Origin of the sequence: Leucobacter sp. wl10, from assembly GCF_003569785.1 — a bacterium.
In the GTDB taxonomy this organism is placed as follows: Bacteria; Actinomycetota; Actinomycetes; order Actinomycetales; family Microbacteriaceae; genus Leucobacter.
Genome location: NZ_KZ983996.1, coordinates 1 through 56,959, shown reverse-complemented (window position 1 = coordinate 56,959; position 56,959 = coordinate 1). Strand labels below are relative to the sequence as shown.

Genomic DNA, 56,959 nt, shown 5'->3' with positions numbered 1-56,959 from the left:
ACGCTCTTCTGACCGACAGCAGGTACGACGTGCTGACGGTCGACCAGATCGCCGAACGCTCGGGGTTCGGCACCACGATGAGTATGAGACGCGCGCTGCACGAGGCCTACGGCTCGGGTCCGCGCGAGCTGCGTTCGCGCCGTGGCGAACTGACCCCTCACAGCTCCTGAGTCGAGCGGTGTTTGAGCGGTGCTCGCACGGATGAGGGTGAGATTCGCGCAGAGTTCTCCGAACAATTCGCGCAAGCTTCTCCCAGGAAACGATAAGTTTCACCACTGCTGATCTTTCCGCACCGCTGTCTTCCTAAGTTGGACCTGGGTCGGGTGGGGAGGCAGTTGGGTGCTACTCCCCTGAGACCCGACGTGCGCTCAGAGGCCCACGTCTGGGCTCGAGTCTCTCGACATTTGCAAAGGGGAAATGAATGACTGACGAACTCAAGAAGAAGGATCTCTCGCGGCGCACGATGGTGAAGGGCGCCGCCTGGTCGGTGCCGGTGCTCGCCACCGCCGTCGCGGTGCCCGCTGTCTCGGCGAGCGTGAACAACTCGTCGCTGAGCTGGACCAGCAGCATCACGGGTCTGCTCACGCTGACTCTTCTCGACGGCGGCGGAACGCTCAGCGCTCAGGCGCTGACCACCACCCCGACCGAGTTCACTCTGACCAATGGGACCGGCCCGATCGACGAGACCGCCACCGTGACGATCGCAGTGGGGCGCCCGTCGGGCCTCAACATTCCCGTGGGCCAGGCTCGCGGTTTCGGCGTGGCGTCGTACGACGGTGTCGACTCCACCCCCGCTGAGCGCACCGCGAGCTACCAGAGCGCTCCGATTGTCGGCCAGTTCGGGTTCCCGGCCACCACCTTCACCCGCGCGAACGTGCCGGTGAACGTGGCTTCGAACGGGTCGCTCGCGGTGCCGGTGGTGTTCGGCCTCGCCGGGGTGTCCACCGGAGTGGCGATCTCCGCGCTCGCGTCGTTCCCGGTGACGGTGACGCTCGCGTTCAGCAGCGGTCCGACGCTGAGCGCCGGCTCGTCGATCAGCGTTCCCGTCGGCGCCGGGCTGCTGTAGTACCGCCGCTTCACTTCACGCGGTTCGAGGCTCCGGAGGTCGTGCCGGGGCCTCGAACCGCGTTCGTCGAACGATGATGCGCTGAACTCGTCAGCGATGACAGCGGGTGCCGCCCCGACACGACGCCGACCACGCGCTCGATCGGACCGGGGCCCAGCCAGCGCCACCACGCCGCGGCGAAGAGCCAGCAGAACACGACGAGTCCGATCTGGATCGCGGCGCCTCTGGGCCACGAGAACCAGGTCACCGCTCCGGAACTCGCCGAGGCGTTGCGCGCAGCCCAGATCCCCATCAGCACCAGAACGTGCAGGGCGTAGATGCTCAGCCCCAGCCGGCCCTGCACGGAGAGCGGCTCGAACACGCGCCGCGCGCCGGTCACGAGCCGGTCGGGGCCGAGGTCGGTCAGCAGGGCGATGAGCGCGAACGCCCCGAGCGCCAGGGGCAGCTCCCTGAGCACCTCGACATACCCGCCTCGAATGCCGGTGCCGGGCAGGTCGAGGATGCGCCACAGCTCGATCGGAATGAACGCGACCACCGATGCGTGGAAGAGGACGAACATGGCCGCGCGGTTTCGCAGGATGGTGCGCCCGAGCACGAGGCCGATGAGCAGGATGGGGAGGAACGCGAGCGCCTGATAGCCGTGCCCCAGAGCGATCCAGTCGAGCGCGATCGTCACGGGGGTCGTCGGGTACACCAGCTCCGGTACCGTCACCGCCAGACCCCTCAGCCAGGTGACGAGGCCGGGTCCGATCGCGATCAGGGCCGCGGCCCAGATGAGCAGCGTGCGGGTGCGCGCGAAGAGGAACGGCAGCGCCAGCAGCATCGCCACTCCGATGTAGTCGAGCACGATGTTGACGCCCGAGGGGGCGAACTCGAGCAGGAAGCCGAGCGCGATCAGGATCACGGCCCTGACGGCCGTCTGCAGGCGGTAGCGGCGCCGGTCTCCGGCGTCCGCGCCGATCGGCGGCCCCGCGATCGTGGCGGTGACGCCGATGCTCAGCATGAACAGCGGGGCCGCGACGTCGTTGAGGATCGATTCGGGGTAGGCGATTATCATGGGGGCGGGTTTGAGGAACGGGCCCGTGTGCGCGATCACCATGGCGAACAGCGCGAATCCGCGCGCGGCGTCCAGCGAGTAGTACCGCGCGGTGGTCGATATCGTGCTCATGAGAGTCCTCCCCATCGATTCAGCGGCCAGACGACCGCGAAGACCTCTCCGAGCACGTCGTCGGTGCGCGCCCAGCGAACGCAGCTCTCCGATGAGGGTCCGTCGCGGCTGCGGCAGCGCGTGATCCCGTCGTTGCTCGCGCTGCGATGGTCTCCGAGCGCGAGTAGCCGCCGCTCGGGCACCGTCACCGGTGCGAAGCAGCGCGCGGAGCGCGGCGTAGTCGCGCAGTCGAGGGTGCCGGCCTCGAAGGGGAGGTCCTCGAAGAGGTACGGCTCCTCTATGGGTTCGCCGTCGACGAGCAGCTGACCCGACGTGCTGCAGCACTCCACGGTCTGGCCGGGAGTGCCGATGACGCGCTTGACGAGCAGGCGGTCCGTGGTCGGCCCGATGCCGATGAGGTCGCCGAAGAACCACTTCGCGCCGTACTTCACCCAGCTGAGCGGCGAATCGGGTGCGGCGTCGTTCCCGTCGGGCCAGAGCTGCTCCTGCGTGGAGAAGACGACGAGGTCGCCGGGCTCGGGCACGCCGTCGCTTCCGGGCAGCGAGTAGGCGAGCCGGTTCACCAGCAGGCGGTCGCCGATCTCGAGCGTGTTCTCCATCGATCCCGACGGCACCATGAACAGTTTCACGACGAATGCCTGCGTCAACCCGAGGATCAGGAGCGCGGCGAACAGGTGCGTGAGCGGGTGCCCGAGTATCCGGCGTGGGCGGGAGCGTTGCTCGGACATGTGCTCCAGTTTCTCACGGCAATGCGCATTCGGCCGGATCGAGTCGCCTGGATCCGCGTCGAGCCGCTGCTGACGAGTGCGAGCGAGCCGGAGCCTCGCTACCGAGGGGTGGTATTCGGGGTGGAGGTGGGGTGGGGAATGCGCGAATCGTCCTGGGCGATCGAGCTCGTCGCTTACCTTGAATCAGCTTCGGGGAGGTGATGTCGTGAGTGTGAGAAGTTCGGGAGCGGAGTTCGGTTCGATCTGCATTCGCACTCAACTGTTCTCAGCCGGTGCCTCGCTGAGCTGGGGCGATGTCGGCGAGTTGCACCTCATCGCGGTGCGGCAGGGAGGCCTGAGCCTGGTTTCGCCGATCGGCGGACGCGCTCTCCGGGCGGGGGAGGCCGTGCTGTCGCTCGCGGAGGTCTTCTGCGAGGCCGATGCCCGGACGGGCGCGGAGGTCGTCACGATCAGCGGTCCCGGCGAACTCGCTCGGGACGTGAGGTCGACGCTCTCCGCCTGCGCCCCGCAGGCCTTGTCCGCCGGGTCGGCGCTGCTGGCGCCCAGCCTCGCGTTCGCGCTGCGCGCGGCGCAGACGCCGGAAGCGACCCGGTCGAGGCTCGGCGACTACTACGTCGAGCGCCTGCTGCAGGAGATGCTGCAGGGGCTGCTCGCGGATACGTCCCGTGTGGAGCGCACCCCCAGGCCGCTGAAGGATCCGTTTCGCCAGGCCGTGTCGGTGCTGGCGGCGCAGTTCACCGACCCCGACCTGGCCTCGGCCGGCGTCGCGGAGGCTGTGAACCTCTCGCGGAGGCAGCTCGAGCGCGAGTTCAGCAGGCGCGGCACCACGATCCGCAGGGAGCTGCGCCGGATCCGCGTCGAGCGCGCGGTGAAGATGCTCCGGGATCCCGACTATGCGCTGCTGACCGTCGGTCAGGTGGCTCGCCACGTCGGCTTCAGCGGCGCCTCCAGCCTCGCCCGGGCCATGGCGCAGGAAGGATACGACTCTCCCTCGAAGCTGCGCGGATCCGGACCGACGCCGCGCGGCGCCGAAGGCGTCGCCATACCGAATGCGCCGTGACCGATACCGGATGCGACGGAACCGGCGTCCGAGCTTCAGAATACCGTCCGGAAAAGCTGGGATGAAGAAAGGGCGTTGAACTCGCCCACAAGTCTGCAAACAAAATGGAAAGGATGGTGCTCGGGTGACTGAGAACATCAATGAAGAAGGCGGCATGAAGCGCCGCTCCGTTGTCAAGGCCGCGGCGTGGGCCGCCCCCGTGGTCGCGGTCGCGGTCTCGGCTCCGATGGCGAGCGCCTCGGTCGAGCCGCCTGAAGAGGCGACGACCATCGGTGCCACCACAACGAGCCCGTTCGTCGGCAACGTCGGCATCATCCGTCCGTTCGGTCTGGCTCCCAACGGGGAGGACGGCTTCTTCCCGAACGGCCAGACGTTCACACTGACCTCCGATCTCGATTTCAACTCGATCGTCACCTCCATCTCGGGTGGAACGATCACCCAGGTCAGTCCCGGTGTCTGGCTGGTCACGCCCGACCCGGGGTCGACCGCCGTCGACATCCGCTTCAACAGCCCGAGCGCCGGCACCTACACCCTCACGAGCGACGGCCCCGCCGACGCGGGCCGGTCATGGGGCGGCACCGTGTCCGCTCCGGCGTAGGGCGCGGCCCCGTTCGGGCCCTCATCTGCCGCGTGGGGCGGGATCACCTGTGATCCCGCCCCTTTCGCGTTCCTCGTCCACCGGCCCCGCGCGCTCGCGCATGGCAGGATGGACAGTGCTGACAGGACCGCCCTGAAGGAGTGCCGTGGAGTCGACCGAGATCGCAGAGCAACGGACGCTGCTCGAAGCTCAAGTCGAGGCGTTCGGCACCGGTGTGATCGTGCGCACCCCCGATGCGCCGAACGCTCGCGAGCTGTTCGACGAATTGCTGCTCGCGTGGCGAGATTCGACGGTGTTGCGAGCGGGCGGCCCGATCAAGGACGATCGAGAGCGGCCTGCCGTAACGGTTCCTGCCCTCGACAGGCAGGGGTTCGAGAGCCAGGCCTACCGCCTGACCGTGCAGGTCACCACGGCGGCACTGGAGTTTCACCGAGGTCGGCATCTCATGCTCCACGCGGGCGGTATCGCGAGAGACGACGGCGCCGTGGCGGCGATCGTGGGCCCATCGGGGCGTGGAAAGACCACGACCATACGCAATCTTGCGCGCGACTACGGCTATCTGAGCGATGAGACGATCGCGATCACGGCTCAGAACCTGGTCTTGCCCTACCGTAAACCGCTGTCGGTGATCGTGGACGGACGCCGTGACAAACTGCAGATCGCGCCATCCGAGCTGGGGCTCCGGCCGCTGCCCGATGCCGAACTGCACATCGCCGGGCTCGTTCTGCTCGAGCGGCACGGGGAAGAGGAGTCGACGGTGCAGTCCGTTCCTCTGGCAGCGGCCATGCTCGATCTCGTGCAGCAGACGAGCTATCTGGTGGAGTTGCCGCATCCTCTGCGGCGCATCGCCGAGATCGCCGAGGCGACGGGCGGCGTGCGCAGCCTCCGCGCGGGCGTTCCCGAGAGGATCGCCGATGTCGCGGAGCATCTTTTCGCGCCGGGTGAGTGCGAGCCGTGGGCTCAGATCATCCCGACGGACCGGCCCCGGATCCCCTACAGAGCCGTTGATGTGGTCGACGCGATCGAGTGCGCCGATGGAACCGTCGTGCTGACGGGGGATCGTCAGCTGCGTCTGCTGACGGGGGTGGCTCCGGTCGTCTGGCGGGGGCTGTGCGAGGGGGATTCCTGGGCCGAGCTCGAGGAGCGCGTTCGGCGCACCGTCGGCGCGCCGCCGGAGGGGTCGGTGCGGGAGGCGCTCGAGGCGGTGTGCGGGGAGATGGCCGACGTCGGGGTTCTCGATCGCCGCTGAGGGTCAGGCGCGAGCGGGATTCGACCGCTGCGAGCCGAGGCCTCTCCGCCGTTCAGCGGAGTGCGGTTTCGAACACGGCTTTGATGAAGGCCACGTGCTCATACGCGAGATGGTACAGCCACCCGCGCACGCCGAGTTCGGTCTCGGCGTGGACCACCTGCACCTCGACATCCTGCGGCATGACGCGGGCGAAGATGAACTCGGCGCGGAACGCGTGGTATCGGCTCGTGACGACGGTGATCGACTTCCATCCCTCTTCGACCGCGAGCTGCCTCACGCGAGTCGCCTCGCCGAGCGTGTCGCTGGGACTGGGCACGAAGCAGTAGATCCGCGGGTCTCCGCTCGAGCAGAGTCGCTGGTCGAGCGGCTCATCGGGTGCGTTCTCTTCTGCATCGCGGGGCATCGGGCCGGCCCACGAGATGACCAGTGAGTCAGCCCGGCCGCTCTCGAACAGCTGCTGGGCCAGGGGGAGCCGGTCGGATGCCGGCCCGAGGGAGACGACGGCGTCCGAGCTACGGACGGCGCTCTGCCTGGGAAAGGCGATGAGCACGGAGACGATGACGGCGTAGGCGAGGAGCATGGCGGGGAGCAGTATGAGCGCTGCGCGCGCGTACCTGATACCGACTCTGCGCACGTGTGTTCTCCTCCAGGGTCTGCGAGCTTCAATTCTCGCAGTTCGTGATTCCCCGGCCGCTGTGAACGGTTGTCGGCTGGGGTCGCAGAGAGTTGTCGAGGTCTGCCATCGGCGTGATCACCCGCGCCGGACAGTCCCGTTCAGGGGTTACGTCGCGATTCGGCAAACCCTCGTCGCCAACGCTGTATCAGAGTCTCACGTCCTCCCTCCGCGAGCGATCTGCGATGGCTTATGACCTTCCAGAAGAGAAGCGGCTTGTCTCGAAGAGGCACCGTTTGGAGCATTCGCAAGTAAAGCAAGGCGTGGTTCGCCTGAGATAGCCACACGAATTCGGCCGGTATCTTCTTCTTGGGGATGCCGGTTCCGGGGAATGCCACCTTTAGTTCATCGGCAAGGGCGCCGTGGGATCCGAGTTCGATCGCGAGTGAGAGTGTCTGCTCCCCTCCTGCGCGCAGCACTTCGACTGCGTTTGGGTTGGCGCCGGTCCGGGGACGGCCTCTGCCGGGTACGGGACGCACGATGGTCAGCCCTTGAATGAGAGCGTGAGCGGCTTTCGTCGGAGTGCGGCCTCCTACGCCCGCAAAAAACCGCTCTTCGGAGTGCTGCCACAACAGATCGAAAGCGGTCGAGGAGGGGATGGTGATCCCTGGATAGCGCACATGCACATCGATTTCGCACCCCCAACCGATCGGCAGCAGCGTGTGTGAATGCGGGGCCGGAGTCCCGTCAAGGGGGTGTGGTCTCTTATCCCATCCCCACTCATTCATGGCGCTAACGAACTCGACGATCCTCCGGGGGTCGACGAGTAGGTCGACATCTCCGGAATGAACACGACGGCGGAGTCCTTGCGCATGGAGGGTCGGACCTTTGATGATCAAGCATCGAATTCCTAGACCGCGCGCAATGGAAGTCACGAGAGAGCACACGAGCTCATGCTGGAAGGACTCGAACCAAGAGTGTTCGACACGGTTCACGCGCTGGAGGTGATCGAGATCGGGAGAAGCGATCCCGGCCGCAGCGAACTCGCGGATCAAGGATCGTTCTTCAGGGGAGAGTCGACTGTCGTCTACCGGGGTATGTGTGAGGGAGAGCCAGAGTTCCGAGACGGAGTCCGCTATGGCGATCGGCTCGCTGTGCGAGATCGGGAGTAGGGCGAGGCTGACAGGTCGATCGCCGACCTGGGAAGCATGTTCGAGCAGCAAGGCGCCGTTGCTGACCGCAATCCACTCAGTCACGAGTTCCAGAGTAGTTCATAGCGTGGACCGTGAGGAAAAGAGCTCATCCGGTTACGGTTCGACCGGAGCAAAGGCGACGGTCTTCTCCAGGTTTTCGAGGGAAACTCGCGGCCGCTCAGGGGCGCCCGAGCCCACGATAGGTCCACCCCGACTCTCGCCATCGTGAAGGATCGAGAGCGTTTCGCCCGTCGATGATGATTCGGCCGGCAACAATCGAACCGATGGATACCGGGTCGATCTCTCGATATTCTTGCCACTCGGTGACGAGGATCACCAGTTCCGCGCCGTCGAGAGCGCTTTCGACGGACGGCTCGTAAGACAACTGTGGATGTTGCCGCCGTGCGTTATCGATCCCTTCTGGATCGGTCGCGACAACGTCAGCGCCGAGCCCTTTGAGTTGCACTGCGACAGCTAACGCCGGGGAATCCCGCACGTCGTCGGAGTTTGGTTTGAATGCGACACCGAGGATCGCAACACGCCGCTGATTGACGGATCCTCCGAGCAGTTCGACCGCGAGATCAACGACGCGCTGACGCTGTCTCAGGTTGATCGCGTCGACTTCATTGAGAAAGGCGAGAGAACTGGCACGCCCGAGTTCCTCGGCCCTCGCAGCGAACGCACGGATGTCTTTCGGGAGGCAGCCGCCACCGAATCCGACGCCAGCGTTGAGGAATCTTCTGCCAATCCGGACATCATGACCGATCGCATCCGCAAGCTCGGTGATATCCGCGCCGGTGATGTCCGCGATCTCGCCGATGGCATTGATGAAGCTGATCTTCGTCGCGAGAAAGGCATTAGCCGAGACCTTGACGAGTTCCGACGTGGCGAAATTTGTGATCAATCGAGGCGTTCCAGCCTTGATTGCCTCGTGATAAACCGCATCGAGTTTCGCAACATCCTTCTCACCCTGCGCGCTTGTCTCCACACCGTAGACGATCCGATCAGGTTCCAGCGTGTCTCTAACCGCAAAGCCTTCCCGTAAGAACTCCGGATTCCACGCGAGAGACACTTCGCTCGTCAGTGTCGCCAAGTCCTTAGCGAGGCGTTCTGCGGTGCCGACGGGCACCGTGCTCTTCCCTGCGATCAGAGAGCCCGGCTTTGCCACTGCCGCAACCGCCGCAAACGCAGCGTCGACGAAGGTCAAATCGGCCGAGTGTGAATCAGGCTTCTGCGGGGTGCCGACCGCCAAAAAATGCACATCCGCATCTGAGGCAGCGGCGGCGACGGTGCTGAAGCGTAGGCGTCCGCTCTGCAGCGCACTCTTCAGGAGAGGATCGAGTTCTGGCTCGAAGAATGGCGCAGTGCCTTCAGAGAGGGATGCGATTCGCGTCGCGTCGACATCGATGCCAACTACATCATGACCGAGTTCAGTCATGGCTACAGCATGCACTGCCCCAAGATAACCGCAACCTATAACCGATATCCTCATGTGCTTCCTTAATCTACGGGGTCACCATCGTTTGTGGGATTGTCGTTTGGTGTTGGTAGAGAGCGTTATCGGGCCTAATGAATTGTGTCCTTGCGCATTCAAGAGTTTCGCTTGTCGAACTTCATGATTCCTCGCGACACGAGCCCCCCAAATCCAAAGAAAGGCGAAGGCGAGGAGTCCCGCATTCAACGGTGTCGTCGGGCCGTCAGAAATCCATAGGCCAGAGGCCATTGATACTCCGGCAACACCTGTCGCTTGAATGACACTCATCTTCTTGAACATCAACGCCTTTTGAGACAGTGCGCACAGCAACAGGCCAAGGAAGAATGCAAGGAGCAGTGAGCCTCCCATGCCGAAGTTATAGTACGCCGAGCCCCACAAGGAGAGCGGTGCGGTACCGCGCGTCGAACCGTAGAGCAGCGCGAAGATCTGATTTGCGGTGTCTGAGCCAGCCTGTCCAGGAAGGAGACCAAGGATGCTTTGTGCCCACTCACTACCGGCGGGTATGTTCTGTGAGTACGCCCATCGGAATCCAACCACGGAACCGAGCTGGCTGGAGCCAAAAATGCGGAACAACAGCTGCTCGAATAACACCTGGGTCGTTCCGAAGAGTCCGTCTGCTTCCGCAAGCTCCCGCGCCGCGCGGCCGGTGGCAACCGTTGTAAGAAAGAACAGGGGGAGCCCCGCCAAAACTATCCTTGGTGCGTACTTCTTCATCTTCTTCGGTGCGATCAGATAAAAAGTGATCGTGATGAATATCAAAGCCCGGACGAATGGAGCACGCTGACCGGTGCCGAGAAGGAATACGAGCGTCATCGGTACGAGGGCGATGGTGAGTAAGTGCCGTCCGCGAGCGCGAAAGCGGAAAGCGGCGATGATAATCACCATCACTAGGGCGGGGAGCAGCGAGTTTTTGAACTGGTTAACATAACCGGGGAATAGGTAGCGCGAACCGGAGTAAGACTGGATACGGAGGTCAGCAATGTCTTCGTCTCCACCGCCTTCGATGCTCTGAAGGGATTCAAAGAAGGCGATGTATCCAATTGCGGAATAGTATAGGACGCATACCGCGATCGACAGCAGGAGAAGAGCCCATGTCGAGGTTTTCGGGTAGACGTAGTCCACATCGGGTGCATAATCACGGCGACCGCTCCTGAGGAACATCGCGTACGCGGTCGCCGTGAGGACAACGACGGTGAGCGTGCCGATGATAAGCCATGCGTGGACTTCATCAGCGGCGTTGCCCATCTCGAGTGACGGGATGATACCGATCGCCATCACCGACTGGGCGTAGACGAAGAGGCTGATCGCAGATAGGTAGCCGAAGCGACGGCCGGCGCCGATGAGGAAGATCCCGAAGAGGATCGCCACCGTGATCAAGTACTCAGTCATACATCCCCCGCCTACCTCTCGCCCGAGCCGATCCTACTCGTCGTCGCCAAGCCCGAATCATCGAGCGGCGCCCACGGAAAACGGGACCTTCTGACCTGGATTGCGTCAGGCTGCTAATGCGCACGAATCAGCCGCCAAACTGCGAGGAAGGTAACGACGTAGCCGATCACTGTGCCAATGGCAAACCCCAGAACGCTCATCATCATGTCTCCCACGAGCAACTGTGCCACGACTGCACCGGTGAGCGATACGGCGAGGCGCGCGAGTTGAACGGCGAGCAAACGCCGTTCCTGTCCCAACATCACGAAGACGGACATCACAGGGGAGATCAAGAGCTGCAGACCAATCGGTACTGCTAGGAGTGCGATGATCTGGCCAACCGCGCTCCATTCCGAACCGAAAATCACCGGCGACAACAGTGGTCCTAACACCGCGAGACATATCGTTACGAATATCGCTATCGGCAAGGTCCCTCGGATCTGCTTCACGATTTCCGCCCCGGCCATCGCGCCTCCTGACCTCAGCTCCGCCGCGATCTTTGCCTGCGAATACTGCGAGATGCCCTGACTTAGTAGCGCGACCGGAGCGCTTGCACTCCGTTGCGCGACGCCGACTGAGGCGGCGGCGGCGGCCCCAAATCCGACTGTGACATAGACGGTGAGCCCCTGCAAGGATGCTGAGGATGCCAGGCCAGAAAGGATCGAATACACCGCACGCCCGGGAGACCACCGGATGTTCTCCGCGCCTTCAGAGGCTGGTTCTGGTTGAGAAGGTCGTGATTGGCGTGTTAGCAGAATAGCGATGGAGCGCCCCGCAAGGATCGATGCCGCCAGGAGAAGGATGCTCGGTAGCGAGAGCGCTACAGCGATCTGAAATCCCGCAGTGAGGAGCCCGGTTAGAAGATTCCGCGCGGCAAGGCGACGCATGGCTCCGTGCCGCACGAGGAGCGCATTGTCGATCGCCATCGACGCATAGGCGATCATGATCAGACCCGCCATGATCGCGATCTGTCCAGCGTTATATTCCCCCAGCGAAGCAAACACGACGAAGAACGCGAGCACCACCGCACCGCAAATGGACTGCGACCATATGGAGAAGCGAACCAAGCGCTGAAGTTCGTTCTTACCTCGCACGGCAGGCAAGAGTAACTCCAGACGCAACGATGCGAGAGGCTGAAGTATTACTCCAAGGGCGAATGCTGACTGATAGAGCCCCATCGATACGGGATCTATAGTTCTCGTCAGTAACGGGAGAGTTACAACCGTGGCGAGTTGGCCAACGGCTTGGCCGCCCACAACATACCAGCGTTCCCAACTCATTGCGCATCGCCTTCCGATGCTGGAAGTCCCATTAGTGATGCTCCGCCGCTCTCAGTCTTCTGCGAACAGCGTCAACTCTGCACCTTGCTTCGTGAACCCTGGTCAAACTAAGTGTAGATAGAGCTTCGATCCGAGCCTCGTCGAGAGAGTCCAACAACTCGATGATTGAGTCTGAGCGCGGGCCAACCCAGTCTGCGCCAATGACTTCGAAATGGTTTGCGACCTTAGGCGTAGTTGCTTCGCACCATCCCAGGGGGATGGACCCCTCGGTGGCCGCGATAATAAGTCCGTGCAGTCGATCCGACAGAGTGAGCACTGCCTGTGAATAGGTCAAGCGAATACGCCGTTCCTGCTCCCAGTGGTTGCTGTCTCCCCAGGCCACCACTTCAGCGTTGAGTCGATTGGCGACGTATTGCGCCATCTGTTCGTCGTCCTCCACCTGCACAACACAGATCAGTTTGCGGTTGACGCGTAGGGCCAGCCGGCCGACTGCCTCGATCCATTCCTGCGACGGCTGTTGGCGATCACCGCGTAAAGAGATAGCGATGTATCGACGTGCGGCGATACTAACGTCTTTGATAGTAGACGCTTTTTCTCCTCCTGGCCCTAACCCAAACCCCCAGTCCGGCATGATGTCTCCGCGCCCCATGAGGCCTGTCGAAGTGACGTCGCGCCAGAGAAGAACGTCGGCACGTTTTGCGAGCGTTTTGAACGGCCACATGAAGTATCGGCGTAGTTCTTTAACCCCGGCACCCGCCCAGATGATGTTTGAGCCCTTCGCGGACGCAAGGGCCAGCGCCGGAGCCAATGCGAGTAGACCGAAAAAGTAGGCTTTCGTGACACCGAACTCTCCTGCGTTGAACACGAACGTAGGCTTACCGCGTATTGCCGCAAGGGTGAATTCCAGAGCCCAAGCAAGAAAAGATCTCGCGCTCTCGGCGTTCGTAATGCGTAGGCCTTTTTCGTAACCTGAACCGGGTGCGCCCGACCAGACAGAGATCGGTCCGGTCTCTCGGTAGAGATCGGCCAGCGGGCGACGCAGCATCGAATCACCGACGTTGCGCACGTGACCAGTGAGCCATAAATATGCTGGTGACTTCTTCTTCACTTTCTCCCCCGCAGCTAGTCGGCAGTTGCGCGCCTGATGCTCGCGGCCACGTTTACCGGGTCCCAGGTCGAAAGCGCGGTCGTTCTTGCCTCGCGAAACTCGACAGCGTCGATCTCTTCCACTGCTCGGAACCAGGACTCCGCGGCCAGCAGAATACCCCGTTCTTCACCCGGGGGAAAGCGCACTGCATTGATACCGGGCGTGAGCGCTTCGACCTCGGAGCCGTTCATGGGATTATCGGGTACGAGCACAGGCGTGCCGGCTCGGAGCGCGTCAATGGCGAGAAGCCCCATATGGAACGGTGAGCACACAAAAGTCGCAGCTTGAAAGTAGTGCGCTAACTCCTCTGTGTCATATACCCATCCATGGAATCGAACCCATTCTTCGGGAAAGTTCTTACGGAGATCGTCTCGAGCGTCTCCGTCTCCGATGAGGTCGATCACCGTTGACGGGTAGCGTTGCCTCAGCTGCTCGGTGGCGCGTAGAAGAACGTCAAGGCGTTTGTCCGCATTCAGCCGTCCTACGAAAAGGATCCGAAGGTCGCCCTCCGTCTTCGCTCTGTAGGCGGCCCTCTGAGCTCGAGCCAGCTGTTCCTCATGGTCGTCAGCGCGAAGCACATCCTCATTCGAGTGCGTCGCGTTGTTTACTACCGTGACTTTGCGCGAGTCCAGCCCCAGCTGAGTCGCTGCATTCGCTTCTTTTTTCCCGTAGACGAGAAGACCGGTTGCGAGACGGTTCATCAGCTCTTGCACGTGACGCTTCAGCGACCGGTCACCGTATCGACCGCATTGTCCCCAGAGAAATGTCCTGCGTCTGGCGACCCTGCGTCCGATCAGGATCGCCCAGGTGCTCAGCGACAACGTGGCAGGGCCCAGAATCACAGTCGTGTACCCATCGCTGAGGGCCCGCCGCACGATCCTCCGGTCCCAGCTGAAGGGGCCGACTCGAAAGGTCGGAACGATCTGCAGGCCTTCGAGGTCACTCTCATCGAGTGCATCGATGTTCGCCCGCGAGTTGCGTCCTGCCACAAGATCGAATGGTTGGCCTGGAAGGCGCTGCAGATGGTTGAGAACTTCGCGACGATAATGAGGGAAGGCAAAATAGTATACGAGGGTCTTGCTCACTTGTAGTCACATACTCCCGTGAAGAATAAACGGCACCAGTAGGCAGGTAGCTCTATCGGCCCGTCGGGAACGAGGGCGTGACGAGTCGATCCTTCGGGCGACGTAGGCCCAATCGCTGGTAGTGGGATGCTGCTGCGCTGTAGACGAAGCCCACAACACGGTGGGCAGCGTCATCGATCAGATACTCAGCAGGAGTTGCTCGGCGCTCAGACTCCTTCAGAACAACTTGGGTAGCGGCGATCACCCTTATTGGCTCGATACCAGTCGTAATGATCGCGCCGGCGTCCAGAGCCTCGGGGCGCTCGATGAAGTCGCGCATCGTCACCGCCGGGAAGCCGAGAATGCTCGACTCCTCGCTGATCGTGCCGCTGTCGGAGAGCACGATCTTGGCCTCCTGCTGCAGCTTGATGTAGTCGTGGAAGCCGAAGGGCGGGTGGAAGACGATCCCCTCCTTCGCGTCGTCGTCGAGGGACTCCAGCCGCTTGCGGGTGCGTGGATGCGTCGACACCAGCACGGGCAGCCCGTACTCTGCGCGGAGCGCCTGCAGCGATTCGATGGCGGCCGCCAGCCGCTCCGGGTTGTCGACGTTCTCTTCCCGGTGCAGGCTCACCAGGAAGTAGCCCTGAGGCGTGAGCCCCTGGCGGTCGAGCACGTCGCTCGCGTCGATCTGCTCGCGATTCTGCTCCAACACCTCTCGCATGGGAGAACCGGTCAGCAGAATGCGGGAGGGGTGGATTCCCTCGGCCAGGAGGTTGCGCCGCGCGTGCTCGGTGTAGACGAGGTTGTAGTCAGAGACGTGGTCGACGAGCCGCCGGTTCGTCTCCTCGGGCACGTTCTCATCGAAGGACCGGTTGCCGGCCTCCATGTGGAACACCGGGATCTTCATCCGCTTCGCGATGACCGCCGAGATGCAGCTGTTGGTGTCGCCGAGCACGAGGAACGCGTCCGGTCGTTCTTCCCGCAGCACGCTCTCGGTCTTGGTGAGGATGCTGCCGAGGGCGGCGCCCAGCGAAGAGGTGTCGGCCTCCAGGAAGTGATCCGGCCTGCGCAGGCCGAGATCCTCGAAGAACACCTCGTTCAACTCGTAGTCGTAGTTCTGACCGGTGTGCACGAGCACGTGATCAGTGTGCTGGTCGAGCAGCTTGATCGTCGCAGAAAGGCGGATGATCTCGGGACGGGTGCCGACCACGGTCATCACCTTGAGCCTCTTAGTCATCTCACACTGCCTCTGCGATCGTGTCGGGGTGTTCAGGATCAAAGATATCGTTCGTCCAGAACGACGTGTACAGGGTTTCGCTCCCCGTGTTCGTGATGTTGTGCGCCCAACCCGTCGGCATGTCCACCGCCGCCGGGCTCTCTCCGTTCACCGCGAAATCGAAGACGCGGTCGTCGAACAGCCTTCGAAGTGAGATCGTAGCCGACCCCGCGAGCACCGTGAATCGCTCCACCTTGCGCCGGTGGAAGTGGTCGCCGCGGCTGATCCCCGGCACCGTCGTGGAGAACGACGACTGGCCCGGCCCGCCGTGCGCGCGGATGATCTCGAAGAACGAGCCTCGCGGGTCCGCATGCCGAGTGAGGCCGATCGGTGTGAGCTTTTCGAAGGCGTACGAGCGGTAGGTGTTGAACAGGTCGCGGCTGAAGGGGCTCGAGATATCGGGGATCTCTCCCGCGCTGTAGGTCTCCGCGATGGCAGCCAGGCGCTCCAGGAGTCCAGACACGGATTCGTGCACCTCGAGTTCCTGCTGCGAGCCGAGCTCTGCGTTACCGAGGAGCAGATCAGCGGCGTTCTGCGCGTGCAGCAGCGTCAGCTCCTTGTCGTTCTCGACCGTGGGGCCCTCGCCTTCGGCGAGCAGGTGGCAGAAGGTCGCTGTCACGGCGTTGTAGAACGGACGGCCGTGCTCACCGAAGAGATTCGGCAGCACCACGTCTGTGAACTCGGCGCCGATGCGTGCGGCCGCTTCCGCCACGATCTCAGCCCCCCGCAGCTTGGCGTCGCCGTACACCGAGCCGTTCGTCGACTGCGTCGAGTTCGCGTAGACGACGACTGGCGGCGGTGTCTCTGCGCGCAGAAGAGCCTCGGCGAACTGCTCGGCGAACAGCGTGTTTCCGTCGCGCACCTCCGCCTCGGCGGCGCGATTGACCCCTGCCAGATGGACCGCTCGTTCGGAGCCGCTCACGGCGACCGCAGCCGCGGCCGCGTCGAAGCGGTCACCCACCGCGATCGCCTCGGTTCGCAGAGCCCGCTCCTGCATCGCCAGTCGCGTGTGCCAGCCGAGAAAGCCGTTCGAGCCGGTGAGCGCAATGTGCTTCATCGAAGCTCGTCCTCCACCTCGACCCCGGCGAGCACGAGTTCGGAGCGCACCTCTGGCAGAGTGAGCAGCAGATCCTCGACCTCGCTCACCGTCATACGCTCGACCGTGTGCGAGTCGTAGTCCTCGAAGCGGGCCTGGCTCGGGTCTCCCTGCTCGAAGTACTGGCTGTAGTTCAGGTCGCGCTTGTCGGCGGTGATGCGGAAGTAGTCGCCCATGTCCTCGGCGCGAGCAAGCTCCTCGCGCGTGGCCAGCGCCTCCGAGATCTTCTCCGCGTGCCGGGTGCCGATCACCTCGATGCGCGCGTCGGAGCGGAACAGGTTGATGACCGCTTGAGCCAAGTCCTGGATCGTGCACGACTGCGCCTTGCGCACGAAGAGGTCGCCCTGCTCAGCGTTCTGAAATGCGAACTCGACCAACTGCACCGAGTTCGCGAGCGACATCATGAACCGCGTCATCTGCGGGTTTGTAACGGTGAGGTTCTTGCCGGCCTTCAGCTGCCGGATGAAGAGCGGAATGACCGATCCGCGGGAGTACATGACGTTCCCGTAGCGCACCAGCGAGACGGTGGTCGCCGCGTTCGGGTTGTTCAGACCGTGCGACTGCGCCACTTTCTCCATCATCGCCTTGGACATGCCCATGGCGTTGACCGGATACACGGCCTTGTCGGTGCTCAGGCACACGAGGGACTTCACCCCGTTGTGCTCGGCTGCATGCACCACGTTGTCGCTGCCCTGCACGTTCGTGCGCACCGCCTCCATGGGGAAGAACTCGCACGACGGCACCTGCTTCAGCGCCGCCGCGTGGAAGACGTAGTCGACGTCTCGGCTGGCCCGGTTGACGCTGTCGTAGTCGCGGATGTCGCCGACGTAGAAGCGCAGCCGAGGGTCGCCGATCTCGTGACGCATGAGATCCTGCTTGGCCTCGTCGCGGCTGAGGATCCGGATCTCGGCCACATCGCGGTCGAGCAGGCGCCTGGCGACCGTGTTGCCGAAGGAACCGGTGCCCCCGGTCACGAGTACGCGAGCGCCTTCATAAGTGTAGGAGTCTGTCACTTCCCGATCTTCCTTTCCTCGGCGGCTCTTCGCAAGATCTCCTCGATGCGTGCGATCGCCTCGTCACGGGAGAACAGCCGCTGCGCGGTCTCCTTCGACCGAACGGCCATCTCGGCCCGCTCGGCGCCGGTGCAACGCGCGGCTTCCCTGAACGCGCGCGCCAGATCGTCGATGGACTCGGCGTCTGCGGTGAACCCCACTCCGCGCTCTTCGGCAAGGCGGCGCACGTCACCCTGCACGGTGGTCACCACCGGCAGCCCGTGGGCGAGAGCAGCCTGGAATTTCGACGGGACCGTTCCCCTGAAGGCCGGGAGATCCTTCAAAGTGACCAGCGCGAAATCCGCCTCCGCGTAGACCGAAGCCATCTGAGTCGGTGGCACGGCCGCTCGGAAATCGATGTTCGTAGCACCGAGTTCGGAGGCGAGGTGCTGCAGGCGCGCCTTCGCGACGCCCTCGCCGATGATGCTCAGCGTCACGCCGCTCTCCGCCGATGCCGCTGCCGCGCGGATCGCGGTCTCGAGATCCTGCATATCCCCGACGTTACCCGCGTACACGACGCGGCCGTTGGGTGTTTTCGAGCTCTTGGGAACCGTCTCAGGGTCTGCAGAAAGGTTCCGTGCCCAGTTGAATACGAGCTCGGCTCGCTCCGCGCTCACCCCGCGTTCCACAAGGGTTTCGACCATGGTCGGCGCGATACCGATGACCGCAGCGGCCCGCCGGTACACTCGCCCGATCCAGGGGTTCAGCACCAGTTCCATCAGCCGGGCTTTCCTGCCGCCCCCCGACAGAGACGAACCGGTGATCGAATCGGGCCAGAGATCCTGCACGTGCAGCACGTACGGGGCGCCGCCGGTCATTCGCCACAACCACGGACCCAGGGCCGGTGTCATCTGCGTGGCGTAGACATAGATCGCGTCGGCGCCGCGAACGAAACGCCGAGCGGACGCGGAGGACAGCGCGAACGTGATGTAGTTCAGCATTCGCTTGACTGTGCTCTGGGAGTGGTCGACATAGAGCGGAACGCGGCAGACTTCAACGCAGTCTTCCATTGAACGTTGGCGCCAGCGCTGCCGGTACCCCGGGAAGACCCTCCCCAGAGGGTAACTGGGAAAACCGGTGATGACGCGTACGGAATGACCGCGCGCTCGGAGGTCGGCCGCAACATCAGAGGGAATAGGTACGTTCTCGGGGGGAAAGTACTGGCTGACGATGAGTACCTTCATGTCCCTGATTCCCGTTCGTGCGCTCTTGCGGGCACCCCGCTCACGACGGTGCAGGGCGCAACGTCGCGGGTCACGCACGCACCTGCCCCCACCGTCGCCCGAGCGCCCACCGACAGGCCCTGGAGCACCACCGCTCCCGCTCCGACGAGGACGCGATCCCGGATGCTCACATCGCCGGAGACGATCGCCCCCGGGTTCACGGAGACGAAATCGTCGAGGGCGGTGTCGTGGCCGATGATGCACCCCGGATTGAGGTGGGTGTGGCGCCCCATCCTCACATTCGTCGAAACCTGAACCCCGCCGCAGATCACGGTGCCGTCGGCGAACGCCGTATCCGACCCCACTGACGCTGAAGGGTGAACGACAGCGCCTGCCCGGAGCCCGTGCGCGTCGCACTTCGCGGCGATCGCGGCTCGTGTCGCGGGATTGCCGACACCGATCAGGTAGTCGACGGCAGCGCCGAGGCGAACCAACGCGGAGAAGTCGCCGAGGTATTCGTACCCGCGGCGAGCGAGTCGTTCCAGGTTGCTCTCGGTGGGGGCGTCATCGACGACTCCGAGCACTTCGAGCGGCGCACCCTCTCCGCGCTGATTCCAAGCCTCGATCACGTCGAGAGTTTCGCGACCGAAACCTCCTGCGCCGATCACCACGACGTCTCTTCCCAAGCTCACTCACCACCGAACTTGGTCATGGTAGCGTGTCCGCCCTGGTTGATGCCGCGCCGCGAGAGAACTGCGGAGAGCGTCTTGGCCACGATCCGTGTGTCGAGACCGAAGGAGCGTTTGTCCACGTACGCGACGTCGAAGGCGAACTTCTCACTCCAGCTGATCGCGTTGCGACCGCTCACCTGAGCCAGGCCGGTGACTCCCGGCCGCACCTCGTGACGGCGTGCCTGCTCCGGAGTGTAGCGCTCCAGATACTCGACCAGCAGTGGTCGGGGGCCGACCATGCTCATGTCGCCCCGAACCACGTTCCACAGCGTGGGGAGCTCGTCGAGGCTCGTGGAACGCAGCTTCACCCCGAACGGTGTGAGACGATCGGCGTCGCTGACGCGTCCTCTGGTCTCGTCGACGGGCAGCATCGAACGGAACTTCAGCAGCGTGAAGATCCGTCCGTTCCTTCCGGGGCGCGCCTGCCGGAAGAGTACCGGACGTCCGAGCTTCACAGAGACCAGCGCCGCAACGACCAGTTGGATCGGTGCGGTCAGTACGAGCAGTACGAGCGCTGTGACGAAGTCGAGCACCCGCTTCAGCGCGTCGTAGGGACGTTTCGTGCTCATCTTCGCAAGAACTCCGAGAGCTTCTCGAAGACGAAGGTCTTCTGGTCGGGAGTCGTCGCGGAGCCGCTCGGCAGGGTGAGGTGCGTCTCGAACAGGTGCTCCGCGGCGCCGCTGATCTCGCCGCGGTGCGCCGAGAACACGGGCTGCAGGTGCATCGGCTTCCAGAGCGGCCGGCTCTCGATCTGATGCCGCAGCAGCTCATCCGCGAGCTCACGGGCCGTCCAGCCGGTCACCGCCCGATCGATCGAGATCGCGGTCAACCAGACGTTGTCCTGCTCATCGTCTTCGGTGCCGAACACCTCGACGCCGCCCACATCCTTGAAGAAGGCCTTGTACTCGTCGCGCAGCTGCCGGCGCCTTGCGATCATGTCGTCGAGCCGGGAGAGCTGCGCGCGCCCGAGCGCCGCGAGCAGGTTGCTCATGCGGTAGTTGTACCCGACGTCGTGGTGCTCGTAGTGCACGACCGGCTGACGCGCCTGCGTCGCGAGGTAGCGCGCATTCGTCATCATGGCCTCGTCGTCGGTCATGAGCATGCCGCCGCCCGACGTCGTCATCACCTTGTTGCCGTTGAACGAGAACACGGACGCGACGCCGAAGCTGCCCGTCGGGCGTCCGCGGAAGGTCGCCCCGAGAGACTCCGCCGCGTCGGAGAGCACCGGCACCTCGAACTCGGAGGCGATGCCCTCGATGCTCGCGTAGTCGACGGGCTTGCCCAGAAGGTCGACGGGCAGCACGGCGACGACGTTCGCGCGCTCCTCACGAAGCCGCAGCAGGGCGAGGCGCAGCAGCTCGGGGTCCATGTTCCCCGTCTCGGGCACGCAGTCGACGAAGTAGGGCTCGGCGCCCGTGTACGCGATCGCGTTCGTCGTCGCCGCGAAGGTCATGGTCGACGTGACCACCACCGTGCCCGGTGCTGCACCGAGAGTGAGGAGCGCGAGGTGCAGGGCGGCCGTGCCCGAGCTCAGGGCGACCCCGTACTTGACCCCGACGCGGTCGGCGAGCTCGCGTTCGAACGCGTCGACCTCGGGCCCGAGCGGCGCGATCCAACCGCCCCGCATCGCAGCGAGCACGGCCTGTTCTTCGAGCTCTCCGATGTCGGGCGGGGAGAGATAGATCCGTTCGTTCACTGGGCGGTCGTCTCCGGGAGAGTCTCGTGGACGGTTCGCGGAACCACGCCTGTCTCATTGTTGCGGGGTGACCCGTGCATGCGCGCCAGCCAACCTTCCTTGTCCAGTCGTTCGGGGGGAATGGGGTCCGCTCGCGTGTGCGAGATCTGCGGGTGGAACGGCCGCTCCAGGGTCTCCCGCGACCCTACCAGCTCCTCGTGCAGCTTCTCGCCCTCGCGCAGACCGGTGAACACGATCTCGACGTGCTTTCCCGACATCGCCACCATGCGCTTCGCCACATCCAGGATTCGCACGGGTTCTCCCATGTCGAGGATCAGTACCTCGCCGGGGCGGCCGATCCCGCCGGCCTGGATCACCAGCTGGCAGGCTTCGGGGATCGTCATGAAGTATCGAGTGGCTTCGGGGTGCGTCACCGTGAGCGGCCCTCCGGCGTCGATCATGGCGCGAAACGTCGGGAGCATCGAACCGCGGCTGCCGATCACGTTGCCGAATCGCACCGAGAGGTACGTCTGCCCCGTCTCCTCGGCGGCCCACGCCGTGATCTTCTCGGCGACGCGCTTCGAGTGCCCCAGCACGCTCGTGGGGTTCGCCGCTTTGTCGGTCGAGATGTTCACGAACGTGCCCACGCCCACCGAGCGCGCGGCGTTGACCACATTGAGCGTGCCCAGCACGTTCGTCTTCCACGCCTCGTCGGGGTGCTGCTCGAGCAGGGGGAGGTGCTTCAGCGCGGCCGCGTGGAACACCACCTCCGGTCGTCGCTCCTCGAAGACGCGCAGCAGTTCGTCCGCCTCCCGGATGTCGGCGAGCACCACGTCGCCCGTGTTGAGCAGGCCGTGCCCGGTGATTCCCAGCTGTGCCTGCTGCAACCCGGTCTCGTCGCGGTCGAGCATCGTCAGCTCGCTCGGCCCGAACTTATGCAGTTGAAGGCACAGTTCCGCTCCGATGGATCCACCCGCGCCCGTCACGAGAACGCGCTTGCCGGTGATGTACCCCGCGATGTCCTCGATCCTGGTGTCGACGGGTCGGCGACCCAGAAGGTCCTCGATCTCGACCGTGCGCAGGTCGGAGACGGAGAACCCGCCGGAGACGATCTGCTGCACCGTGGGGATGACGAGGACGCTCAGCCCAGCCTGGGTACCCGCGTCGGTGATGCGCTGCATGAGCTCGGCGTCGGAGTTCGCGATCGCGAGCGCGACGACCTGTGCGCCGGTCTCGCCGGCCAGCTGGGTGAGCTGGTGCGTGTTGCCCAGCACCGGGACCCCGTGCAGTCGAAGTCGCCGCTTCGCGGGATCGTCGTCGAGGATGCCAACGGGGCGCAACGGGGATTGGGGATCCGTCTGCATGTTGCGGATGATGTGCTCTCCAGCGCCGCCGGCCCCGACGACGATGGTCCGAGTGGCGCTCGGGTGGGGCATCCGCGAGCGGTTGCGGGACATGCGGAGGACGTATCTCGCACCGAACATCAGCGTGATCGCTATCGGGCAGGCGATGAGCACGGTGCTTCTGGGGAGCCCCACATCCGGGCCCAGCACGAACACCATGAGGGTCAGCACGGCGGTCGTGGCCAGGGACGCGATGACCAGCGACTGCACCTCCTCGAAGGAGCCGTACCGATATCGGCCCTGATGGAGACCGAGCAGGTAGCCGAACCCCGCGAACAGCGCGGCCGCCACGACGCCCAGAGCCAGGGTCGCCGGCCAGCTGACCTCGGCGAAGACGAACTCGGCGCGCAGCACCACCGCCGCGACGACGACGCCGACCCAGATGAGGCAATCGCCGCCGAGGTAGAGCAGAGACTGCACCCGAGCCTGGCGCAGTTGCCACCGCGCGTCGGCGTCGGCGCTCCGCGAGTCCTCTATAGACTCAGCCGTCACGCCCGGTCCCTCCGCGCTTCTGAGAACGCGCGCGCACGCATCTGGACCGCATCGTCGCACCAATCGAATATGGGATCGGTTTGCGAGGTTTCTGAGCGGCGATATGTTCGACCACGAGCACCCGGGCGGTTGCTCACCGTCATCCTCACGTCACATTCCCCCTGTCTGCCGGCCGAACATACTTTTTCTCTTATCAGCGCTACTCAAGTGCGAGCGTGACCCGCTGCATCTCCGTCAATCGCCGCAACGCCGAAAGTGGCGCAGGTGACGAACTTTTCTATTCTAGAGGAAGGCTGCGTCGTAGTGAATGGTTGTTTCTAATTGTTAACTATGCGCGCGCTGAGTTAGGGCCCGGCGTGGGTCGCCCCGGTGGCGTCGATCCGATTGGTCGCGAGGCCTCAGCGGCCTCCGCTGCGTCGCCTGCCGCATCGCATGCCGACGTCATTGAGGTGGTAGGCTCAGCGGCTTGGCCCAGAACCATCGGGCTTCCAACCGCACCGGGCCGATCGCGGTAGGCTCGGCTCAGTATCGACCGAAGGGGGTGCCGAACGGCCCCTCTTCTTTTTGTTCCGAAGGGCCCCGCAGATGAAGTTCTCGCTCCCGACAGTCTCCCTGGCACTTGCGGCGATGCTGCTCCTCAACGGTTGCGCAGCGGTGCCGAGCGGTGATGCGCCTTCAGCCGAATCCGCGACGCGCACGGTGCAGACCGTGTTCGGAGACAAAGAGGTGCCGGTCGATCCGCAACGGATCGTGATTGTGCGAACGAACGCCCTGGACACGGCGCTCGCGCTCGGCATCGAGCCGGTCGGCACTACCTACTGGGGCGGCGGCAGCGGCCTTCCGGGTTACCTCGCCGCCGAAGCGCCTAAAGACATGGCGTTGATCGGCACCGATGACGAACCCGATTTCGAAGCGATCGCCGCGCTCAAGCCCGACCTCATCATCGGCGACGAGAGCATCGAGAACAATCTCGAGACATTCGAATCGATCGCCCCGGTCGCCGCGTACGACTCCCTCAACGCAGAGGGCCGCTCGGACTGGCGAGAGCACCTCGCCGCGATCGCCGGGTTCACCGGGCGCGAGGACAAAGCGAACACGGTGATCGCGTCGTTCGACGAGATGGTCGCAGATCTCGACGCCGACATCGCGAACAAGGGCCAGACGGTGATCCCGCTGCGCGTGCGCGCCGACCAGGTGCGCCACTACCTGCCGGAGAGCCTGGTGAGCGCGGGCGTGCTGCAGGGGCTGCGCAGCATCAAGCTGCCGGGGCCGATCGTTGCGTCCGAGAACGACGAATGGTCGGTGATCCCGGCCGAACAGCTCAGTGTGCTCGATGCCGATACCATCATCGCCTTCATCGACAGTACGGAGGCGTACGAGAGCCTGCAGCAGCAGTCGCTGTGGAGGGCGCTGCCCGCAGTGCAAAATGACAAGGTCTGCGTGAGCGAGAACCAGGCCGCCTGGATTCTCGCGGGCCCGTCGGCCGCGAAGATCGTCGCGCAGGATGTGCGCGAGTGCCTCGCCACCTCGTAACCGGGTGAGGATGCGCTCGTCGACCACCGAGAAAGCGGTGCCGGCCCGGGTTCGCTCCCGGGCGGGCGGCGACCGTCGCATCGGGCGTCGGCGAGGGTTCGCGCTCGCGGGCGTCGCACTGCTGCTCTCGGTCGTGTTGAGCCTCGCCGTCGGCGCCGCACCGCTGAGCCCCGCCCAGGTATGGAACGCGATGGTCGGCCTTGGCGACGCGGAGACCACGATCGTGCTGTGGGAGATCCGGGTGCCGCGCACGCTCGCCGCGATCGTGGTGGGTCTCGCTTTGGCTGTTGCCGGCGGGGTGATCCAGGCCCTGGTGCGCAACCCGCTCGCCGACCCCGGCATACTCGGCGTCAACGCGGGCGCCGCGTTTCTCGTCGCGATCGCCGTGGCCCTGCTGGGGGTGCGCTCGGTCGAGCAGTACATCGTCTTCGCGTTCGCAGGCGCGATGATCGCGACCGCGCTGGTCTACATGCTCAGCGCTTCGACAGCGCTCAACCCCTCCAGCGCGCAACTCGTGCTCGCCGGCGTCGCGGTAGGAGCGGTGCTCGGCGGGTTCACCTCCGCGCTCTCGATCCTCAACCCCGACGCATTCGAACAGATGCTCTCGTGGAGCGCGGGCTCGCTCTCGTCGCGCTCGCTCGCGGTTACCGCACCGGTGATCCCCTACGTCGCCGGAGGGTTCGTGCTCGCACTTGCTGTCGCGCGCTCGTTCAACACGCTCGCTCTCGGGGAATCGTTGGCCGCCTCGCTGGGCGCCCGCGTTCGCAGCACCCGCATCCTCGGCATCCTCGCCATCACCCTGCTCGCCGGAGGAGCGACCGCCATCGCGGGGCCCATCGGCTTCGTCGGCCTCATGATGCCGCACGTAGCCCGTTGGATCGTCGGCCCCGACCATCGTTGGATCTTCGCGTACAGCGCGGTGCTGGGGCCAACGCTGGTGCTGGTCGCCGATGTGATCGGCCGCGTGGTGACACCGGGAGAACTGCCGGTGGGTGTCGTGACGGCCTTCATCGGTGCTCCGGTTCTGGTCGTATTGCTCTATCGCAGAAAGCAAGCGCAGTGAGCGCGGATCGATACCCCCGCGGTGCCGGGGTGCGGTTCGCCGGCACCATCCGCGGCGTGCGCTATGGAAGATTCTCGACCATCGTGTCGATGCGGGCGGTCGCGCTCACGTTAGCGCTCACGATCGCGACTCTCATCGTATTCGTCGTCTCGCTTTCGATCGGGCGGTTCGTCGTGCCCCCAGAAGATGTGATCGAGGCGTTGCTCGCTCGGGGCGACGGGATGGCGCGCGTCGTGGTGGTCGAGTGGCGGCTCGGGCGGGTCAGCGCAGCGGTCGTGTTCGGCGCGGCGCTGGGAGCGGCAGGTGCGATCTTTCAATCGCTCACCCGCAACCCCCTGGGGTCGCCTGACGTCATCGGCTTCTCCACCGGCGCTTACACCGGGGCGCTGCTGGCGATCGTGTTTCTGGGAGGATCATTCGCGGTCACCGCCTTCGGCGCGGTCGTTGGCGGCGCACTGACCGCCACCGTGGTCTACCTGGTGGCCTTTCGCACCCGTTCGGGTGGTTTCGGGATCATCATCGTCGGAATCGCGATCGCAGCCGTACTGTCGTCGGTGAACACCTGGATTCTGCTCACCGCGCGCCTCGAGGTGGCCGTATCTGCTGCGGTGTGGGGCATGGGCAGCCTGAACGGCGTGCAGTGGGATCGTATCCTCCCGGCATTCGTGCTGCTCGTCGCACCGCTGAGCGCAGCCGGTCTGATGTGGCGGCGCATGCAGCTGCTCGAGATGGGTGACGATACGGCACACAGCCTCGGGATCCGCGCGGAGCGGACCCGCCTCATGCTCATCGTGTGCGGAGTGGGGATCACGGCGATCGTCACCGCCGTGATCGGACCGGTCGCCTTCGTCGCGCTGTCGGCGCCGCAGATCGCCCGCCGGTTGACCGGTACCCCCTCAGTGAGCCTGCTTCCTTCGGCGGTAACCGGCGCTCTGCTGCTGGCCTCTGCCGATATCATCGCCCAGCACGCCTTCGGCGGCGACCTCGTTCTCCCTGTCGGGGTGGTCACCGTGAGCTTGGGGGGCTGCTACCTGGTCTGGTTGATTTTCCGCGACGCGAGAAAGAGAGCTCGACGATGAATTCGCACCCCTCAGCGCGACTCAGCGCCACCGATCTCAGCCTCGCATACGACAATCGAGTCGTCATCGACGCGCTCAGTAGTGACATCCCCGACGCGGAGTTCACCGCCATCATCGGCCCGAACGGGTGCGGCAAATCGACCTTCCTGCGCAGCCTGGCCCGGGTGCTGGCGCCGACGAGGGGCGAGATCAGCCTCGATGGGCGCAATCTCGTGCGCTACCGACCCAAAGAGCTCGCCCGCCGCATCAGTCTGCTGCCGCAGTCCCCGGTCGCACCCGAGAGCATCACAGTCGCAGAACTCGTCGCTCGGGGGCGCTTTCCCCATCAGCCCCCGTTCAGCCGGTGGTCGACCGCAGACGAGCGGGCGGTGGCAGAGGCGATGCAGGCCACCGGAGTCACCGACCTCTCCACCAGATACGTGGACGAGCTCTCTGGTGGGCAGCGTCAGCGCGTATGGGTGGCAATGACGTTGGCGCAGGAGGCGGGCATCTTGCTCTTGGACGAGCCCACGACCTTCCTCGACATCTCTCACCAACTCGAATTGCTGGATCTCTTCGCTCGTCTGCACCGCACGGGCCGCACGATCGTGACCGTGCTGCACGACCTCAACCACGCGGCCCGCTATGCATCGCACCTGATCGTTATGGACCAGGGGCGGATCGTTGCCGAGGGTGCGCCGGTGCAAGTGATGACCGAGCGGTTGGTCTCAGACGTGTTCGGCGTAGCTGCGGTCGTCGTCGCCGACCCGCAGAGCGGAACTCCGTTGGTGGTGCCGCGGGTTCGCGATAACACCGCTTGAGGGTGGGAAAGGGCGGCCGGAATGAGCGAGCGTGCCGTGGACGACCCGGCAGCCCGCGAACTTCAGACCCGGATGAACGACGACGGCGGATCCTCGATTCGCGCGACCGCAACCTTCATGTCAACGACGTAGGCGGCTACGTCTACTTTCATCTCGAGCTTGTCGCAGGGCGCGTCGAAACTTGGATTCGAGGCTCTCGAAGCGAGCCTCCCAGCGTGCGCCGGCGCGTCGGAGCATGAGGCCGAAGCTATTGGGCCCCCCAGTTCTTCGATCTCCGGGTCCGTGCATGCTTGTGGGCGAAGAACAACCCCAGCGTGTCCTGGGTGCGGCGCGCCTGTCTGCGACATTCAAGTGCCGGCCCGGCGCCAGAACGGGCACTGGACCTTCGCCGGTTGCGGGAAGCTGAACATCCGATGAATCGGAAACGACCGAACCCTTATCACAAGGTTGTGAAAGTCGGAAGTTTTGATTGACTTGTCATGAATTCTCGGCGCAGACTTGCGTAAGTGGAAAACGCGTAACCTCTCGTTTCGGCGAGAGCTATGCACCTACTCTGGATTGAGTTTCAGGCAGTAGTGGGGAGACCCGCTGGCTTCGCAGGAGGTCGGCCGGGGGACTGGCTGACATCCTTCGAGGGAGTCAGTATGGATTTGCACAACGTCACGGTAACGGAGCTCGGCGTATCAAGAGTGCCCCCGCGTCCCGTGAGTTCCACGCACAGCAGCACTCCGGAGCGGCTGGAGGCCGTTACCGAGGCGCTCATCGAGCCCGGCAGCGTGTCCTTGCTCATCGGGGAGTCGGGCACGGGAAAGAACCGGCTCGCCCGCGAGGCGGCCGCCGCACTGGCCGACCGCTTGGGCGAGAAGGTCGCGGTCATTCCGCTCGCCCCGCCCTCGAACCCCCTCACGGACGTCGCCGCTCACTTCGGCTACCACTTCTCGGAGATCCTCGGCGGAAGCGCCGCGCTGGAGAACCGCAATCACCTCGACCTCGGCGAACCCCGGGAGCTGAGCCGTCGGCTGATCGAGGCGATCGAGCGCGAGGCCGCGGACGGCACGCCGCTGCTGCTCGCGCCGGGCCTGGATCAGTACTCGCCCGTGGCCACGCTGATGCTCGACGAGCTGGTGCGTTCGCGCAAGAGCCGGATCGTGGGGACGGCGATGCGGCTGAGCGGAGCCGCGGCGCACGTCGCGAGGGACCCCCGCGTGCGGAAGATAGTGGTGCCGCCGCTGACCGTCAGGGAGAGCGGCGGCTTTCTCGAGCAGCTCCTGGGCGCGGAGCACATCGAGTTGCACACCCTGCGTCGCTGGTACCGGGTCACGGCCGGCAACTCCCTGTCGCTCACGCTGCTCGCGCTCGCGCTCGAGCGTCAGGGCCTGATCGGGCGGCGGCGCGGTGTCGTCTACGAGCTGCCAGGCGCCGAGGCCGTCCCGTCCGAGTTCGGGGAGTTCCTCCGCACCACCTGCACGGCGGAGGAGCTGCGCACACTCGAACTCATCGCCCATGTCGAGCCGATCTCCGAGAACGCCTTCATCCGGCTGCTCGATCCCGGGCGGCTGGCGACGCTCAAGGAGCGCGGGCTCCTCTCCATGGGGGCAGGGGCGTCGGGCCGCTTCACCGTCGGTATGCGGCATCAACTGCTCACCGCGGCCGTGCGCGAACAGATGTCGCCGTCACGGGTGGTCGAGGTGAGCAACGAGCTGTTCGACGCCCTGCAGCGCGAGATCGGCTCGGACGACCCCCGCACGTCGCCCCAGCTGCTGTTCCGCATGGTGGCCATGGGCCTCGACGCCGACCGCAAGGTGCCGCTGAACTGGCTGTGGGACACCCTCAGGCTCATGCAGAGCGGGCACGAGCTGCAGCTGCGGCTGCGCATCGCGCTGGCCGTCGCCGCCCACCCGGACGTCTCTACCGCCCAGCTGACGAAGGCGGCGCTGCAAGCCGTGCAGATCGCACGACTGGTCGGCGACCGCCCGCGGCTCACCGAGGCGCTCGAGCACGTGCGCACCGCCGTCGAGCGCACTCGGCGATCTCTCGGCCCGTCGCCGATGCTGCAGGCCAAGCTGCGCATCGTCCTGGCCGAGCACGAGGCCTTCGACCGAGAGGACGCGGCTGAGGCGGACGAGATCATCGGAGACCTCGAGCGGGAGTTCGCGGGCTTCGAGGGCAAGGTGCTGGAGGCGATCCGCACCGCGCGGGTGATGCTGCTGGCCTCCACCGGCCAGCTGCGCAAGGCGGCCGAGCTGGCGCCCGATCCCGCAGCCTTCGAGAGCATGCCGATCGAGTGGGAGCGCACGAGGGCCCGGGCGGCCTCGTCCCTGATCCTGAGCCAGCGCGGTCGCTACGAGGCGGCGATCCGCCTCGCGGACTACGCCGGATCGTTCGCGGAGATGGGCGAGCGGCCGCAGCTCGACAACACGAAGCTGCTGCGCTTCTGCGGCTTCGTCGCCTCATGGGCCGCGGGCGCCGTCGAGGCCGCGCGCCACGCCTACCACGAGTTCATCGAGTCGTCCTTCTCCGACATCCACTACTCCGGTCTCGTGGAGGCTTGCGCAGTGCTGATGAGCATCGCCGACGGCAAGTGGCGGCTCGCCTCGCAGCGGGCCGAGCGGCTCAAGGCGCGCCTGGCGAGCTACGATCGTCACGGTCTCATGGGCTTCGCCGAGGCGACGCTCGCACTCGCGCTCGCCGCGCTGGGGGAGCGGGAGGCGAGCCGACGGTCGATCCGGCTCGCCGAGCACCGGCAGATCGGCCTCTCCCAGGTGCTCGCGGGCCACGTGCGCCTGCTGACCCTGCGGGCCCGCCAGTGGAACGCCGACGAGGGCGTGGCCGCGCTCAGCCTGCAGCTCGCGACCTGGGCCTCCCGCGAGCAGCTCGAAGCGGTCGAGCTGCAGGCGCTGCACCTCTACGCGCTCGAGACCGGCGAGGAGGCCGGCATATATCGGGCGCGCATCCAGGCGCTCGCCGGGATCGTCGAGCCGCCGATGGCGGTGGTGCTGCTCGAGCACTGCGAGGAGCTGGCTCAGGGCCGATCCGCCTGGGACAGTCCGCCGGCGCGCAGGCTCACCGAGTTCGGCATCTGGATGCCGCTGCCGCAGACGGACGTGCTCTCCGCGAGAGAGCGCGAGATCTCAATGTTGGCGGCCCTCGGCTATTCGAGCCGGTGGATCGCCGAGCAGTTCCACCTCTCGGTGCGCACCGTCGATACCCACCTGCGCCACGTCTTCACCAAGCTGAGGGTGAGCGGCCGCGACGAGCTCCGGCTCTGGTTCAGGCGCGAGACCGGCGCGCGATAGCGCGGGCGAATACGTAGCGCGATTCACGGGGAGCGACCGTCATCGGGCGGGCGATCCCCGGTGCTCCGAGCACGGCCGGATCCGTGCGTAGCGCTTGCGTAACCTTGTGTTCACCCGATCCGGCGCTTCTTAACCTGACTGCAATTCAGGACAGGAATCGCAGGGGAGAGTGCACATGCTGGTGGAGGCCGGGCTCGACGGGTTCGCCGGAACCATCGCGCACTCGCCGCGCCGCTCGCCCACGCTCGAGCGTCGGCGGCGGTGGGAGCGCCGGTTCCGCTGGTGCCTCCGGCTCTCCGACGCAGCGGTGATCCTCGTCTCCGTCGGTCTCAGCCTGCTGCTGCAGCGGGTGCTCGGAGAGGTGCAGACCACAGCGTGGATCGCGAGTGCGATGCTCGTCACGCTGTGGTACCTGCTGCTGGCGGGCGTGCGCAGCCGGGAGAGCCAGTGCCTCGGCAGCGGCACCGCAGAATACCAGCGGGTCGTCAACGCGACGTGGCTGTCGTTCGGGATCACCGCGATCTGCGCCCTGGCGTTCAACTGGAGCGGCGAGCGCGTGCTCCTGTTCTCGGCGCTGCCGGGGGGAGTGATCGGCCTGCTGCTCTCGCGTTGGCTGTGGCGACGCTGGCTGCAGCGGCAGCGCGCCGCCGGGCACTACGCGCTTCGCACGCTCGTGGTGGGCGAGCGACTCGACGTCGAGTACGTCATTCGCACGCTGCGAGCGGGCGACCAGGGGTTCCACGTGATCGGTGCGACCCTCTTCGGCGCCGACCGCGCGCCGCTCACCGTGGGCGGCCGCCGGTATCCCGTGCACGGATCCATCGACCAGGTCGCCGCCGTCGCCTCGCGGATCGGCGCCGACACGATCGTCGTCGCCAGCCGGCCGGAGCACGATCCGACGTTCGTGCGCGAGCTCAGCTGGAAGCTGGAGGGCACGGCGGCCAACCTCGTGCTCTCGAACCAGCTGACCGACGTGGTGGGGCCCCGCATCTCATTCCGGCCCGTCGAAGGGCTGCCGATGCTGCAGATCAGCATCCCCTCCTACGAGGGCGGCTATCACCTGCTCAAGCGAGGGCTCGACATCTGCGTGGCGGTGCTCGCGCTCGCCTTCATCGCGGTCATCACGCCCGTTCTGGCGCTCGCCATCAAGCTCGACTCGCCGGGCGCCGTCTTCTTCGCGCAGTGGCGCGTGGGGCGCGACGGCCGGCTGTTCAAGATGTACAAGTTCCGCACCATGGTGGTCGAGGCCGAGGAGCGGCTCGTGTCGCTGCTCGATCGGAACGAGGGCGCCGGCGTGCTGTTCAAGATGAGGAACGACCCGCGGGTGACGCGCGTCGGTCGTGTGCTGCGCAAGATCTCCCTCGACGAGCTGCCGCAGTTCTGGAACGTGCTGCGGGGAGACATGAGCGTCGTCGGCCCCAGGCCGCCGCTGCCCGGCGAGGTCACGGCCTACGACGGCACCGTGGTGCGCCGGCTGTACGTCAAGCCCGGCATCACGGGACCGTGGCAGGTGAGCGGGCGCAGCGACCTGTCCTGGGACGAGAGCGTGCGCCTCGATCTCAGCTACGTGGAGAACTGGTCGGTGATGAACGACCTGCAGATCATGTGGCGCACCGCCCGCGTCATGGTGCAGCGCGAAGGAGCGTACTGATCATGACCCAGACCCCCGCACCCCTCGAGTCGCCGAACTCCCCTGAAACTGCAGGCCACTCGGGGGGTGCGGGCTACCCACCGGGAACCGCGCCCGGTCACGGCGGTCGGAAGAACGGAAATGATCGGAGGGGTCGATGAAGCGCATCGGCTACGCGGCTGGAGCATTCGACCTGTTCCACATCGGCCACCTCAACCTGCTGCGCCACGCCAAGCAGCGGTGCGACCACCTCATCGCCGGTGTGGTCAGCGACGAGATGCTGCGCGACGTGAAGGGCGCCTCTCCGGTGATCCCGACCGCGGAGCGCTCGGAGATCGTGAGCCACATCGACTTCGTCGACGAGGTGTACGTCGAGCGGGTTCCCGACAAGCTCGACGTGTGGGAGGAGGTGCGCTTCACGCACTTCTTCAAGGGCGACGACTGGCGAGGCACCGAGAAGGGGCTCCGGCTCGAGCGGCGCTTCGCCCGCGTCGGGGTCGAGGTCGTCTACTTCCCGTACACGGCGCACACCTCCAGCACGGCGCTGCGGCGGGCGCTCGATCTGCTCGACGGCGCCGCCGAGCACCGGCGGCCCGTGACGGCGCAGATCTGACCCGGAGCCGGAGCGGGATCGGCGACCCGGGCCGTCGCCCCGTCCACTGCCGTGCCCCGCACCGGCTCATCAGGGTCGGCCGCGGGAACGCCGCAGCCGCGCGATCCCGCCCGCCATCAGCATCAGCACCGCGATCCAGATCGCGCCGTAGATGACCAGCTCATCGGGACCGATGCGCTCCCCGTTGAGCATCGACGCCGCCATCAGCAGCGCCGGTTCCAGATAGCTGAGCAGCCCGAACAGGCTCATCGTGAGCAGGCGGGACGCGGCGAGGTAGAGCATGAGCGCCACCCCCGAAGCCGCCGCGAACAGCGGCCCCGCCCACCACAGCGCGGGATTCGCGGCCGCGGCGGATCCCTCGACCACCTCGAAGGAGAAGAACGCGGCGGCGACGGGCGCGAGCGCGACGAACTCCCAGAACATGCCTCCCAGGTGCGCGATGCCGAGCGCTCGCCGCAGCACGAAGTACACCGGGTAGCCGAGCGCCACGAGCAGCGTCTCCCACGACACCCCGCCCACGCGCGACAGCTCGAAGCCCACGCCCACGGCCGCGACACCGGCGGCGCCCCACTGCCACCACACCAGCCGCTCCCCGTACAGGAACCGCCCCACCACCACCAATACGAGCGGCAGCAGGAAGTAGCCGAGCGCCACCTGCAGCCCGCGGCCGTGCAGCGGCGCCCAGCTGAACACCCACAGCTGCGCCGAGACCAGCAGACCGCAGGCCAGGATCCCGAGCAGCAGCACCGGCCTGCGGCGAACGCGTCGCGCCACCTCGGTCACGAGATGCCACTGGCGGATCACCAGCAGCGCGACGGCGATCACCGGAACGGTGAAGAGGGTGCGAATGCCCCAGACCGACTCGGCGGAGGCCGGCGCGAGCAGCGGCGTGACGAAGTAGACGCCCCCGAAGAGCAACGAGGAGGCGACCGAGGCGAGGGTGCCGCGCCCACCCGATCCGAGCGGGCGCGGCCCGCTCACTCGCTGAGATCGATGACGCCGATGACCTCGCCGTAGGGCGTCTCGTCGACCGGCTTGAAGCCGATGTGCAGGAAGAACTCCTCCGGCCCGTCCTCGCCGCGCTCCCAGAGCACCGTGAGGTGGTCGACGCCGCGACGGCGCGCCTCCTCGATGAGGGCGTTCACCGCGAACGTGCCGACGCCCTTGCCCTGCGCATCGGCGTCGACGTTGATGCGCCACAGCGCCGCGCGGAACTCCTCCTGCGGAGCATCGGGATCGAAGTTGCCGTGGACGAACCCGACCACGCGGTCGCCGTCGAGCACCACGCGCTGCCACGCGGTGTGCGCGGGCGTGACCGCTGCGGCGGCGGCGTACGAGACCGGGGTGACGAACTGCTCCTGGCCCGGCTTCAGCCCGAGCTGATTCACTGCGACGATGGTGGCGGCGGAAAGTTCTTCCAGTCTCAGAGCGCTCATGCTCACCAGGCTAGCGTGAGAACGCGCACCGACAAAGAGGTCGGACGCGCAACGCCTCGGGCGAGGAGCGGATCGGACCCGCTCGGGTCAGATCAGGCGGGCGCCGCTCCCGGGATCGAAGAGGTGCAGGCGGTCGGGCGCGGGCGCCAGCGTCACCGCGTCGCCGGGGCTCGGGTGCACGCGGCCGTCGACGCGGGCGACGACGTCGATGCGATCATCGCCGGTCGTGTGCCCGTAGAGGTAGCCGTCGGCGCCGAGCTCCTCGACCAGGTCGACCACCACGGAGAGCCCGGGGTCGCCCGCGGCCACGACGACCATGTCCTCGGGCCGCACGCCCGCGGTCACCGCGGGCGTCTGCACGCGCACCGGCACCGGCACGGTCGCCGAACCGAACGCGACGCCGGCCTCCGAGACCCGCGACGGTAGCAGGTTCATGGCTGGGGAGCCGATGAAGCCGGCGACGAACTCGTTGTTCGGCGCCTCGTACAGGTCGCGCGGGGTGCCGACCTGCTGCAGCACGCCGTCCTTGAGCACCGCGATGCGGTCGCCCATGGTGAGCGCCTCGGTCTGGTCGTGGGTCACGTACACGGTGGTGACGCCGAGCCGGCGCTGCAGCGACGCGATCTGGGTGCGGGTCTGCACGCGCAGCTTCGCGTCGAGGTTCGACAGCGGCTCGTCCATCAGGAAGACCTGGGGTTGGCGCACGATCGCACGGCCCATGGCGACGCGCTGGCGCTGACCGCCGGAGAGCGCCTTCGGCTTGCGACCGAGATACTGCTCGAGATCCAGCATCTTCGCCGCCTCGAGCACCCGCGTCGAGCGCTCCTCCTTGCCGATGCCGGCGATCTTCAGGGCGAAGCCCATGTTCTCGGCGACCGTCATGTGCGGGTAGAGCGCGTAGTTCTGGAACACCATCGCGATGTCCCGATCCTTCGGCGGTATGTCGGTGACGTCTCGGTCCCCGATGAGCACGCGGCCCTCGCTGACCTCCTCGAGGCCGGCCAGCATGCGCAGCGTGGTCGACTTGCCGCAGCCCGAGGGGCCGACGAGCACCAGGAACTCGCCGTCGCCGATCTCGAGATCGAACTGGTCGACCGAGGGACGATCCGCTCCCGGATAGACGCAGGAGACACTTTCGAACGTGACAGTTGCCATGATTTCCTCCACCGGCAGGTACGTGCCGGACGATCCGTTGTAGAGACGGCGACCTGCCCGGTCGCCGGTGCCCGTCGCTGGGCGTGATCAGCGTAGCATCCGGGCCGCTTCCGGGTCGAGGCGGTCGCGAAGATGATCGAAGGCCCGTTCGCGGCGGCATATCCGGGCAGCGCGCTGCAGCTGCACCCGTGCGCGACGGTGGTGATCGACCGCGCCGCGGCCTCGCTGCTGCGGCTCACGGCCTACTGCGAGCACGTGCAGCGGCACCGGCCACGGGTGCAGGTGTCGGCCTGAGGGGTTCGGGATCCGCGCCCGGACCTGAGCTCCCGCGCCCGTGCTCCCTGCTCGCTCCTGTGCCCTCTGCCCGCGCCCGTCGAGAGTAGGATTTCCCGGCTGATTTCGCGAGATCAGCCGGGAAACCCCTCTTTCGCCGATGTCGGTTCAATCCTGGTGCCCGGCCCGGATTTCGCTCAGCGGACCTGAGTGCGATTTATCTCGATGTCGAGACACCTTCATTTCTCGGCTAGACTGGTGCGCGGCCCCATCGGGCCCTGCACCGGGAGCGGCGCTCCGGCCCCGATCCCGCGAGAAGCAGCGCGCGGCGTCCACCGTGCTGCGCGCCCCCGAGCTCACACATCACGACACTGGGAGAAGCGTTGGCGAAGATCAAGGTTGAAGGCACGGTCGTCGAACTCGACGGCGATGAGATGACCCGCATCATCTGGCAGTTCATCAAGGACCGCCTCATCCACCCCTACCTCGACGTCACGCTCGAGTACTACGATCTCGGCATCGAGCACCGCGACGCCACCGACGACCAGGTGACCGTCGACGCCGCCAACGCCATCAAGAAGCACGGCGTCGGCGTCAAGTGCGCCACCATCACCCCCGACGAGGCCCGCGTCGAGGAGTTCGGCCTCAAGAAGATGTGGCGCAGCCCCAACGGCACGATCCGCAACATCCTGGGCGGCGTGATCTTCCGCGAGCCCATCATCATCTCCAACATCCCTCGGCTCGTGCCCGGCTGGAACAAGCCGATCATCATCGGCCGTCACGCCTTCGGCGACCAGTACCGCGCCACCGACTTCCGCTTCCAAGGCGAGGGCACCCTCACCGTCGAGTTCACGCCGAAGGACGGCTCCGAGCCGCAGAAGTTCGAGGTCTTCCAGTCGCCCGGCGACGGCGTGGCGCAGGTGCAGTACAACCTCGACGCGTCGATCCGCGACTTCGCGCGCGCCTCGCTGAACTACGGCCTCTCGCGCGGGTACCCCGTCTACCTCTCCACGAAGAACACGATCCTCAAGGCCTACGACGGCCGCTTCAAGGATCTCTTCCAGGAGGTCTTCGACGCCGAGTTCAAGGAGCAGTTCGAGGCGGCCGGGCTCACCTACGAGCACCGCCTCATCGACGACATGGTCGCCTCGGCCATGAAGTGGGAGGGCGGCTACGTCTGGGCCTGTAAGAACTACGACGGCGACGTGCAGTCGGACACCGTGGCGCAGGGCTTCGGCTCACTCGGTCTCATGACCTCGGTGCTCGCGACGCCCGACGGCAAGGTCGTTGAGGCCGAGGCCGCCCACGGCACCGTGACCCGCCACTACCGCCAGCACCAGCAGGGAAAGCCCACCTCCACCAACCCCATCGCCTCGATCTTCGCCTGGACGCGCGGTCTCGCGCACCGCGGCAAGCTCGACGGCAACCAGGAGCTGATCGACTTCGCGAACACCCTCGAGGACGTCGTCGTCAAGACCGTCGAGTCGGGCAGGATGACCAAGGACCTCGCGCTGCTCGTCGGTCCGGATCAGGCCTACCAGACCACGGAGGAGTTCCTCGCGACCATCGACGAGAACCTGGAGCAGCGGCTCGCATAGGCAAAACGCGGGGACCGGTGCTTCGGCGCCGGTCCCCGCGTCGTCTCCGGCGGCTCTCACGGGCTGCGGGCCCGCGGGCGCTGCGGTCTCTCAGCCCGCCGCCTCCCGCGTAGCCCCGACGACCGACTTCGGGGTCTGCCGCACGGGCGCGAGCCGCGTGACCTCGCCGAGCGCGGCATAGCTGGGGCCGCCGATCCGCGCGATCGGATCGAGCAGCCGGGCGTCGACCTTGCCGTCCTGGATGACCCGGTCGTCGATGTGGAAGGCGACGATCTCGCCGACTACGAACTCCGCTCCCGTGCCATCGTAGGGCGTGGCGCTGTGGAAGCGGCACTCGAGCGCCACGGGGGATCCACCAGCCTCGGGACGGCGACGCGAGCCGACGGAGCCGACGCGAGCCCGAGCATCTCCGCCTCGCTGACGTGCGACTCGTACTCGATCGCGCTGGTGTGCGCGTGCAAGCGAAGTCGATCGGCGTCGCGCTGCTCGACTGGACGATCGACATGTTCAATCTCATGGTCATCCTGCTCGTGCGCCCGCTCGGCGCGCTCATGCTCGGCTCGGTCGCCGACCGGCGAGGACGCCGCCTGTCGATGATGATCGGCGTGCTCGGCGCAGGGATCGCGACCTCGCTCATGGGGGTGCTGCCGGGGGTCGCGGTGCTCGGGATCTTCGCCCCGGCGCTCTTCATCGCGCTGCGTATCGTGCAGGGGCTCTTCGTGGGCGGGATCGCCGCGTCGACGGATCGTGCTGCGACGGGTGCAGGAGTCGCCCCTCTGGACGGCTCGGAACCGGGTGATCGCGGCCGGAGCGAAACCCGCGCCGCGCCCCCGAGGCGGATCCCCCGCGCGCGTCATCTTCGCGAAGCGGTGGCGGGGCCTCGTGCTCTTCGGTTCAGCGATCGTCTTCACCGCCTCCGCGCCGTACTACCTCACGACCGGGATTCTGCCCACGGTGTTCAAGACCTCCTTCGACCTCCCTCAGAACCAGGCCAGCCTGTTCGTCATCATCAACGTCATCGGATCCGCCGTCATCGCGGTGCTCTGCGGGCACCTGAGCCAGCACGTCGGGCGCAGGCCGGTGTTCGTGTGGGCGGGGGCGGGCTGCCTGATCCTCATCCCCGGCCTGTACTGGCTCATGCAGGCCGCGTTCGCCGACGCGCCCGCACTGATCCTCGTCTGCAGCGCCGTCATGGTGGTGCTCTCGGGGGCGGTCAGCGCGCCGCTCATCATCTTCCTGAACGAGACGTTCCCCACCGAGATCCGCTCGACCGCGACCGCGTTCGCGTGGAACATCGGCTACGGGCTGAGCGGCCTCATGCCGACCGTCGTCACGGCGATCAGCGCGCGGACCGGAAACCTCGTGAACGTGATCGTCGTCTCGGCGATCGTGATCGGCCTGGCGCTTCTGGCGCTGCTGTTCGGGGCGAAGGAGACGCGGGGGCGGATGGACGCGGAAGGGTAGCCGCGCGACGTCTCAGGCCCGCGTCGTCGATTCGCGGATGTCGAGCGTCGCCGCGGGAACTGCGATGGGCGTATCGATCGGACGACCCTCCGCGAGCCTCACCGCGACCTCGACCGCGAGCTGCGCGCTCTCCTCGGGGTGCAGGTCGAGCGTGGTCACGGTGGGGCTCGAGGTGCGGTTCTGCATGGCGCCGGATCCCGCGGCGACCAGCAGGTCCTCGGGCACGCGGATGCCGCGCCGGATCGCCGCCTCTGCGACGCCCGCCGCGTGGCGGCCGGTGAGGCAGAAGACGGCGTCCGGATGCTCGCTCGGATCGCCGCCGAAGAAGTGGTCGATCACCGCGTCGCCGACGCGCTCGCCGGCCGCCTCGGGTAGCGCGAGCACGAGTGGTCGCTGACCGCGGGCCTCGCTCCACGAGGTGAGGCTCCGCTTGGAGCCCAGGTTCCAGTCGTTGCGGTCGGTGCCGGTGACGAGGGCGATGCGCTGCGCTCCCGCCTCGGCGAGGTGCGAGATCATCAGCAGGGTCTGCTGGTCGGCGCCCTCGTCGATCGCGGGGAACTCGCCGCGGCGCGCGGGATCGGCGCCCAGCGTGACGAAGGGGATGCGCTGCTCGGAGAGCAGCGTGAGCACGGGATCGTTCTCGAACGGCTCGGTGACGATGTAGGCATCGGCGGCGAGCGCGCTGAAGGGCACCCCCGGCCGGGTGGGGTCGTCGATGAGCATCATGCTGTAGCCGTGCTCCATCGCGCTGAGGGAGGCGGCGCCCGCGACGCGCAGGAAGTAGTCGACGCCCTCGGGCAGGAACGTGTCGAGGCTGTGGAAGGGCCGGATCACGAGCGCGAGCAGGCCCAGGCGAGACTTCTGCAGGCCGCGCGCGATGGCGCTGGGCCGGTAGCCCACCTCGGTCGCGACGCGCTCGATGCGCTCGACGGTTTCGCGCCGCACGACACCCTTTCCGTTGAGGGCGTGCGAGACGGTGGTGGGTGAGACGCCGGCCGCCCTGGCCACGTCCTTGATCGTCGGTCTGCCGCTCTGCTGCACCTCGTCAGGATAGCCCTTCGGTGCTGATGCGCAGCGCCGGAAACGGGCGTCGGTGCCCGATTCCGTTATCGAAGCTTTATATCCAAAACGTTTTGTGCAAATCGTTTTGGGTGCTAGCATCCTCCGTGGGTCTTCGTCCAGCGCAGCGCCGGACCAGGGGGATTCAACGACGAAACTTCGAATGGAGAACAACGTGAAACTCGGAAAGACACGGGCAACGATCGCCCTGCTTGCCATCACGGGTCTGGTGCTCGCCGGCTGTGCATCCGGTAGCCGCGGCGGCGGCGAACAGGGAGCGGGCGGCGACGCGCTCGAACTGCTGCAGACCACGCCGGCGGCCAAGGGCGAGGCCGACAAGGTCACCTGGAACTCGACCTACGGCGAGCTCGCGAGCCTCGACCCGGCCAAGGCCTTCAACTACTCCGAGAACACGATCGTCTCGAACCTCTGCGAGCCGCTCTTCCAGATGCAGCCCGACTTCTCCGTGCAGCCGAATCTCGCGACGGGCGCCGAGACCGAGGACGGCCTCACGTGGAAGATCGGGATCCGCGACGACGTCACCTTCTGGGACGGCACGCCCATGACCGTCGAGGACGTCGTCTACTCGCTGAAGCGCCACGGCGATCCCGCCGAGGCCAGCTACTGGACCGGCGGCGTCACCGCCAACATCGCCGACGTGGTGAAGAGCGGCGACTCGGAGGTCACCGTCACACTGAAGAGCCCGGATCAGATCCTCCCCTCGTCGCTGTCGACCATCCTCGGCGTCGTCGTGCAGGAGAAGCAGCGCAAGCAGGCCGGCGAGAACTACGGCAACCCCGACACGGGCGTGATGTGCACCGGACCGTTCCAGTTCACCCCCGGCAACTGGAAGCAGGGACAGTCGATCACCCTCGATCGCTACGACGGCTACTGGAACGCCCAGAAGGCGGCGAAGGCGAAGCAGATCGAGATCGGTTTCGTGGTCGATCCGACGGCCATCGCCAACAGCCTCTCCACGGGTGAGATCCAGGGCTCCTACGACGTGCCGCTGCCCGCGCTCGGTCAGCTCTCCGGCAGCGCGAGCGGGTCGCTCTACTACGGCGAGGGCATGCAGATCATGGCCATCATCTCGACGGGCAACGGCATCTTCGGCGATCCCGCCGTGCGCCGGGCTCTCACGCGCGCCACGGACCGCGCCGCCATCGCCGAGACCGTGTACGAGGGCACCGGCACCCCGTCGCGCTCGATCGTGCCGCAGGCGCCCTGGGACGCGGTGCCCGGCGTCGCCAAGCTGCGCGACGAGAAGCTGCCCGACCTGAGCTACGACGTCAAGGCGGCGAAGGCCGAGCTCGAGCAGGCCGACGTGGATCTCTCGCAGCCCATCAAGATCGCGTACCCGAGCGAGCGCAGCTTCTACGCCGACATCCTCAACGAGATGGCGAACGGAGCGAAGGAGCTCGGCATCACGCTCGAGCCGACCGGCGTGCCGAGCGCGCAGTTCGGCGCGTTCTTCTCCGATCCCGAGGCCCGCAAGGGATACGACGGCTTCGTCACCACCAACTATCTGAGCGCTCCCGATCCGCTGCTGCACCTCATCAGCGTGGCCAAGACCGGCAGCGACCAGAACTACTCGGGCTTCTCCGACCCCCGGGTCGACGCCGCGCTCGACGCGGCCCTCGCCGAGAGCGACCCGCAGAAGCGTGCCGAGCTGACCGTCGAAGCCGAGGCGCTCATCATGGAGCAGCAGCCCTGGGTGCCGATCAACGACCTCGCCGTGCGCATGTACATGGACAAGGCCGTCACCGGCGCACCCGCATCGTTCGTGTACCTCTACTACCCCTGGGCCGCCGACCTCGGCTCGGCCGAGTAGGCGCCGACTCCCGCGGGAAGGGATCGTCCATGACCTACGTGTTCAAGCGACTCGGCGCACTCGTCGCCGTGCTCGTCGTGTCCAGCTTCATCGTGTTCTCGGGGATGTACCTCGCTCCGGGAAGCCCCGAGCAGTTCCTGGTGCAGGGGCGCACGGTGAGCCCCGAGGTGCTCACGTCGATTCGGGCGCAGTACGGACTGGACGATCCCTTCCTCATCCGCTACTGGAACTGGTTGCTGGAGGTGCTGCAGGGCGACCTCGGCCGCTCGCTGCTCACCCAGCAGGACGTCTCCACCCTCGTGGCGACCCGCCTGCCCACCACCCTGTTCCTCGCGGCCTTCGCCGCGATCCTCATCATCGTCTTCGGCGTGGGACTCGGCGTGCTCGCCGCCACCCGCTCGGGCGCCTTCGAGAAGCTCGTGGTCTTCGGCTCCAACCTCGGCTTCGCCGTGCCCACCTTCTTCGCGGCGCTCGTGCTGATGTTCGTGTTCGGCTCCAATCTCGGCTGGTTCCCGGTCTCGGGATCCGGCGAGGGCTTCGCCGGAAGGCTCTGGCACCTCACCCTCCCGGCCTTGGCGCTCGCCTTCCCCGGCATCGCCGTGGTCGCCCGCATCACCCGCACCGCGGTCCGGGAGGAGCAGGGATCGGAGCACGTGGTCATGGCGATCGCCCGCGGCGTGCCCAGGCAGTTCGTGCTGTGGCGCCACACGATCCGCAACTCGATGCTGCCGGTCACCACCGTGCTCGGCACCCAGATCGCGGGGCTGCTCGCGAGCGCGTTCGTGATCGAGTACGCCTTCACCCTCGACGGCATCGGCTCGCTGCTCGTGAACTCGGTGCAGAAGAAGGACTTCGCGGTGGTGCAGGCCATCGCCCTCATCATGGTGCTGGCCTTCGGTCTCATCAACCTCATCGTCGACCTGCTGTACGCGGTGATCGACCCGCGCGTGCGGCTGAGCAAAGGAGCGTCGGCACGATGAAGCAGCAGAAGCTCAAGCGGGACCCCGGCGCGAAGACGAGCGCCCGGGATACGGTGGCCGTGCAGTTGCTGCGCAAGCACCGCGGCGACGTGCCGATCTCGGGCTGGCGCCTCTTCGCGAGGCGCCTGGGCCCGGTCGGCCTGGTCAGCCTCGGCATCATCGCGCTGGTGGTGCTCATGGCGATCCTCGCCCCCCTCATCGCCCCCTACGATCCCTACGAGGGAAGCGTCACCGCCCGGCACGAGGCGTGGAGCCTCGCACACCTCATGGGCACCGACCAGTCCGGTCGCGACATCCTCTCGCGCATCATCTGGGGCGCCCGCACCAGCCTCATCGGCCCCACGATCGTGATCCTCGTCACCGCCCTCCTCGCCACAACGCTCGCGCTCACCGCCGTGTGGTTCGGCGGGAGGGTCGACGCGGTTATCGGGCGCGTGCTCGACATCCTCTTCGCGTTCCCCAACATGCTGCTCGCCATCCTCGCCGTGGCGATCTTCGGACCATCCCTGCTCACGGCGTCGATCGCGCTCGCGATCGGCTTCACGCCCTACTCGGCGCGCGTCATCCGTTCGGTCGCGCTGCGCGAGCGCAACCTGCCCTACGTCGCCTCGGCGCAGCTGCAGGGCATCTCCGGGTTGCTCATCACGGTGCGCCACATCCTGCCGAACGTGCGCACCCAGATCCTCACCGGCATGACGATCAACTTCGGCTACGCCATGATCGAACTCGCCGCACTCTCGTTCCTCGGCCTCGGTGTGCAGCCGCCCGCCCCCGACTGGGGCCTCATGGTCTCGAACGGTCAGGCGTCGCTGCAGCAGGGCTACTGGGAGCAGAGCATCTTCGCGGGCCTCGCCATAGTCGTCACCGTCGCCGCCTTCGGGTACGTCGGAGAGCAGCTCGGCGGCCGCCGGGCATCGGGAAGGACACGCTGATGCTGAAGATCGAAGGACTGGTGCTGGCGGTCGTCGACCCCGATACCGGCCAGGAAACGGAGATCCTGCACGGCAACTCCTTCTCGCTGGCGCAGGGAGAGGCACTCGGCCTCGTCGGCGAGTCCGGATCGGGCAAGTCGATGACCCTGCGCTGCGTGCTGGGGATCGAGCCCGCCGGCGCCCGGGTCGAGGGGTCCATCGAACTCGACGGCACCGAACTCCTCGCCTCCTCGGGCGAGACGCTGCGCAGGATCCGCGCGAACGACCTCGCGCTCATCGCGCAGAACCCGCACGGCGCGCTCAACCCCGTGCTGCCGGTGAGGCGGTTCCTGGTCGAGGGCATGAGCGACGCCCGCTCGACGGGCAGGGCCGAGGCCGAGGCGAGGGCCGCGGACCTGCTGCGCCAGGTCGGCATCGCCGACACCGAGCGCGTGCTCGCCTCGTACCCGCACCAGCTCTCGGGCGGCATGCTGCAGCGCGTCGTGATCGCGGGCGCGATCTCCGGCGAGCCGAAGCTGCTCCTGGCCGACGAGCCGACCACCGCCCTCGACGTGACCACGCAGGCGGAAGTCGTCGCGATCCTCGACGAGAAGCGCCGCGAGCACGGCCTCTCGATGATCTTCGTGACCCACGACCTCGACCTCGCGGCCGCCGTCTGCGATCGGCTGGCCGTGATGAGGGACGGCGAGATCCTCGAGATCGGAACTCCGGAGGAGATCCGGGATCACGCCAAGACCGAGTACACCCGCAAGCTCATGGCTGCGCGGCCGCTGCTCTACCCAGCTGGACACGAGCAGCCGCCGGCTGCCGCGCTGACGACCGAGGAAAGGCGGGCGGAGTCATGAGCCGGACATCGATCATCGAGGTCGAGCACCTCTCGCGCACCTTCCACCTCGGCCGCAAGGCGAGCGTCGCCGCACTCGACGACGTCTCCTGCGAGCTGCGCGAGGGCACCTGCCTCGCGGTGGTCGGCGAGTCGGGGTCGGGCAAGTCGACCCTCGCCCGCGTAGTCGTCGGGCTCGAGCGCGCCGACTCGGGCTCCGTGCGGATCGCGGGAACCGAGGTGAAGCCGACCACCGCCCGGAGGCAACTGCGCGAGCGCGCCAAGCTGGTGCAGATGGTGTTCCAGGATCCCGAGGGATCCCTCAACCGTTCGCTGCCCGTGGCCGCCACCATCGACGAGATGCTGCGCGCGCACCGCCCCGACCTCGACAAGCGCGGCCGGCGCGATCGCGTGCTCGAACTGTTCGACGAGGTCGGGCTCACCGAGCGGCACGCGGATGCCAAGCCCGCAGCGCTCTCGGGCGGCCAGAAGCAGCGCGTCGCGATCGCGCGGGCGCTCGCCGCCGAGCCGAAGATCATCGTGCTCGACGAGGCCGTCTCGGCGCTCGACGTATCGGTGCAGGCCCAGGTGCTCGAGCTTCTGAAGCGGCTGCGCGCCGAGCACGGGCTGTCGTACCTGTTCATCACGCACGACCTCTCCGTGGTGCGCGACATCGCCGACGACGTGGTGGTCATGCGCTCCGGGCGCATCGTCGAGCGCGGCACGGTCGACGAGGTGCTCGACGCGCCGCGAGAGCCGTACACGCAGCTGCTCATCGCCTCGGCCCCGAGGCCGAGATGGAAGCCGCAGCGCGGCCTGCGCGATGCGCTCATGGGCGCCGACGCGTGAGCCGATACCCGCTGAGCCCCGGGACGCCGGCCGACCCCGGGGCGGCGGATCGCTGCCGCGATCCCGAACCTCTCCCCGCCCCCACCACCCAGAAGGACCGACATGACAGATAAGACCGAACGCCTGCACCTCGAGGTCACCGGAGCGACGCCTCGTGAGCTCGGCCTGAGCCGGGGCGGCGCGCTGCGCGGCACCCTCGCCGGCGCCTACGCGAAGTACGCCGAACTGTTTCGAGTGCTGGGGGTGGGCGAGGAGCGCGAGCGCGAGGGCGTGGAGCGGGTCATCGCGGCGCTCGCCGGGTGGCGGCCCGCCCTGCTCGAGGAACTCGGAGGGGTGGCCGAGGGCGCCGGGGTGGAGCTCTCGCAGGTGGTCGCGCTCAACGCGCGCACCGAGATCATCGCGCTCGGCGGACTCGCGTCGAGCGAGTGCTCGACGCTGACCGCGCGCACCGGCGGGCACCGCTACGGCGCGCAGACCTGGGACTGGCACATCGAGCTCGACGCCTTCTGGCACACCCACACCGTGATGGGGCCCGGATTGCGGTACGCGGGGCTGACCGAGCAGGGCATCCTGTCGAAGATCGGCGTCAACGAGGCGGGCCTCGCCCTGCACTTCAACATCCTCGGGCACCGCGACGACGGCCCCTTCGGCGTGCCGATGCACCTGCTCTCGAGCGTGGTGCTGTCGGAGTGCCGCGCCGTCGACGAGGCCGTCGAGCTGATCCGCTCGGCGCCGATCGCATCGTCATCGGCGTTCACCATGCTCGACTCGCGGCGCGCGGTTTCGGTGGAGATGAGCCCCGCGGGCGTCTTCGTGATCGACGAGGCCGACGGCTCGGTGCAGCGCACCAACCACTTCCAGCACGAGGCGCCGCTCGCCGCGCAGAAGACCGAGGTCTACGAGCCCGACTCGTCGGCCCGACTCGAACTGCTGCGCGCGCGTCTTTCGGGCGGGCTGCCCGACTCGGCGACGGCGATGGTGCGGGTGCTGCTCACAGAGGAGGGCGAGCCGCCGCTCACCTGCCGCGCCGACATGTCCAAGGGGTACGGCGAGCGCTGGGAGACCCTGGCGACCATCCTCACCGATCCCGACGCGCGCACCATCCGTATCTTCGACGGCATGCCGTCGTCGGCTATCGAGGCGGGCGCCTGGCGGGTGCTCACGGCCGCCGGTTGAGCGGGCTCGCCGGTCGAGCGGGCTCGAAACCACCCGCTCCGACGAACTCGAAAGAGGGATTTCCCGGCTGAATCCGCGAAATCAGCCGGGAAAACCCACTTTCGGCGAGCGCAAACGCCGAGGTGCTCGCCGGCGAGAGGATCCCGAACCGCCGCTACTCCGCCAGCAGCTCCCGCACCCTCGGCATCACCTCGGTCGCGTAGAGCTCGATGCTCGCGCAGAGCAGTTCGTGCGGCATCGTGCCGTTGGCATACTTGAGATCGAAGCGGTCGGCGTCCAGGGTGCGCACGGTCGAGGCGATCCGCTGCGCCACGGTCTCGGGCGACCCGACGTACAGCGATCCCGAATCAGCCTCGCGCTCGAACTCGGCCCGCGTGGTGCGAGGCCAGCCGCGTTCGGCGCCGATGCGGTTGCGGTTGGCCTCGAAGTGCGGCCACAGCTGCTCCCGCGCCTCCGCGTCCGTCGAGGCGACGTGCCCGGGGGAGTGCACGCCGAGCGGCATCGGTTCCCGCCCCAGCTCGTCCTGCGCCTGCCGGTAGAGCTGCGCGAACGGGGCGAAGCGCGCGGGCTGGCCGCCGATGATGGCCAGCATCATCGGGATCCCGAACTGCACCGTGCGCAGCACGGACTGCGGGCTGCCGCCCACGCCGATCCACGCGCGCACACCGCCCGGCCGCTCGGTCTTGGGAAACACCTCCTGCTCCACGAGCGAGGCGCGATGCCGCCCCGACCAGGTGACGGGGCCCTCGTCGCGCAGCTTCGCGAAGAGGTCGAGCTTCTCGGAGAAGAGCGTGTCGTAGTCCTCGAGCCGGTAGCCGAAGAGCGGGAACGACTCGGTGAAGGATCCGCGGCCCAGGATCGCCTCGGCCCGCCCCGAGCTCACCGCGTCGAGGGTGGCGAAGCGTTCGTACACGCGCACCGGGTCGTCGCTCGACAGAACGGTGACGCCGGTGCCGAGCAGGATCCGCTCGGTGCGGCCCGCGATGGCGGCGAGCGCGATCTCGGGGCTGCTGAGCGCGAAGTCGTCGCGGTGGTGCTCGCCGAGGGTGATCGCGTCGACGCCCAGGCCGTCGGCGAGCACCGCCTGCTCGACCACGTCGCGAATCACCCGGGCGTGCGAGGCGGGCTCGCCGTTGTCCGTGCGCGTGACGTCGCCGAAGGTGTCGAGGCCGAGGACGAGCTGCTCGGGGGTGGCGCCCGCGACGGTGCGCAGCGGTTCGCTGCGCGGCGCGGGGGCGTGAGTTCGAGCTCGAGCGGGTGCGGGATCGCGTTCGGTCATGGGCCCCTCAACCGCGCGGGCGCGGACGGTATTCCGAGACCGCCCGGTGCGAGCGCGTCGTCGTCGTCGGCCGCAGGGAGGCCGATGCGCCTCAGCGCGCGCGGTTCGACGCCAGGAACCCGACGACCCCGCCGGCGACGCCGAACAGGGCCGGCCACGGCCAGAACACGCCGAACGCGAGAAGCGCCCCCACCGCGGCGGCGAACAGCAGCAATTCGAAGAGCGCCTGCGCGAAGCGGTCGACGTGCAGCACCGGCCTCGGCGAGAGGAACAGCGCCCACAGCAGCACCGAGAGCACCAGGAGGCCGAGCCCCGTGAACGCGCCGGGGAACGGCAGCGGCCACGCGAGAAAGCCCCACACGGTCACCGTGACGACGGCGACGAGGTGGAAGAGGCCGCGCGCGGACTGCAGGGCCGCGTCGACGAGGGCGGGGCGGGTCTCCGGGGCGCTGGTCACCGCACCATTCTACCGGGGCCGCGCAGCCGCCCCCTCCGCACCGCTCGCGCCTGGGCCGGGCCGGGCAGCCGGGTCAGCTCGTGAGCGACCGGCGCTGCTCTTCGGTGAGCGGCGCAGCTTCGAGGCGCAGCAGCACCTTGCCCGCCGGATGCGCCTCCCGGAGAAAGCGGTAGGCCTCCCGCACCTCTTCGAGCGCGAAGACGCGGGCCACGGGCAGGTGCAGGTGCCCGTAGGCGATCGCCTGCGCGAGCCAGTCGAGATCCTCCGGCCGCGCGTTCGCCGTGCCGTCGACGCGCACCCCGCGGTCCTCGGCCACCTGCGGGCCGGCCCCGATGGCGTTGATCCGGTCCGCGGGCACGTCGAGGCTCAGCAGCAGCTCGACCTCGGCCTGGTCCTGGGTCGAGTACGCCGCATGGAGGCCTTCCGGGGCGGCGTCGCGCAGGCGCTGCTCGAGCCCCTCCCCGTAGGCCAAGGGTTCGATGCCCAGGCTGCGCAGCAGTGCGTGGTTGGCCTCGCTCGCCCCACCGATGACGCGGGCTCCGAGGTTCAGCGCGAGCTGCGCGGCGATGATGCCGACCCCGCCCGAGGCCCCCGAGATGTAGACGGTCTCGCCCTGGGCCGGAGCGATCGCCCGGATGCCGGCGATGGCTGTGCGCCCGGCGATGTTGAGGCCGCCCGCGGCGTCGATGCCGAGTCCGCGCGGCACCCGGTGCAGTCTCCGAGCCGGTCTGCCGACGACGATGTGCTCGGCCTGCGCTCCTGCGATGTGCCCTCCGAACACGAGATCCCCGGGTGAGAACCCCTCTACGCCATCGCCGACCTGATCGACGACGCCGGAGAAATCGGCACCGTTGCCGGCGGTGCCCTCGACGGGGCCGAACGCCCCGCTGAGGATCTTCCAGTCGACCGGGTTGAGGCCGGCGTAGAGGACGCGCACGCGCACCTCTCCCGGCCCGGCCTCGGGCGTTTCGCCCTCGGAGACCCTCAGTCGGTCGAGGCCGCCGTTCTCGCTGTACTGGACGATTCTGCTCATGATGTGCTCCTTCTGATCGGGATCTCGTCCGGGGCGCGTGTGCGGCGCTCAGAGCGGCGCACGCGCATGAAGTGCAACAGCGCGATGCGGGGTGCTTGTTCCATCGGGCGGCGTCGAGGCCGACATAAACCGCAATGCGCGCTCCCTCCCTCGTGCGGCCCTGGGCAGCGACGGATATCCATACGACTTGCGATCCGAAGATGTTACCGGTAACATATCCAGGACGCGCCGATGAGGACGTCGGAGAGTCCACAGCGCGGTACGACGACGAACGATTGCTGCAAGGAAGGGGCCGATCAATGCTCGCGTCAGCACCCCCCACCGCGGCACCGGCCGCGCGTATCACCGGCGAGTTCGGGCGCGCTCTCGGCGCGCACGCAGTGCATCTGCGCCGCGGGATCGCGAGTCCGGGTCAGCTCGGCCGTTGGCAGGAGCGGAACGCTGCGGCGACTATCCCGCACGCGATCGACCAGCTGCGCTCGAGGGGGATGATCCAGAACTTCGCGCGTCTCGCCCAGCCTGAGCCTCAGCCGGCCTTCTCCGGCGGATTCCCGTTCGTCGACACCGATTTGTATAAGACGCTCGAGGGGGTCGTCACGGAACTCGGCGCCCGCGCCTCCGACGACGCCGAGGCGACGGCGCGATTGCGCAGGTTCGTCGACGAGGCGATCGAGGCCATCTGCGGCGCGCAGCGGCCCGACGGCTACGTAGGAACCTATCTCTCGGGCGCCGACGCCCCGCACGAGCAGTGGAGCGCACCAGCCACGGACCACGAGCTCTACAACCTCGGGCACCTCATTCAGGCGGCGCTCGCGACGCGCCGGCACCTGGGCGACGTCCGGTTGCTCGTCTGCGCGGTGCGCTTCGCTGATCTCGTGCTGCGCCGGTTCGGGCCGGGCGGCGACGAGCGGTACACCGACGGACACCCCGGCGTGGAGATGGCGCTCGTCGAGCTGGCGCGGGAGACCGGGCGCACCGAGTTCGTAGACCTCGCCGCGAGCCTGATCGAACGCCGCGGCCATGGGTACTTCGCCGGCGCCGCGTTCCCGCCCGACTACTTCCAGGATCACGCCCCGTTCCACGAGCTGGAGACCCCCGTAGGGCACGCCGTGAGGCTGTGCTATCTCGCCGCCGGGGCGACGGACGTCGCCATCGAGCGAAACGACCGGGCCGTGATCACACGCCTTCACCGGCTGTGGGACGCGATGGTGGCCACAAAGTCGTACATCACCGGCGGGGTGGGCTCGCGGCACTCCGGAGAGGACTTCGGCGACGCCTACGAGCTGCCCTCCGATCGCGCGTACTCCGAGACCTGCGCCGCGATCGGCGCGATGCAGTGGGGCTGGCGGCTGCTGCTCGCGACCGGCGACGCCCGGATCGCCGACCAGATCGATCGCATCCTCTACAACGCCTTCGCCGTCGGAGTCTCCGAGTGCGGCACGCGCTTCTTCTACGACAACCCGCTGCAGCGCCGCGACGATCATGGCCGTCCGGCTGGGGAGCGCGGGGGAGAGTCGCTGCGCCGGGAGTGGTTTGCGTGCGCGTGCTGCCCGCCCAATGTGGTGCGCTGGATGGCTCAGCTGCAGGACCTGGTCGCCTGCGCGACCGACACTGCGCTGACGGTCGTCGCGCACACCACCGCGCGCATCGCCTCGGAGCCGCTCGACGTGCTCGTCGAGAGCGGCGCGCCGTGGCGGGGGGATCTGCTGATCACGGTCGAGCGCGCCCGCGCCGGAGAGGCGCTCCTGAGGATCCGGGTGCCGGAGTGGGTGCGCGGAGCAGCGCTCACCCTCAACGGCTCGTCCGTGAGGCTCGACGAGGAGAACGGGTGGGTGACGCTGCGCCATAGGTTCGATGCCGGCGACGTCATCTTGCTCGAGTGGCGACCCGAGGCACAGCTCTACGGTGCGCACCCCGCGATGGACGCCGCCGCCGGGCGCGCGGCTATCGTGCGCGGCCCGGTGGTCTACTGCATCGAGCAGTGCGATCTCGATGCGCTCGCGTCGCCCGTCCGGGTCGACGACTTCGTCGTCACGGGAATCTCATCGCACCCGGAGGCCGCCCCGGATCGGGTGCTGCGCGCGACGGGTCATGCCGCTCCCGCGGCACACGGGGAACCGTACCTGCCCCTCGAGCTCCTCCGGGTGCATCGCGGGGAGGACTTCGATGTTTCGGTGGTTCCATACTTCCGCTGGGCGAACCGGTCTCCGGGCGCCATGCGGGTATGGATGCGCCGCGAGACGCTCTCGCTCGGGGAGCGCACAGAGAGAGGAAACAAGCAATGAAGCGGAAAACGATCGGAGCGGTCGCCACGGCGGCGGTCGCGATGATGCTCTTCACCTCCTGTTCCGGCGGCGGTGGCGGCGGTTCGGAGGGTGCGGGTACGAACGGCAGTCCCTCGAGAGGCGGAACCGTGTACATGCTTCAGGGCGACGACTTCTCGTACCTCGATCCCGCGCGCGGGTTCGACGGTGGCGTGAACGCGTTCTACCGGCTGATCTACCGCGGGCTGACGGCGCAGGCGCCGGGCGACGCCGCCGACCCCAACGCCATCGTCCCGGATCTCGCCGAGAGCCTCGGCAAGGTCTCGGAAGATGGGCTCACCTGGACCTACACGCTGAAGAAGGGACTGAAATTCGACAACGGAGATCCCATCACCTCGAAGGAGATGGCGTTCGGCATATCGCGCGCCTGGGATCCCGAGATCGGCATCGGGTCTCCGTGGCTCAAGCAGACGGTGGCGGCGCCGGCAGATTACGCAGGCCCCTACCGGAGCGGTGAGCATCCCGGGATCCAGACGCCCGACGAGCGCACGATCGTTTTCCGACTCTCCAAGCCCTTCCCCGAATTCGACAACGTGCTCGCGCAGGCCAACGCGGTTCCGTTCCCGGTCGGCAGCGGTGCGGGCAACGAGTTCATCTCCGATGTCATCGCCTCCGGCCCGTACACACTCGACGAGTACACGCCGGGCAGCTCGATCAAACTCGTGCGCAACGAGAACTGGGATCCCAAGACCGATGATTTGCGCAAGGCCTATCCGGATGCGTGGGAGTTCGTCATCGGCCTGGATCCGGCGACGATCGACGAGCGTATGATCGCGGGCCAGGGGAACGACGCGAACGCCATCGCCGGCGTGGTGCAGGCCGCAACGCTTCCGCGCCTGCAGAACCCGAAGGTCGCCGATCGCATGCTCACCTCGCCCGCCTTCTGCACGACCTACATGTCCATGAACACGACCAAGGCGCCGTTCGACAAGGCCGAGGTGCGCCAGGCGGTCAACTGGGCGATCGACCGGTCGGCAGTCGTCAATGCGTCGGGCGGCACGACGCTGGCCGACCCCGCGACCACCATCATCCCGCCGGCCGTCTCGGGCTACCAGCAATACGACCTGTATCCGAGCGAGGGCAATGCGGGGGATCGCGAGGAGGCCAAGGCGCTTCTCGACAAGGCGGGCCTCGGTGACGGCTTCAGCTTCGTGCTCGACATCCGCTCGCAGCCGAAGATGCAGGCGCAGGCAGAGGCGATCCAGCAGTCGCTGTCTCAGCTGGGCGTCGACGTGAAGCTCAACGTCATCGACGTCGCAACGTACTACGAGACCATCGGCACGCCATCCCAGCAGAACGACGCCGCGATCACCGGCTGGTGCCCCGACTGGGCCTCGAGCGCGAGCACCTTCATCCCGCCGCTCTTCGACGGTCGCCTCATCACCGAGAAGGGCAATTCGAACCTCGCACAGATCAACGACGATGCGATCAACGCCCGCATCGACGAGATCAGTGCGATCGAGAACCTCGACGAGGCGAACACCGCATGGGGCGAGCTCGACGAGCAGATCATGGGGCTCGCTCCCATCGCCCCCCTCGCGTTCGAGAAGGGCGTCTTCCTGCCTGGAGAGAACATCGCCGGCTACTCCCCGAGCACGAACATGACGGATCTCGCCATCATCGGACTGAAAGACCCTTCGCGAGGCTGACGCAGATGACCATCTCCCCGACCAATCTGGAGGTCGAAGACTTGGCGGGCGGTGATTCGCAGCTGCTTCCGGCTGCGGATGCACCGCCCGTCAAGAGCCGCCGATTCCTCCACGCATTCGTGCGCGACTGGGCCGCGATGCTCTCGAGCGCCTACATCGTGCTGATCGTGATCGTCGCGATCGCGGCACCGCTGCTCGTCAAGCTCAGCGGCTGGAGTCCCTACGCCTTCGACCAGAGCGCCATCGACCCAGCCCTCGGCGGGGTCCCGGTAGGAGCGTTGGGCGGCATCAGCGCAGAGCACTGGTTCGGCGTCGAGCCGGGCAGCGGGCGCGACATCTTCGCACGAATCATCTACGGCGCGCGCGTCTCGATGACGATCGCGATCTCCGCGACGCTGCTGACGAGTTTTCTCGGCGTGGTCTTCGGCCTGCTCGCGGGCTACTTCGGCGGCAGAGTCGATGCGATCATCTCTCGGGTGATGGAGTTCCTGATGGCGTTCCCCGCGCTCATCTTCATGATCGCCGTGCTCTCGGCGCTGCCGGCGGACAACCGCCAGCTGCTGCTGGTGGTCGTCATCTCGGTGTTCGGGTGGCCGTATCTCGCGCGTATCGTGCGCGGGCAGACGATGTCGCTCAAGCAGCGGGAGTTCGTCGAGGCCGCGCGCTCCTCGGGCGCCAACAGCGCGCAGATCATCTTCAAGGAGATTCTGCCCAACCTCACGTCGACGATCATCGTGATGACGACGCTGGCGGTGCCCGGCTACATCGGCACCGAGGCCGGCCTCTCCTTCCTCGGGGTGGGCGTCGTCCCTCCCACGCCCTCGTGGGGCCAGATGATCGCGAGTTCCGTGGTCTGGTACGCGGTCGACCCGCTCTACTTCATCATTCCCGGGCTCTTCCTCTTCCTGCTCGTGCTCTCGTTCACGGTGCTGGGTGACCGGGTGAAGCGCCTCGTCGAATCCGGGGAGGGGCGCGCATGACCCGCTTCTTCGTCAACCGTTTCCTCGGCATGATCATCGTGCTGCTGCTCGTGAGCCTCTTCACGTTCGTCGTGTTCTTCGTGCTCTCGCCGGATCCGGCGGTGCAGGTGTGCGGCAAGAACTGCACGCCGGAGCGCATCGATCAGATCCGCGCCAATCTCGGACTGGATCTGCCGTTCTGGACGCAGTTCGGCACTTTCCTCAGCGGACTCTTCGTCGGCCGCAGCTACGGCGAGGGCAGCGGGCTCGTCCAGTGCGCTGCCCCCTGCCTCGGATACTCCTTCCAGACGAGCCAGTCCGTGACCGACATGATCATGCAGCGCCTGCCCGTCTCGGCGACCGTCGCCATCGGTGCCGCGGTGCTCTGGTTGAGCGCCGGTCTGGTCGGCGGCGTCATCAGCGCCGTGCGCGAGGGAAGGTTCGCCGATCGCTTCGTGGCGGGGCTCACGCTGACCGGCATGTCGATTCCCAACTACGTGCTCGCGCTCGTCATGCAGTTCGTGCTCGTCGTGACCCTCGGCTGGCTGCCCTTCCCGCAAGCCGTCCGCTTCGGAGAGGATCCGGTGCAGTGGTTTTTGAACTTCCTGATGCCGTGGATCGTGCTGGCCGTGGGCAACGCCGCCGTCTACACGCGACTGACCCGGGCGAACGTGATCGACACGCTGCAGGAGAACTATGTGCGCACGGCCCGCGCCAAGGGGCTGAATCCGGGCCTCGTCTGGCGCCGGCACGCGCTGCGACCCGCCCTCACTCCCATCGTGACGATCTTCGGCATGGACTTCGCCGGTCTGCTCGGCGGTGCGCTCATCACCGAGACCGTGTTCGGATTGAACGGCGTGGGCAAGCTCGCAGCCGATTCCATCACCAAGAACGACCAGCCCGTGATCATGGGAGTGACGCTGCTCGCGGCGTTCTTCGTCGTGGTCGGCAATATGGTCGTCGATCTGCTCTACACGGCGATCGATCCCAGAGTGCGATTGAAGGCGACCCGATGACCACGAGAACAGAGCCCGGCGCGCCGGCTGTCGGCGACGATCTGCTGCGGGTGCGCGACCTGACCATCGGCTTCGCGGGTCCGTCGGGAACGAACGAGGTGGTGCAGCACCTCGATTTCGACCTTCCGCGCGGGGGCGCGCTTGGTATCGTCGGCGAATCCGGATCGGGCAAGTCGATGACGAGCCTCGCCATCATGGACCTGCTGCCTCCGGGCGCTCGGCGATCCGGGTCGATCGTGTTCCAGGGGGCCGAAATCACCGATCTTCGAGAGCCGCAGATGCGGGCGGTGCGCGGCGACCGCATCGCCATGATCTTCCAGGACCCGCTCTCGTCGCTCAACCCCTACTACACCGTGGGCATGCAGATCGAGGAGGCCTACCGCTCGCACCGCGCGGGTGTCACGCGAAAGGCGGCGCGCAAAGTCGCGATCGAGGCGATGGAGTGCGTGCACATCGCCGACGCGGCGCGCAGGGTCGATCACTACCCGCACGAGTTCTCTGGTGGCATGCGGCAGCGCGTGATGATCGCGATGGCGCTCAGCATGGAGCCGGAGCTGATCATCGCCGATGAGCCGACGACCGCGCTCGACGTCACGGTGCAGGCCCAGATCCTGGATCTGCTCACCGAGATCCGGCAGGACACCGGCGCCGGGCTGATCCTCATCACCCACGATCTCGCCGTGGTGAGCGAGGTCGCCGACGAGATCGTCGTGATGCGCGGCGGCCGGCTCGTCGAGCGCGGGCCGGCCGAGCGCATCTTCACCGACCCGCGGGAGGAATACACGCGTCTGCTGCTCGACGCGGTGCCCCGCATCGACGACGAGATCGGGCAGCTCCGCACGGCCACCGTTCCCGTGCAGATTCCGGAGGACCTCCAATGACCTCTACCGCGCGAACGCTGCTGCGGGCCGAGCACCTGGTCAAGGAGTTCGCCGTCTCGGGTACGGGCGGGCTCTTCGCCAAGGCTGATCGATTCCGCGCCGTCGACGACGTGTCGCTCGACGTGTACTCGGGCGAGACGCTGGCGCTCGTCGGGGAATCCGGATCCGGCAAATCGACGACCGCGCGCCTCGTCGCCCGCCTGATGCCGCTCACCTCGGGATCGATCTCGTTCGACGGCCGAGACGTCGCCGACATCTCGGGGCGCGAGCTCCACGCGTTCCGCAGCGAGGTGCAGGTCATCTTCCAGGATCCCTACTCGTCCCTGAACCCGCGGCACACCGTCGAGCGGTTGGTGACGGCCCCGCTCGTGTACCAAAGGCGCGCGATCCCCGGCGGAGTTCGCGCATTCACGCGCGAACTCATGGAGCGCGTCGGTTTGAACCCCGATCACTCGACGCGCTACCCGTGGCAGTTCTCGGGCGGTCAGGCACAGCGTATCGGGATCGCGCGAGCGCTCGCGGTGCGGCCGAGGCTCGTGATCGCCGACGAGGCGGTGTCTGCGCTCGACGTCTCGGTGCAGGCGCAGGTGATCAACCTGCTCAAGCGTCTCCAACGTGAAGAGGGGTTCAGCTACCTGTTCATCGCCCACGACCTCGCCGTGGTGCGTCAGATCGCCGATCGCGTCGCCGTGATGCACACTGGCCGGATCGTGGAGACCGGCGAACGAGACGCGATCTTCGATGCGCCCAAGGACCCCTAGGCGGATTCAATTGGTTGTCGCAACACCCTGATG

Annotated in this window: 52 protein-coding genes and 1 pseudogene (1 of these 53 cut by a window edge); 28 read left to right on the top strand and 25 right to left on the bottom strand. The window is 66.9% G+C overall.

The genetic code is table 11. The features are described from left to right. Positions 1-170: the final stretch of an AraC family transcriptional regulator gene (locus D1J51_RS10535; RefSeq protein ID WP_119075155.1), read on the top strand. It extends 613 nt beyond the left edge of the window; 170 of the gene's 783 nt are visible here — the last part of the coding sequence; the start codon falls outside the window, past its left edge; its stop codon occupies positions 168-170. A 251-nt stretch (positions 171-421) separates the two neighbouring features. After that, entirely contained in the window at positions 422-1,066 is a 645-nt protein-coding gene (locus tag D1J51_RS10530) for a hypothetical protein (protein WP_119075154.1), read from the top strand. 10 nt (positions 1,067-1,076) lie between these two features. On the opposite strand, the gene D1J51_RS10525 is transcribed toward D1J51_RS10530, so the two are convergent. Continuing rightward, positions 1,077-2,234: a heparan-alpha-glucosaminide N-acetyltransferase domain-containing protein gene (locus tag D1J51_RS10525; protein ID WP_162903771.1), complete on the bottom strand. Its 1,158-nt coding sequence runs from the start codon at positions 2,232-2,234 to the stop codon at positions 1,077-1,079. Next, positions 2,231-2,962 carry a signal peptidase I gene (gene lepB / locus D1J51_RS10520; RefSeq protein ID WP_119075152.1) on the bottom strand — a complete coding sequence of 244 codons (732 nt, stop codon included), beginning with the start codon at positions 2,960-2,962 and terminating at the stop codon, positions 2,231-2,233. Before lepB ends, D1J51_RS10525 begins: the two co-directional genes overlap by 4 nt. A 205-nt stretch (positions 2,963-3,167) precedes the next feature. Between lepB and D1J51_RS10510 the strand changes: the two genes are divergently transcribed. The 3 genes from D1J51_RS10510 to D1J51_RS10500 all read left to right on the top strand — a co-directional run bounded on the left by D1J51_RS10510 (position 3,168) and on the right by D1J51_RS10500 (position 5,869). Continuing rightward, positions 3,168-4,022, top strand: coding sequence for a helix-turn-helix domain-containing protein (locus D1J51_RS10510; RefSeq protein WP_162903770.1), 855 nt, complete (start codon positions 3,168-3,170; stop codon positions 4,020-4,022). Between the two features lie 124 nt (positions 4,023-4,146). Then, positions 4,147-4,620, top strand: a complete 474-nt coding sequence (locus D1J51_RS10505) for a hypothetical protein (RefSeq protein WP_119075149.1) — start codon at positions 4,147-4,149, stop codon at positions 4,618-4,620. Between the two features lie 145 nt (positions 4,621-4,765). Further along, complete coding sequence (locus tag D1J51_RS10500; RefSeq protein ID WP_119075148.1) at positions 4,766-5,869, top strand: hypothetical protein; 1,104 nt, start codon at positions 4,766-4,768, stop codon at positions 5,867-5,869. Positions 5,870-5,921: 52 nt separating this feature from the next. On the opposite strand, the gene D1J51_RS10495 is transcribed toward D1J51_RS10500, so the two are convergent. The 15 genes from D1J51_RS10495 to D1J51_RS10430 all read right to left on the bottom strand — a co-directional run bounded on the left by D1J51_RS10495 (position 5,922) and on the right by D1J51_RS10430 (position 22,977). Then, on the bottom strand, positions 5,922-6,503 hold the full coding sequence (locus D1J51_RS10495) for a YdcF family protein (protein WP_119075147.1): 582 nt from the start codon (positions 6,501-6,503) through the stop codon (positions 5,922-5,924). Positions 6,504-6,643: 140 nt separating this feature from the next. Further along, a complete protein-coding gene (locus D1J51_RS10490; protein WP_162903769.1) occupies positions 6,644-7,738 on the bottom strand; it encodes a nucleotidyltransferase family protein in 1,095 nt (364 codons plus the stop codon). Positions 7,739-7,853: 115 nt separating this feature from the next. After that, positions 7,854-9,167: a UDP-glucose dehydrogenase family protein gene (locus D1J51_RS10485; RefSeq protein WP_119075145.1), complete on the bottom strand. Its 1,314-nt coding sequence runs from the start codon at positions 9,165-9,167 to the stop codon at positions 7,854-7,856. 21 nt (positions 9,168-9,188) lie between these two features. Next, entirely contained in the window at positions 9,189-10,559 is a 1,371-nt protein-coding gene (locus D1J51_RS10480) for an oligosaccharide repeat unit polymerase (protein ID WP_119075144.1), read from the bottom strand. 113 nt (positions 10,560-10,672) lie between these two features. After that, positions 10,673-11,776 (bottom strand): MATE family efflux transporter, encoded by a 1,104-nt coding sequence (locus D1J51_RS17935; RefSeq protein ID WP_162903768.1) that lies wholly within the window; start codon positions 11,774-11,776, stop codon positions 10,673-10,675. A 133-nt stretch (positions 11,777-11,909) separates the two neighbouring features. Further along, the gene (locus D1J51_RS17930) at positions 11,910-12,986 is read right to left on the bottom strand and encodes a polysaccharide pyruvyl transferase family protein (RefSeq protein WP_162903767.1); all 1,077 of its coding nucleotides are present in this window, start codon (positions 12,984-12,986) and stop codon (positions 11,910-11,912) included. A 14-nt stretch (positions 12,987-13,000) separates the two neighbouring features. Continuing rightward, complete coding sequence (locus D1J51_RS10470) at positions 13,001-14,110, bottom strand: glycosyltransferase (RefSeq protein ID WP_162903766.1); 1,110 nt, start codon at positions 14,108-14,110, stop codon at positions 13,001-13,003. Positions 14,111-14,162: 52 nt separating this feature from the next. Further along, positions 14,163-15,326 (bottom strand): non-hydrolyzing UDP-N-acetylglucosamine 2-epimerase, encoded by a 1,164-nt coding sequence (gene wecB, locus D1J51_RS10465; RefSeq protein ID WP_119075141.1) that lies wholly within the window; start codon positions 15,324-15,326, stop codon positions 14,163-14,165. 1 nt (position 15,327) lies between these two features. Next, the gene (locus D1J51_RS10460) at positions 15,328-16,422 is read right to left on the bottom strand and encodes a polysaccharide biosynthesis C-terminal domain-containing protein (RefSeq protein ID WP_119075140.1); all 1,095 of its coding nucleotides are present in this window, start codon (positions 16,420-16,422) and stop codon (positions 15,328-15,330) included. Further along, on the bottom strand, positions 16,419-17,474 hold the full coding sequence (locus D1J51_RS10455) for a polysaccharide biosynthesis protein (protein WP_119075139.1): 1,056 nt from the start codon (positions 17,472-17,474) through the stop codon (positions 16,419-16,421). The genes D1J51_RS10460 and D1J51_RS10455 overlap by 4 nt, the downstream gene beginning before the upstream one ends. Then, positions 17,471-18,697, bottom strand: coding sequence for a glycosyltransferase family 4 protein (locus D1J51_RS10450; protein WP_119075138.1), 1,227 nt, complete (start codon positions 18,695-18,697; stop codon positions 17,471-17,473). The genes D1J51_RS10455 and D1J51_RS10450 overlap by 4 nt, the downstream gene beginning before the upstream one ends. After that, positions 18,694-19,344: an acetyltransferase gene (locus D1J51_RS10445; protein WP_256386010.1), complete on the bottom strand. Its 651-nt coding sequence runs from the start codon at positions 19,342-19,344 to the stop codon at positions 18,694-18,696. Before D1J51_RS10445 ends, D1J51_RS10450 begins: the two co-directional genes overlap by 4 nt. A gap of 20 nt (positions 19,345-19,364) precedes the next feature. After that, a complete protein-coding gene (locus D1J51_RS10440) occupies positions 19,365-19,976 on the bottom strand; it encodes a sugar transferase (protein WP_119075136.1) in 612 nt (203 codons plus the stop codon). Further along, a complete protein-coding gene (locus tag D1J51_RS10435; protein WP_119075135.1) occupies positions 19,973-21,103 on the bottom strand; it encodes a DegT/DnrJ/EryC1/StrS family aminotransferase in 1,131 nt (376 codons plus the stop codon). The genes D1J51_RS10440 and D1J51_RS10435 overlap by 4 nt, the downstream gene beginning before the upstream one ends. Beyond that, complete coding sequence (locus tag D1J51_RS10430; RefSeq protein ID WP_240423149.1) at positions 21,100-22,977, bottom strand: polysaccharide biosynthesis protein; 1,878 nt, start codon at positions 22,975-22,977, stop codon at positions 21,100-21,102. Before D1J51_RS10430 ends, D1J51_RS10435 begins: the two co-directional genes overlap by 4 nt. A gap of 585 nt (positions 22,978-23,562) precedes the next feature. Here D1J51_RS10430 and D1J51_RS10425 point away from each other — a divergent pair. The 7 genes from D1J51_RS10425 (at position 23,563) to D1J51_RS10395 (ending at position 32,991) form a co-directional block, all read left to right on the top strand. Continuing rightward, positions 23,563-24,510 (top strand): ABC transporter substrate-binding protein, encoded by a 948-nt coding sequence (locus D1J51_RS10425; RefSeq protein ID WP_119075134.1) that lies wholly within the window; start codon positions 23,563-23,565, stop codon positions 24,508-24,510. 10 nt (positions 24,511-24,520) lie between these two features. After that, positions 24,521-25,573, top strand: a complete 1,053-nt coding sequence (locus tag D1J51_RS10420; protein ID WP_119075216.1) for a FecCD family ABC transporter permease — start codon at positions 24,521-24,523, stop codon at positions 25,571-25,573. Continuing rightward, positions 25,570-26,652, top strand: coding sequence for a FecCD family ABC transporter permease (locus D1J51_RS10415; protein ID WP_205547863.1), 1,083 nt, complete (start codon positions 25,570-25,572; stop codon positions 26,650-26,652). The genes D1J51_RS10420 and D1J51_RS10415 overlap by 4 nt, the downstream gene beginning before the upstream one ends. After that, positions 26,649-27,452, top strand: a complete 804-nt coding sequence (locus D1J51_RS10410) for an ABC transporter ATP-binding protein (RefSeq protein WP_119075133.1) — start codon at positions 26,649-26,651, stop codon at positions 27,450-27,452. The genes D1J51_RS10415 and D1J51_RS10410 overlap by 4 nt, the downstream gene beginning before the upstream one ends. Before the next feature lie 704 nt (positions 27,453-28,156). After that, complete coding sequence (locus D1J51_RS10405; protein ID WP_119075132.1) at positions 28,157-30,748, top strand: helix-turn-helix transcriptional regulator; 2,592 nt, start codon at positions 28,157-28,159, stop codon at positions 30,746-30,748. A gap of 175 nt (positions 30,749-30,923) precedes the next feature. Further along, on the top strand, positions 30,924-32,399 hold the full coding sequence (locus D1J51_RS10400) for a sugar transferase (RefSeq protein ID WP_119075214.1): 1,476 nt from the start codon (positions 30,924-30,926) through the stop codon (positions 32,397-32,399). A gap of 136 nt (positions 32,400-32,535) precedes the next feature. Then, positions 32,536-32,991: an FAD synthase family protein gene (locus tag D1J51_RS10395; RefSeq protein ID WP_119075131.1), complete on the top strand. Its 456-nt coding sequence runs from the start codon at positions 32,536-32,538 to the stop codon at positions 32,989-32,991. Positions 32,992-33,060: 69 nt separating this feature from the next. On the opposite strand, the gene rarD is transcribed toward D1J51_RS10395, so the two are convergent. The 3 genes from rarD to D1J51_RS10380 form a co-directional block, all read right to left on the bottom strand. Beyond that, entirely contained in the window at positions 33,061-33,972 is a 912-nt protein-coding gene (gene rarD, locus D1J51_RS10390) for an EamA family transporter RarD (RefSeq protein ID WP_119075130.1), read from the bottom strand. Continuing rightward, entirely contained in the window at positions 33,969-34,427 is a 459-nt protein-coding gene (locus D1J51_RS10385) for a GNAT family N-acetyltransferase (RefSeq protein ID WP_119075129.1), read from the bottom strand. Before D1J51_RS10385 ends, rarD begins: the two co-directional genes overlap by 4 nt. Before the next feature lie 87 nt (positions 34,428-34,514). After that, positions 34,515-35,582 carry an ABC transporter ATP-binding protein gene (locus D1J51_RS10380; protein WP_119075128.1) on the bottom strand — a complete coding sequence of 356 codons (1,068 nt, stop codon included), beginning with the start codon at positions 35,580-35,582 and terminating at the stop codon, positions 34,515-34,517. 132 nt (positions 35,583-35,714) lie between these two features. Between D1J51_RS10380 and D1J51_RS17925 the strand changes: the two genes are divergently transcribed. Both D1J51_RS17925 and D1J51_RS10375 read left to right on the top strand, forming a co-directional pair. Next, on the top strand, positions 35,715-35,876 hold the full coding sequence (locus tag D1J51_RS17925; RefSeq protein WP_162903765.1) for a hypothetical protein: 162 nt from the start codon (positions 35,715-35,717) through the stop codon (positions 35,874-35,876). Positions 35,877-36,238: 362 nt separating this feature from the next. Then, on the top strand, positions 36,239-37,453 hold the full coding sequence (locus D1J51_RS10375) for an NADP-dependent isocitrate dehydrogenase (protein ID WP_119075127.1): 1,215 nt from the start codon (positions 36,239-36,241) through the stop codon (positions 37,451-37,453). A 90-nt stretch (positions 37,454-37,543) separates the two neighbouring features. Here D1J51_RS10375 and D1J51_RS10370 read toward each other — a convergent pair whose 3' ends face one another. After that, a complete protein-coding gene (locus D1J51_RS10370; RefSeq protein WP_119075126.1) occupies positions 37,544-37,798 on the bottom strand; it encodes a hypothetical protein in 255 nt (84 codons plus the stop codon). A gap of 158 nt (positions 37,799-37,956) precedes the next feature. Between D1J51_RS10370 and D1J51_RS18640 the strand changes: the two are divergent. Both D1J51_RS18640 and D1J51_RS10360 read left to right on the top strand, forming a co-directional pair. Next, a pseudogene (locus D1J51_RS18640) lies at positions 37,957-38,175 on the top strand (MFS transporter); the annotation flags it as partial. A gap of 25 nt (positions 38,176-38,200) precedes the next feature. Continuing rightward, positions 38,201-38,917, top strand: coding sequence for an MFS transporter (locus D1J51_RS10360; protein WP_162903764.1), 717 nt, complete (start codon positions 38,201-38,203; stop codon positions 38,915-38,917). A 12-nt stretch (positions 38,918-38,929) separates the two neighbouring features. Here D1J51_RS10360 and D1J51_RS10355 read toward each other — a convergent pair whose 3' ends face one another. Then, positions 38,930-39,958: a LacI family DNA-binding transcriptional regulator gene (locus tag D1J51_RS10355; RefSeq protein WP_240423147.1), complete on the bottom strand. Its 1,029-nt coding sequence runs from the start codon at positions 39,956-39,958 to the stop codon at positions 38,930-38,932. A gap of 193 nt (positions 39,959-40,151) precedes the next feature. Between D1J51_RS10355 and D1J51_RS10350 the strand changes: the two genes are divergently transcribed. The 6 genes from D1J51_RS10350 (at position 40,152) to D1J51_RS10325 (ending at position 46,567) form a co-directional block, all read left to right on the top strand. Next, the gene (locus D1J51_RS10350; protein ID WP_240423145.1) at positions 40,152-41,807 is read left to right on the top strand and encodes an ABC transporter substrate-binding protein; all 1,656 of its coding nucleotides are present in this window, start codon (positions 40,152-40,154) and stop codon (positions 41,805-41,807) included. A 29-nt stretch (positions 41,808-41,836) separates the two neighbouring features. Next, positions 41,837-42,787: an ABC transporter permease gene (locus tag D1J51_RS10345; RefSeq protein ID WP_119075123.1), complete on the top strand. Its 951-nt coding sequence runs from the start codon at positions 41,837-41,839 to the stop codon at positions 42,785-42,787. Beyond that, a complete protein-coding gene (locus D1J51_RS10340) occupies positions 42,784-43,719 on the top strand; it encodes an ABC transporter permease (RefSeq protein WP_119075122.1) in 936 nt (311 codons plus the stop codon). The genes D1J51_RS10345 and D1J51_RS10340 overlap by 4 nt, the downstream gene beginning before the upstream one ends. Further along, positions 43,719-44,564: an ABC transporter ATP-binding protein gene (locus D1J51_RS10335; RefSeq protein WP_119075121.1), complete on the top strand. Its 846-nt coding sequence runs from the start codon at positions 43,719-43,721 to the stop codon at positions 44,562-44,564. Before D1J51_RS10340 ends, D1J51_RS10335 begins: the two co-directional genes overlap by 1 nt. After that, positions 44,561-45,391 (top strand): ABC transporter ATP-binding protein, encoded by an 831-nt coding sequence (locus D1J51_RS10330; protein WP_119075120.1) that lies wholly within the window; start codon positions 44,561-44,563, stop codon positions 45,389-45,391. The genes D1J51_RS10335 and D1J51_RS10330 overlap by 4 nt, the downstream gene beginning before the upstream one ends. A gap of 102 nt (positions 45,392-45,493) precedes the next feature. Next, a complete protein-coding gene (locus D1J51_RS10325) occupies positions 45,494-46,567 on the top strand; it encodes a C45 family autoproteolytic acyltransferase/hydolase (protein WP_119075119.1) in 1,074 nt (357 codons plus the stop codon). A 154-nt stretch (positions 46,568-46,721) separates the two neighbouring features. Here the strand turns inward: D1J51_RS10325 and D1J51_RS10320 are convergent, their stop codons facing one another. The 3 genes from D1J51_RS10320 to D1J51_RS10310 all read right to left on the bottom strand — a co-directional run bounded on the left by D1J51_RS10320 (position 46,722) and on the right by D1J51_RS10310 (position 49,336). Beyond that, positions 46,722-47,846 carry an LLM class flavin-dependent oxidoreductase gene (locus D1J51_RS10320; RefSeq protein ID WP_119075118.1) on the bottom strand — a complete coding sequence of 375 codons (1,125 nt, stop codon included), beginning with the start codon at positions 47,844-47,846 and terminating at the stop codon, positions 46,722-46,724. 91 nt (positions 47,847-47,937) lie between these two features. Beyond that, positions 47,938-48,303, bottom strand: coding sequence for a DUF2568 domain-containing protein (locus D1J51_RS10315; RefSeq protein ID WP_119075117.1), 366 nt, complete (start codon positions 48,301-48,303; stop codon positions 47,938-47,940). Positions 48,304-48,376: 73 nt separating this feature from the next. After that, entirely contained in the window at positions 48,377-49,336 is a 960-nt protein-coding gene (locus D1J51_RS10310) for an NADP-dependent oxidoreductase (RefSeq protein ID WP_119075116.1), read from the bottom strand. Between the two features lie 299 nt (positions 49,337-49,635). Between D1J51_RS10310 and D1J51_RS10305 the strand changes: the two genes are divergently transcribed. From D1J51_RS10305 to D1J51_RS10280, 6 genes are read left to right on the top strand one after another with little or no spacing between them, the layout of a single operon-like run. Further along, the gene (locus D1J51_RS10305; protein WP_162903763.1) at positions 49,636-51,621 is read left to right on the top strand and encodes a glycoside hydrolase family 127 protein; all 1,986 of its coding nucleotides are present in this window, start codon (positions 49,636-49,638) and stop codon (positions 51,619-51,621) included. After that, on the top strand, positions 51,618-53,309 hold the full coding sequence (locus D1J51_RS10300; protein ID WP_119075114.1) for an ABC transporter substrate-binding protein: 1,692 nt from the start codon (positions 51,618-51,620) through the stop codon (positions 53,307-53,309). Before D1J51_RS10305 ends, D1J51_RS10300 begins: the two co-directional genes overlap by 4 nt. A 5-nt stretch (positions 53,310-53,314) precedes the next feature. Next, entirely contained in the window at positions 53,315-54,289 is a 975-nt protein-coding gene (locus D1J51_RS10295) for an ABC transporter permease (RefSeq protein ID WP_119075113.1), read from the top strand. Further along, the gene (locus D1J51_RS10290) at positions 54,286-55,284 is read left to right on the top strand and encodes an ABC transporter permease (protein WP_119075112.1); all 999 of its coding nucleotides are present in this window, start codon (positions 54,286-54,288) and stop codon (positions 55,282-55,284) included. Before D1J51_RS10295 ends, D1J51_RS10290 begins: the two co-directional genes overlap by 4 nt. After that, positions 55,281-56,165 carry an ABC transporter ATP-binding protein gene (locus tag D1J51_RS10285; RefSeq protein WP_119075111.1) on the top strand — a complete coding sequence of 295 codons (885 nt, stop codon included), beginning with the start codon at positions 55,281-55,283 and terminating at the stop codon, positions 56,163-56,165. Before D1J51_RS10290 ends, D1J51_RS10285 begins: the two co-directional genes overlap by 4 nt. Next, positions 56,162-56,926: an ATP-binding cassette domain-containing protein gene (locus D1J51_RS10280; protein ID WP_119075110.1), complete on the top strand. Its 765-nt coding sequence runs from the start codon at positions 56,162-56,164 to the stop codon at positions 56,924-56,926. Before D1J51_RS10285 ends, D1J51_RS10280 begins: the two co-directional genes overlap by 4 nt. The last annotated feature ends 33 nt before the right edge of the window (positions 56,927-56,959 follow it).

What these genes read in the sequence shown, in the direction of transcription:
- D1J51_RS10530 (WP_119075154.1), top strand. Translation starts at nt 422, where the DNA reads ATGACTGACGAACTCAAGAAGAAGGATCTCTCGCGGCGCACGATGGTG.
- D1J51_RS10460 (WP_119075140.1), bottom strand. Translation starts at nt 16,422, where the DNA reads ATGAAGCACATTGCGCTCACCGGCTCGAACGGCTTTCTCGGCTGGCAC.
- D1J51_RS10450 (WP_119075138.1), bottom strand. Translation starts at nt 18,697, where the DNA reads ATGAAGGTACTCATCGTCAGCCAGTACTTTCCCCCCGAGAACGTACCT.
- D1J51_RS10385 (WP_119075129.1), bottom strand. Translation starts at nt 34,427, where the DNA reads ATGAGCGCTCTGAGACTGGAAGAACTTTCCGCCGCCACCATCGTCGCA.
- D1J51_RS10285 (WP_119075111.1), top strand. Translation starts at nt 55,281, where the DNA reads ATGACCACGAGAACAGAGCCCGGCGCGCCGGCTGTCGGCGACGATCTG.
- D1J51_RS10440 (WP_119075136.1), bottom strand. Translation starts at nt 19,976, where the DNA reads ATGAGCACGAAACGTCCCTACGACGCGCTGAAGCGGGTGCTCGACTTC.
- D1J51_RS10310 (WP_119075116.1), bottom strand. Translation starts at nt 49,336, where the DNA reads ATGAGCAGAATCGTCCAGTACAGCGAGAACGGCGGCCTCGACCGACTG.
- D1J51_RS10320 (WP_119075118.1), bottom strand. Translation starts at nt 47,846, where the DNA reads ATGACCGAACGCGATCCCGCACCCGCTCGAGCTCGAACTCACGCCCCC.
- wecB (WP_119075141.1), bottom strand. Translation starts at nt 15,326, where the DNA reads ATGACTAAGAGGCTCAAGGTGATGACCGTGGTCGGCACCCGTCCCGAG.
- D1J51_RS10380 (WP_119075128.1), bottom strand. Translation starts at nt 35,582, where the DNA reads ATGGCAACTGTCACGTTCGAAAGTGTCTCCTGCGTCTATCCGGGAGCG.
- D1J51_RS10525 (WP_162903771.1), bottom strand. Translation starts at nt 2,234, where the DNA reads ATGAGCACGATATCGACCACCGCGCGGTACTACTCGCTGGACGCCGCG.
- D1J51_RS10335 (WP_119075121.1), top strand. Translation starts at nt 43,719, where the DNA reads ATGCTGAAGATCGAAGGACTGGTGCTGGCGGTCGTCGACCCCGATACC.
- D1J51_RS10400 (WP_119075214.1), top strand. Translation starts at nt 30,924, where the DNA reads ATGCTGGTGGAGGCCGGGCTCGACGGGTTCGCCGGAACCATCGCGCAC.
- D1J51_RS10480 (WP_119075144.1), bottom strand. Translation starts at nt 10,559, where the DNA reads ATGACTGAGTACTTGATCACGGTGGCGATCCTCTTCGGGATCTTCCTC.
- D1J51_RS10425 (WP_119075134.1), top strand. Translation starts at nt 23,563, where the DNA reads ATGAAGTTCTCGCTCCCGACAGTCTCCCTGGCACTTGCGGCGATGCTG.
- D1J51_RS10340 (WP_119075122.1), top strand. Translation starts at nt 42,784, where the DNA reads ATGAAGCAGCAGAAGCTCAAGCGGGACCCCGGCGCGAAGACGAGCGCC.
- D1J51_RS10295 (WP_119075113.1), top strand. Translation starts at nt 53,315, where the DNA reads ATGACCATCTCCCCGACCAATCTGGAGGTCGAAGACTTGGCGGGCGGT.
- D1J51_RS10420 (WP_119075216.1), top strand. Translation starts at nt 24,521, where the DNA reads ATGCGCTCGTCGACCACCGAGAAAGCGGTGCCGGCCCGGGTTCGCTCC.
- D1J51_RS10300 (WP_119075114.1), top strand. Translation starts at nt 51,618, where the DNA reads ATGAAGCGGAAAACGATCGGAGCGGTCGCCACGGCGGCGGTCGCGATG.
- D1J51_RS10305 (WP_162903763.1), top strand. Translation starts at nt 49,636, where the DNA reads ATGCTCGCGTCAGCACCCCCCACCGCGGCACCGGCCGCGCGTATCACC.
- D1J51_RS10485 (WP_119075145.1), bottom strand. Translation starts at nt 9,167, where the DNA reads ATGAGGATATCGGTTATAGGTTGCGGTTATCTTGGGGCAGTGCATGCT.
- D1J51_RS10345 (WP_119075123.1), top strand. Translation starts at nt 41,837, where the DNA reads ATGACCTACGTGTTCAAGCGACTCGGCGCACTCGTCGCCGTGCTCGTC.
- D1J51_RS10290 (WP_119075112.1), top strand. Translation starts at nt 54,286, where the DNA reads ATGACCCGCTTCTTCGTCAACCGTTTCCTCGGCATGATCATCGTGCTG.
- D1J51_RS10395 (WP_119075131.1), top strand. Translation starts at nt 32,536, where the DNA reads ATGAAGCGCATCGGCTACGCGGCTGGAGCATTCGACCTGTTCCACATC.
- D1J51_RS17925 (WP_162903765.1), top strand. Translation starts at nt 35,715, where the DNA reads ATGATCGAAGGCCCGTTCGCGGCGGCATATCCGGGCAGCGCGCTGCAG.
- D1J51_RS10280 (WP_119075110.1), top strand. Translation starts at nt 56,162, where the DNA reads ATGACCTCTACCGCGCGAACGCTGCTGCGGGCCGAGCACCTGGTCAAG.
- D1J51_RS10325 (WP_119075119.1), top strand. Translation starts at nt 45,494, where the DNA reads ATGACAGATAAGACCGAACGCCTGCACCTCGAGGTCACCGGAGCGACG.
- D1J51_RS17935 (WP_162903768.1), bottom strand. Translation starts at nt 11,776, where the DNA reads ATGGGGCTCTATCAGTCAGCATTCGCCCTTGGAGTAATACTTCAGCCT.
- lepB (WP_119075152.1), bottom strand. Translation starts at nt 2,962, where the DNA reads ATGTCCGAGCAACGCTCCCGCCCACGCCGGATACTCGGGCACCCGCTC.
- D1J51_RS10330 (WP_119075120.1), top strand. Translation starts at nt 44,561, where the DNA reads ATGAGCCGGACATCGATCATCGAGGTCGAGCACCTCTCGCGCACCTTC.
- D1J51_RS10410 (WP_119075133.1), top strand. Translation starts at nt 26,649, where the DNA reads ATGAATTCGCACCCCTCAGCGCGACTCAGCGCCACCGATCTCAGCCTC.